The sequence below is a fragment of the Ignavibacteriales bacterium genome (assembly GCA_026390815.1).
Lineage (GTDB): Bacteria > Bacteroidota > Ignavibacteria > Ignavibacteriales > SURF-24 > JAPLFH01.
In genome coordinates this window covers 1-57,671 of the sequence record JAPLFH010000012.1, presented here as the reverse complement: position 1 = coordinate 57,671, position 57,671 = coordinate 1, and the positions used below count along the sequence as shown (strand labels likewise).

Below are 57,671 nucleotides of genomic sequence, written 5' to 3'. Positions count from 1 at the left end.
ATCAGCATAGAAATGAAATTTCCAAAGGACATCTAGGAATAATCTGGCTGTCTGGTTCTGATGGAGGAATTTATGCTTTAACTGAGATTATTTCTAATCCTCAATTTATGCGCGAACCAGAAGACGAAGATAAATATTGGATTGATTCTTCAGATAAAGGAGAAGAAAAATTGCGTGTAAAGATGAAAGTATTAAAAAATTTGGTAAACATTCCTATCTACAAAAATGAAATAAGAAATACTGTTGGATTAGAAAACATTAGTATTTTTCGTCAGAGCCAAGGAACTAATTTTCCATTAACTACCGATGAGTGGCGCTTAATAAAAAACATAATATATAATCACAACACCTAACAAGTGCCGTAAGCCGAAAGCGTATTCGCATTTGGCATGTACGTAGTTATTGGTATTGTAGTTCTGGGCTTCTGGTTAAGTGCAGCTCTATTAGATATTGCAAACTTATAGAATAAATTGTCGTGAACTACATTTGAAATAATCGAATCAAAGTAATCTTAAAGGAATACTTATGAAAGCAATTGTATACACAAAATATGGATCACCAGAAGTTCTTCAACTTGCTGATGTAGAAAAACCAACTCCCAAAGACAACGAAGTTCTAATAAAAATATTCGCAATTACAGTAAATCGAACTGACTGTGGATTTCGCAAACCTGAATATCCGCTTATTATCAGGTTGGTCAATGGACTTTTTAATCCCAAAAGAAGAATATTAGGGACTGAGCTTGCTGGAGAGATTGAGGCAACCGGTAAGGATGTAAAAACATTTAAACCCGGCGATCAGGTTTTTGGATTAAGCACATCAAATTTTGGTGCTCATGCGGAATACATTTGTCTGCCCGAAGAATCATCGATAGCTACGAAGCCAAAGAATATAACTTACGAAGAGGCTGCGGCAATCTGTGATGGTGCATATTTAGCATTGGCAAATATTAAAAAAATTGATTTTAAGAATACACCAAAAATCCTAATCAATGGTGCTTCTGGATCTATTGGCTCGGCAGCGGTACAACTTGCTAAATATTTTGGTGCAGAAATTACTGCGGTATGCACTACAAATAATTTTGAGTTGGTGAAATCACTTGGTGCAATGGAAGTAATAGATTACACAAAAGAAGATTTTACAAAAATTGGACAATTGTATGATGCAGTTTTTGATGCGGTGGGTAAAAGTTCTTTTTTCCGTTGTAAAAAATTACTGAAACCCGGAGGAATTTATTTATCAACTGATCTTGGATTTTTATCTCAGAATATATTTTTAGCGCTGTTAACTCCAATCTTTGGAGGTAAAAAAGTTTTGTTCCCGATTCCAAAAGTCAGTAAAGAAGATATAGTTTTTTTCAAAGAACTCATCGAGGCAGGAAAGTACAGAGCAGTAATAGATAGAAGTTATCATCTGGAAGAAATAGTTGAGGCAACTAAATATGTTGAAACCGGCCAGAAAACTGGGAATGTAGTAATAACTATAGTGTCTGATGGGAACATTAGCGCAAGCGTCAATTCCTAAATCGCTAATCAAGCTGGTGTCAATTTGGCATCCAGCATTTTAGTAATTATTGGTTTTGCTCTTCTGTTAAATATATTTTTTAATAAATATTGGTTGCTGAATTGAGAGAATTAATATTTAAAATATATCGTATATATCAGGTAGATGCTTTTACAAAAGAACAGTTTAGAGGAAATCCTGATGAGGTTGTACCAAATGCAGATGGATTAACTGGCGAACAAATGCAAAACATTGCAAGAGAACTTAACAATTCAGAAACAGCATTTACTTGGTCGGCAAGATCCATACTTTTACAAGAGATTAAAACAATATTGTTAGCTTTGATGAAAATAGTATAGTGCTTTTTAGGATGTTTTCATTTATTTTTTAAAAAACAAATAAAATAGAATAAGTTAAAAATATGAGTAATGAATTTTCCGAAAAGATAGCAAACTGTTTTAGAAATAAACCTGTAAAAAGAGCATTTTTGTTTGGCTCTGCCTGTCGAAACGAAGAAGATGAACAAAGTGATATAGATATATTAGTTGAATTGGATTACTCTAAAACAATCGGTCTTGGTTTTGTAAGAATGAAGTTAGAATTGGAAGACTTATTAAATAGAAAAGTAGATCTTCTTTCAAGTAACAGTATCTCAAAGCATATTAAACCATTTATTGATGCAGAAAAAATATTAATATATGAGAAATAGTTTAGGTGATAAGGTACGTTTACAACACATTTATGATGCTATCCTCGAAATTGAATCATATGTTCAAACTACAACTTATGATATTTTCCAATCTACTACTATGATGCAGTATGCTTGCGTTAAGCAATTAGAAATTATTGGCGAAGCCGCTAATCATCTAACACCTCATTTCAAAAAACTCTATTCAGAAATACAATGGCGGGAAATAATAAGTCTTAGGAATATTTTGATCCACGAATATTTTGGAATTGATACAAAAATTATTTGGGATATAATCAAAACCGACATGGTTTCGTTGAAGCCACAAGTAAAAGAAATAATAGAACAAATCTAATCAAGACTCACTAATTGTTCTCCGGCTTTAAAACAATACTATTATGCAGTTATATAAATTGAGAGAATTGATGTGAAGAAATATCAGATATATCAGGTAGATGCTTTTACAACCGAACTATTTCGGGGTAATCCCGCTGGTGTTGTTCCAAACGCTGATGGATTAACAGACGAACAAATGCAAAACATTGCAAGGGAACTTAACAATTCAGAAACAGCATTTATTTTAGAACCAACCGAAAATACCCACGATGTATGGATTAGATTTTTTACTCCAACAATTGAAGTCCCGATTTGCGGACATGCAACCATAGCTGCTCATTATGTCCGATCAATAGAGAATAATTATGAATCCCGAACAGTAATTCAAAAAGTAGGCGCGGGTATCTTACAAGTTGAAATAATAAAAGAAAATAGTGATTATAAAATAATTATGACTCAGGGGAAAATAGAGTTTAATAGTCCATTCGAGTCAGGGACTAACAAAAAAATCTGTGAAGCACTTTATTTAAGTGAAAATGATTTAGATGAAAGGTGTCCGATACAAATCGTTTCAACCGGTCATTCAAAAGTGTTAATTGGTATTAAAAGTCAGACGACTCTGGATTCGCTAAAACCAAATATTGAAGCACTTACTGGAATTAGTAAAGAAATTAAATGCAATGGATATTTTGTATTTACATTTGATACGAATGAAGATAGTATTTTAACAAAAGGAAGAATGTTCGCTCCTGCCATAGGAATAAATGAAGACCCGGTTACCGGAAATGCAAATGGACCGCTGGGAGCTTACCTTGTTAAACATAAATTAGTAACCACTAACGGAAAAACATTTTCATTCAAAGGAAAGCAAGGAGAAGCAATTAACCGAACTGGCATTGTTGAAGTAGAAGTTGAAATAGAAAATGACTTTCCTAAAAAAGTAAAAATCGGTGGAAACGCAAAAATTGTTTTTAAAACAGAAATTGAGATATAAAAACTCTTAGAATTAATTTTTAGGTGAATATAATTTAGCTGCTTTTTCTGCTGATGTAACAATTCCTTTTATTAATGCCGAACTAAATCCGTTATGTTCCATCTGATTCAAGCCTGAGATTGTGCAGCCCATAGGTGTTGTAACTTTATCTACTTCACTTTCAGGATGTGTTAAACCCGATGTTAGAAGGGAAGCGGCGCCTTTAGCCGTTTGCGCTGCCATAAGTAAAGCGTCTTCAGCATGAAAACCGATTTCAATCCCACCCTGTGAAGCAGCACGAATTGCACGCAGGAAGAATGCTATCCCACAAGCGCATAACGCTGTTGCCGGTACCATTAACGATTCATTTATTACAAGCGTTAATCCTACTGAATCAAATATCTTTTTTGCTAATTCCAAAACTCCATCGCTGGCATCTGATGAAATGCACGTCATCGATTCCCGAATTGCAATTGCAGTATTAGGCATCGCTCTTACAATCGGGACTTTGTTTCCAATCTGTTCTCTTATTTCCTTAATAGATGCCCCGGAAACAATTGAGATAACGATATGTTTGTTGGGATTTATTTCCTTTTTTATTTCTGAAAGCAATCCATTTAATTGTTGTGGAGTAACAGAAATTATAATAATGTCTGAACTCTTAACAGCTTTTAAATTGTTCAGAGAAGTATTAAATCCTTTTTTAGAAAATGAAGAAAGCAATTCAGTTTTTCGTCTGGTAATGGAGATACTTTCCGGAGGATATAATTTAGAAGCGACTAATCCATTTGCAATTGCACTACCAATGTTACCGCCACCAAGAATTGCAATTTTGTTTCCTTTGTTTTTCATAATACCTCCGAATGATATTTTCTTAAAATTATTTGCCGATTAGAAATGATTTAAATTCATCAAATGAATTTGAAAGGATAACAGAATGTTTTTCCTTTACCAGACATTCTTTCAAACTATCAGGTAATTGAATTGATTTATTAATTACACTTTCTACTTCATCTTTAAATTTTGCTGGATGAGCAGTTTCCAATACTATTGAATTATAAATATTTGTTTCACCATTCAAATATTCTTTTAAAGCCAAATATCCAACTGCACCATGAGGATCAATTACATATTTATAATTTTCATAAATCTCTTTAATTGAATTACGGGTTTCATCATCAGAATATGAGCGGCTGAAAATTATTTTCTTGATCAGTTCATAATCATTCTTAAATAGAGAAATGATTCTTGCAAAGTTGCTTGGGTTTCCAACATCCATCGCGTTAGAAATAGTTTGTACTGATGGTTTAGGAATAAACAGTCCGGATTTGATATAATTTGTTACTACATCATTACTATTGCAAGCCGCAATAAATTTATGTACTGGTAAACCCATTTTAAAAGCAATTAAACCACCTGTTAAGTTTCCAAGGTTACCACTTGGTACAGAAAAAATAATTGGATTATTTTTTTCTTTAACCTGTGCGTAAGCATTAAAGTAATAAAATGATTGCGGAATTAATCTGGCAATATTTATTGAGTTTGCAGAAGTTAGATTCAGTTTGTCATTTAAATCCTTATCAGCAAAAGCTTCCTTCACTAACCGCTGGCAGTCATCAAATGTTCCTTCTACTTCTAAAGCTGTAATGTTTCCACCGAGCGTGGTTAATTGCTGCTCTTGAATTTTGCTGACTTTTCCAGAAGGGTAGAGCAGTATTACTTTGATTCCTTCAACATTGTAAAATCCATTTGCAACAGCGCTACCAGTATCGCCGGAAGTTGCCACCAGGATTACAATTTCCTTACTTTCATTTTTAATAAAATAGGAAAGTGTATTAGCCATAAATCTTGCGCCAAAATCTTTGAAAGCAAGAGTTGGTCCGTGAAATAATTCCAGCACAAAAAGATTTTTATTAAGCGAAACAATCGGACTTGGAAAATTGAAAGTCTGGTTTATAATGCTTTCTAAATCATCTTCTGCTATTTCATCTTCAATAAACTGTCTGGCAATTGTAAATGCTATTTCTTTAAAAGAAAGAGAAGAAATGTTTTTAAAAAATTCTTGCTCCATAACTGGAATTTGTGTTGGTAAGAATAACCCGCCATCATCAGCAATTCCTTTTTGAACAGCCTGCTTGAAGCTGACTAAATTATTTTTATTATTAGTGCTGTAATACTTCATAACTTAAATTTGAGATATTGGAATAGCTTAGAAATAAATAATACATTATTCCATATCAATTATTTTAGGTCCTTGTTTATTAATTTTTGAAACGAACACTGTGTTTGACAATTTAATATTATTTAATTGTTCTTTCATAACCTTGCCAATATTGTTAGCAACATCCTGCGAGTTTGATAATGCAAAAATTGCCGGACCTGATCCGGAAATATTGCATCCAAGTGCACCGGCTTCCATTGCAGAGAGTTTAACTTCATTATACCCTGGAATAAATGGGGATCGTACTGGTTCAACAATTACATCTATCAATGATCGGCTTATCAAATCAAAATCCTGCTTTAATAATCCAGCAATCAAACCAGCAGTATTCCCCCAATGTGTCTTTGCCAGCGATAATGGGATATCTTTTGGTAATAACTTCCTTGATTCTTTCGTGTTGATTTCAAGATGCGGATGAATCACAGTACAAAATAAATTTGAAGGAACAGGAATTTCCACAATATCAATTGGATTATAACCGCGGATTAAAATAAATCCACCAAATAGACAAGGTGCAACATTATCTGCATGCACAGCTCCGCTTGCAATTTTTTCACCTTCAATAGCAAATGGAAGGAGTTCTTTATTTGATAGACCAGTTCCCAACAATTCATTTAGAGCATATGCCGAAGCTACAGCACTTGCTGCACTCGATCCAAGTCCGCTTCCCAATGCCATCTTTTTATGAATTTCAATTTCAATTCCAATATTCATCCCAAGATGTTTTAATAAAGCAATAACAGGTGCCCCGGCAGTATTTTTATTTGGATCAAGCGGAAGCTTCCCATCATCACCTGTTATTTTGGAAATTGTTACACAGGAATTTTTACTTAATCGAACAACAACTTCATCACCAGGCTGATCGATTGCGAATCCCATCACATCAAAACCACAAGCTACATTTGAAACTGTGGCAGGAGCAAATACTCTGATTTCTTTGTGCATTTTGCTTTTACATTTTTGAATAAGTGATTACAAATTAATAATTAATATTTTTAAAGTATCCTTTTTCTATCATCAATTCTGCGTTAAGAATTGCTCCACCCGCAGCACCACGAATTGTGTTGTGGGAAAGAACTACAAATTTATAATCGAAAATAGGACATTCCCTCAGTCTGCCAATGCTTGCAGCCATGCCCTTATCCAAATTCCGATGCAATTTTGGTTGAGGATATTTATCCTCTTCAAAATAGTAAATTGGTTTAGCTGGAGCGAATGGAAGTTTTAATTCCTGGGCTATACTTGTAAAATCCTTCCAAACTTTTTTTATTTCCTCGATAGATGTTTTGCTTTTTAATTTTACCTGGACAGTTTCTAAATGACCATCCAATACTGCAACCCGGTTACATTGCGCACTTATTTTAAAATCAGAAAAATGAATTTTGTTATCTTCGAATTTCCCAAGGATTTTAAGCGGTTCAGTTTCCATCTTTTTTTCTTCACCACCAATGAACGGAACAACATTATCGATTATATCCAAAGAAGCTACCCCAGGATAACCTGCGCCAGATAAAGCTTGCATTGTTACAACATTTACTGCTTCAATTCCAAATGCATCATACAACGGTTTAAGAGCTAATACCAATCCAATGGTGGAACAATTAGGATTAGTTACTATTGCACCTTTACACTTCTGTAGCTTAATCAATTCAAGATGTTCGGGATTTACTTCCGGAATTAACAGCGGAACATCCTCATCAAACCGGTGATTCCTTGAATTAGAAATAACATAATATCCAGCATTTGCAAATTCAGTTTCAATGTCACCAGCAACACTTGCATCCAATCCAGAAAAAACAATTTTGCTTTTCAAATTAGGCAGGCAATCTTCAACAATTAAATTTCCAATATCTTCCGGAAGCTGAGATGATAATATCCAGTTAACAGCTTCTTTATATTTTTTACCGGAAGATCTTTCTGAGGCCGCAACTTCCTTAACAATAAACCATGGATGATTTGCAAGTAGTTCAATAAATTTTTGTCCAACGCTTCCGGTAGCACCTAAAACAGCAACTGATATTTTATTTTTCAATTCTTCCATTAGTTCTCCTTTAAATTAAATAATTACCAATTCGGATTATATCAGCAAAGATTCCGCCGGATGTAACTTCTGCACCAGCACCGGGACCTGCAATTACAATTGGTCTTTCGTTGTAATAAACTGTTTTGAATGCAACAATATTATCGTTGCCAGAAATAGAAAAAAACGGGTGGTTGCTATCTACTGACTGAAGAGAGACAACAGCTGATCCTTTTTCATATTTTGCTATATAACGTAAAGATTTTCCTTCCAAAGAAGCTTTTTCTCTGCGATCTTCGAACCACGAATCATTTTTTTCAAGCGATTTATAAAATTCTTCCAGAGATGATTTTTTTCTGCAGTTTAATGGAATCAAATTTTCTATTTGAATATCATTCAATTCAAGTTGGTAGCCAGCTTCTCTTACTAAAATTAATAATTTACGCGCAACGTCAAGTCCGTTCAAATCATCACGCGGATCCGGCTCTGTAAATCCTTTCTCCTGCGCTTCTTTAAGAATTTTGGAAAATGGTTTGCTTCCATTAAAAGAGTTAAAAATGTAACTAAGCGTTCCCGATAAAATCCCTTCAATTTTTATAATTTTATCTCCGCTTGTTACCAGATCTTGCAGTGTACTTATTATTGGTAAGCCAGCGCCAACATTTGTTTCATAAAGAAATTTAACATTGTGTTTATGGGCTGCTTGCTTAAGTTTCAGATAAAATTCATAGTTACTCGAATTAGCTTTTTTGTTTGGTGTAACGATTGAAATACTTGACTGCAGAATTTCTAAGTATTTAGTCAACAATTGTTCGCTCGAAGTACAATCAACAAAAATGCTATTAGGAAGATTAAGTTCTGTCATCCTGGAAACAAATTCATTAAGATTCATTTGTTCTGTAGAATTGCTCAATCTTTCATCCCAATCTTTTATTGAAAGTCCTCTTGAATCGAACAACATTTTTCGACTGTTAGCAATCGCCATTATCTTAAGGTCAATAAATAATTCATTTGAAAGAAAGTCGAGTTGATTTTGAATCTGCTTGAATAAAGTTCTTCCAATTAAGCCGGTTCCAACCACAAATAGATTAATAGATTTATATTCTGATAAGAAAAAAGCATCGTGGATGGCATTTAACGCTTTAGCTTCATCTTCTTTTGGTATTACAACAGAAATGTTTAATTCGGACGAACCTTGCGCAATTGATACAATATTAATTCCATTCTTTCCAAGAGATTGAAATACTCTTCCTGATAATCCTGTTGCATTGCGCATATTTTCTCCAACAACAGCAATTATTGAAAGATTATTTTCAATAAAAACTTCTTCAACCATTCCATCGCGTATTTCATATTTTAACTCATCATCTATTAATTTTTTTGCTGTAGAAGCAAATTTTGGCAGAACGGCTAGGCAAAGTGAGTACTGTGATGATGCCATTGTAATCATCATTACATTAATTTTACCAACAGCTAAAGCATTTAGTATCCTTTGTCCAAATCCAGCAGCACCGGTCATTCCACTACCTTCAATGCGGAGAAGGGAAATGTTATCTATTGAGGATATACCTTTAATAGGAAATTTATTTTCCCCATTCCGCTTACCTATTAATGTTCCTGCAAATCCTGGATTAAAAGTATTCCTTATCCTGATAGGAATATTTTGTTCCATTGCAGGTTTCATTGTAGGGGGATGAATTACCTTAGCTCCAAAATGCGACATTTCCATTGCTTCTTCAAAACTAATATTAGGAATAGAAAAAGCTTTTTTTACTTTTCTAGGATCTGCAGTCATAATTCCATCAACGTCAGTCCAGATTTCAATTTCATCAACAGATAATGCAGCGCCAAATATTGATGCTGAATAGTCTGAACCACCGCGTCCAATTGTAGTGGTTTCATTGGTAGAAGTTGATCCAATAAATCCTGTTACTACCTGTAGACTTTTATGTTTCTGAAAATATGATCTTATTAATTCATTAGTAACTTCAAAATTTACTTTCGCAGATCCAAAAGTTTCATCAGTCTTAACTAAAAGACGGCTATCCAGAAATTCCGTTTTAATTTTCCGATCAATTAAACTTTGGGTAATAATAAATGAAGAGAGTCTTTCACCAAAACTCATAACATAATCCAGTGTTTTGGGTGATAATTCTTTTACCAAAAATATTCCATAGAGTACATTCTCAAGTTCTACCAAAGCAGTTTCCAATACATCGATTGCTTTTTTTTGGTTGGCAGTGGATATTAGTTGTTTAGCAGCATCCATATGCCTTAGTTTCAAATCTACAAATAAGGAACAATAATCGTCATGCGCTTTTGATGCCAGGTTACTCATTTTAATTAGAGAATCAGTTATCCCCTGGAATGCAGAGAATATAACTGCAACTCTTTTATTTTTTTTGTAGCTATGGATAACAATGTCAATTACGTTTTTAATCCTTTCAGGATTACCAACCGATGAACCGCCAAATTTTAAAACTTTCATATTTATTCTCAGTTAAAATTTGATTAATTATTAAATTAAAATATTCTCCATTTATCTACTACCAGACTTCTATAATTCTCTATTCTTCAAATTCAATAATAACTAAACAATCAAGCAACTATTATAATATACTCTTTAAAACAAAAAAACCGACTTAATCTCTGAAGTCGGTTTCTACATAAAAAAGTATGCAATGCCAACTTCAGCCCGTAAAGGGTGTAGGTGTTGTAGTATGCATTGTTGTAGAACCGGTAATATGTGTTGCTTTTATTTTCATAATTATTTATAACTTAATGCAAAGGTAATGTTTGAAATCTTATTTGTCAAATATTTTTTTAAACTCTTAGAAAATGATTTTAATTATCATTCTCTAAAGAATAAGAAGGAAGCTTTCTGAATAAAAATTCACAAATATTTTACAGAAACTTGACAAAAGACAATTCGTGCTTTATATTTGTATCAAATTCAAAATGAAAATGAACGACGCCACAAAAAATATAATCACAAGTTATCAAGCGGTACCATTATGCTGCCACCGCGGTGTTGTGTCCAATAGTATAAAATACACTCCTTCAGTCATCGTCCTAGGGATTTCGATTATTCTAGCTCTAATTGCTATTATTAGCATTATAGGCTAAAATAATGGTCAATCCCTAAACATACCAAAACAAAACAAATAGAAAATTAGATTAGGGGTTGACCAAACCCTGAGATTATTTTCTGAAGGATTTGCATAAAAAGCAAATTAGATTTAAAAATCATTCAGAGGTAATTGTGAGATCTGATTTAATAAAAACTGGCTATGACAAAGCCCCACACCGTAGTTTACTTAAAGCAACCGGAGTTATTAAAAGCGATGAAGATTTCAAAAAACCATTCATCGGCGTTTGTAATTCATATATCGATTTGATTCCAGGACATGTACATCTTCAGGAGTTTGGAAAAATTATTAAAGATGCTGTTAGAGAAGCAGGCGGAGTTCCATTTGAATTCAACACTATTGGTGTTGATGATGGAATAGCAATGGGACATATCGGAATGCGATATTCTTTAGCAAGCCGGGAATTGATTGCTGATTGTGTGGAAACTGTAGTTGAAGCCCACCGCTTAGATGGAATGGTTTGCATTCCAAACTGTGATAAAATTGTTCCCGGAATGTTGATGGCTGCAGTACGAATTAATGTTCCAACTATTTTTATTTCTGGTGGACCAATGAAAGCCGGTAGATTACCTTCCGGTGAAAAAACTGATTTGATTTCTGTCTTTGAAGGAGTAGGTGAATTTAAAACAGGAAAAATAAATGAAGAACGTTTAAAACAGTTAGAAGATTTTAGTTGTCCATCCTGTGGTTCTTGTTCTGGTATGTTTACCGCCAACTCCATGAACTGCTTGATGGAAGCCCTCGGTTTAGCACTCCCCGGTAATGGTTCTATCCTTGCAATTGATCCCAGAAGAAAAGAATTAGCAAAACAAGCGGCAAAACAAATTATATATCTTGTTGAAAAAGATTTAAAACCGAGAGATATTCTATCCAGAGAAACTTTCCTTAACGCATTTGCACTTGATATGGCAATGGGAGGAAGCACGAATACTGTTCTTCATGCACTTGCTATTGCAAATGAAGCTGAGATCGGATTTGATTTGCACGAATTAAACACTCTGGCTGAGCGGATTCCTTATATCTGTAAAGTAAGTCCAGCAACTAAACTTGTTCACATGGAAGATGTAGATAACGCTGGTGGAATTTCTGCAATTTTAAATGAACTCTCTAAAATTGAAGGAGCACTTGATCTGTCGCGTCCAACAGTAACAGGAAAAACTTTGGGAGAAAATATTTCGTCTGCTGTTGTTAAAGATAGGAAGGTAATTAAAAGTGTAGAAGAACCTTATTCAAAAAAAGGTGGTTTAGCAGTTCTGTTTGGAAACCTGGCTCCCGAAGGCTCAGTTGTAAAAACTGGTGCGGTAGATCCAAGTATGATGCAATGCTCTGGTCCGGCAAAAATTTATGAATCCCAGGATGAAGCATTAACCGGTATTTTAAATAGCGAAGTTAAAGCTGGAGATGTTGTTGTAATCCGTTACGAAGGACCCAAGGGAGGACCAGGAATGCCGGAAATGTTATCTCCCACAAGTGCAATTATGGGAATGGGTTTAGGTGATAAGGTAGCTTTGATTACAGATGGAAGATTTTCTGGTGGAACGCGTGGCGCTTGCATCGGACATGTTTCCCCGGAAGCCGCTGAATATGGACCAATTGCTGCATTACACAACGGAGATATTATAGAAATTGACATTCCGAATAAAAAGATAAATGTGAAATTATCGGATAATGAAATTGAAGAAAGACTCGCTTTACTTCCGAACTTCGAACCAAAAATAAAACGAGGTTACTTAGCTCGTTATGCAACAATGGTTTCATCTGCGCATACCGGAGCGATATTAAAAATTCCTGAAATAAAAGAAACAAGAAAGGCAACTTTATGAAAAAATCTAAACCAATGATGACAGGCGCTGAAATATTTTTCGAGTGCCTGAGGCAAGAAAAAGTTGAATATGTATTTGGTTATCCGGGTGGAGCTGTACTTAAAATTTATGAACACCTTTACGACGTTGATTTCCTGAAGCATATTCTTGTCCGCCACGAACAAGGTGCTACCCATATGGCGGAAGGCTATGCAAAAGCAACGGGCAAAGTTGGTGTTGTATTGGTTACATCAGGTCCGGGTGCAACAAACACAGTTACAGGAATTGCAGATGCTTATATGGATTCGATTCCGATTGTTGTTTTTACCGGTCAGGTTGCAACGCACTTAATTGGTAATGATGCATTTCAGGAAGCAGATATTGTTGGCATTACCCGACCAATTACAAAACATAATTTTCTGGTTCGGGATGTACGCGAGTTAGCAAGCACAATAAAAAAGGCTTTCTATATTGCCTCTACCGGAAGACCTGGACCAGTTTTAGTTGATCTACCAAAGGATGTTGTAAGTTCTAAGTGTGAGTTTGATTATCCGGAAACAGTGGAAATGCGTGGTTACAAACCAACTTATCTTGGTCATCAGAATCAAATAAAAAAAGCAGCAGAGATGATAAGGAAAGCTGAACGACCATTACTTTATGTTGGTGGTGGTGTTCTTATGTCCAATGGAACTCAGGAACTCTCAATTTTTGCAAGAGAAAATAAATTACCAATAACCATGACTTTGCAAGGATTAGGTGCATTTCCGGGCAACGATGATTTATCGCTTGGTATGCTTGGAATGCATGGAACATACTGGGCAAATCAAGCCGTTAACAATTGTGATGTTCTTGTGGCTCTGGGGGCAAGGTTTGACGATAGAGTAACTGGCAAGATTGAAACATTTGCTAAACACGCATATAAAATTCACGTTGATATTGATCCAACCGCAATAGATAAAAACATAATTGTAGATCTTCCAATTGTTGGAGATGTTAAACATGTTTTAGCTGAATTAGCAGTGGAGATGACAGATCCGCCAGAATTAGAAAACTGGTGGAATCAAATTAATGGTTGGCGGGAGGAGTGCCCTTTAGATTTTGAAGAAGATGACGGTAGGTTGCGTATTCAATATGTACTTCAGAAACTTTCAGAAAAAACAAAGGGAGAAGCAGTTGTAATAACAGATGTTGGACAACATCAAATGTGGACTGCACAGTTTTATAAATTTAACAATCCGCGTTCGCATATAACAAGCGGTGGGTTAGGCACAATGGGATTTTCTGTTCCGGCTTCTATAGGTGCAGCATTTGGAGTTAAAGATAGACCAATAATTTCCATCAGCGGTGATGGAGGTTTCCAGATGAATATTCAGGAATTGATAACTGCTGCTGCAAATAAACTTCCGATAAAATTTATTATAATGAATAACGGTTTTCTTGGAATGGTAAGACAATGGCAGGAATTATTTCACGCAGAAAAATATAGTTTTACAGATCTTTCTAATAGCAATCCTGATTTTGTTAAAGTTGGAGAAGCATTTGGATTAGCTTCCTTCTCTACAAATTCTCCTAAAAATGTAGAAGACATATTAGATCAGGCTTTTGCTATAAATGATCGCCCCGTTTTGATCGAGTTTAAAGTTGTAAGAGAAGAAATGGTTTTCCCAATGGTTCCCTCTGGTGGTTCCATTGCCGATATGATTGTAAAAAGGTTAAATCCAAAATCAATGATCTAAAATCACAATTAGGGCAGGTCAAGACTAAACCAAAAGTTTTTTACTAATCTGCTCTAAAATTCTAAACAAACAGAGGAAGCAATGAAACATATAATTTCGGTTTTAGTAGAAAACAGATTTGGTGCGTTTAACCGTGTAGCAACAATGTTTAGCGGTAAAGGATTTAACATTCAAAGTATTTCAATTGGTGAAACTGAAACACCGGAAATATCCAGGATGACTTTGGTAACTACCGGAGATGATAAAATTATTGAACAAGTTGTAAAACAATTGAATCGTTTAATTGATACAATTAAGGTAATTGATTTTACAGGATCGGGAACAGTAGCAAGAGAATTAGCTTTGATTGCAGTTTATTATCAGAAAGGAACCCGTGCAGAGATTATTGATATCTGCAATATATTTAGAGGTAATGTTGTTGATGTGAATAATAAAACAATGACTTTAGAAATAACCGGTCCGCCAGATAAAGTTGATGCCGCTGTAAACGTTCTATCACCATTTGGTATTAAAGAAATGGCACGTTCCGGAACGGTTGCCCTAAAACGCGGTGAACAAGTAAAAGAGTTTAAAAAAGAACCATCATTTTCACAATTATAAAGAGGAATAAAATGAAAGTTTATTATGATCAAGATGCAAATTTAGAAGTATTAACAAGTAAAAAAATTGCCATACTTGGATTTGGAAGTCAGGGACATGCGCACGCACTCAATCTAAAGGAAAGTGGAATGGATGTTTGTGTTGGTTTAAGAAAAGCAAGCAATAGATGGGAAATGGCTGAAAAGGCTGGAGTATCGGTAAAAACAATTCCGGAGGCAGTTGCCTGGGCTGATGTTGTTATGGTTTTACTTCCGGACCAAAATCAAAAAGCAGTTTATGATAGTGAAATTGCTCCTAATTTAAAACCAGATGCAACGCTTGCATTCGCTCACGGATTTAATATTCATTACAAACAAATTGTACCACAACAAAATATTAATGTAATGATGATTGCTCCCAAAGGTCCGGGTCATCTTGTAAGAAGAACATATCTTGAAGGAAGTGGTGTTCCTTGTTTGATAGCAGTTAATCAGGACCCTTCCGGAAACACAAAAGATTTAGCACTTGCTTGGGCAAAAGGAATTGGCGGAACAAGAGCGGGTGTTATAGAAACTAATTTTAAAAATGAAACTGAAACTGATCTGTTTGGTGAGCAGGCAGTTTTATGCGGTGGTTCTGCAGAATTAATTAAAGCTGGGTTTGAAACACTTGTTGAAGCTGGTTATCCTCCTGAACTTGCATACTTTGAATGCATGCACGAAATGAAACTGATCGTTGATCTTTACTATGAGGGTGGTTTATCAAGAATGAATTATTCTGTAAGTGATACAGCAGAATATGGTGGCATGTCTCGCGGTAAAAGATTGATAACTGCTGAAACTAAAAAAGAAATGAAAAAAATTCTAAGTGAAGTTCAAAGCGGAGAATTTGCAAAGGAATGGCTTGATGAATACAATTCAGGTATGAAAAACATGGATAAAATGCGTAAAGAAAATAGTGAACATAAAATTGAAGTTGTTGGCGCTAAACTGCGTGGAATGATGAGTTGGTTGTTCAAAAAAAATAAAAAGGAAGAGGTTGGTGTATGAAGTTTAATATAACTCTGCTTCCAGGTGATGGAATTGGACCGGAAGTAACTGCTTCAGCAGTAAAAATTATTAAGCTGGTAGGGGAAAAATTTAATATTGAATTTAATTTTATAGAAAAACTTATTGGCGGTTCTTCATATGAAAAATTTAATTCTCCGTTAACTGAAAACACTCTGCAAGCGTGTTATGATTCTGATGTAATTTTTCTTGGAGCAGTTGGAGGTACAAAATGGGAAACGCTTCCACATCATCTTAAACCAGAAGCAGCATTGTTGATGTTAAGAAAATCGCTTGGACTTTTTGCCAACATTAGACCTGCAAAAATTTATAAAGCATTAATCAATTCATCAACATTAAAATCGAAAGTTTTGGATGGAACTGATTTTATTGTATTGAGAGAGCTGACTGGTGGAATATATTTTGGTTCTCCCCGTGGATATGATGAAAAACATGGTTGGAATACTATGGAATATTCGAAAGAAGAAGTTGAACGGATTGCACACAAAGGATTTGAGTTAGCAAGAAAAAGAAATAAACTTGTTACATCCGTGGATAAAGCAAACGTTCTTGAAGTATCTCAATTCTGGCGGTCGATTGTTCATGAAGTGCATAAAGATTATCCTGATGTTGAATTGAAAGATATGTATGTGGATAATGCGGCAATGCAAATCGTACGTAATCCAAAACAATTTGATGTGATTTTAACTTCAAATTTGTTCGGAGATATTTTAAGTGATATTGGAGGAATGATAACCGGAAGTTTAGGAATGCTTCCATCAGCCAGCTTGGGAAATAAATATGCATTATACGAACCAGTACATGGAAGCGCACCAGATATAGCCGGGCAGAATAAAGCAAATCCTTTAGCCGCAATTTCTTCTGTTGCAATGATGTTCAATCATTCTTTTGAAATGCAAAAAGCAGCAGAGTTGATTGAAGACTCAATTGAAATAACTTTAGCTAAAGGTTATCGAACTTTGGATATTTTTTCTGAAGGTGATAAATTGGTTTCAACCACTCAAATGACGGATTATGTTGTTGAGAGTTTTAACGAAATATATAACGAGCAAGCATTAGGAGTATTTACACTTTAAACACCTTTTAATATCTCTAAGACGGTCTGGTGGTATAGAGGAAGGAATTTAGGTGGAAGAATTTATTTTAACGATTGAATTAAAAGTTCAAAAATCTGTTCCCTCTTCCTTTGGAAGAGGGTTAGGGAGTAGGCTATGAAAGAAAAAATTATTGTCTTTGATACAACATTACGAGATGGTGAACAATCACCCGGTGCATCATTAAATGTTTTTGAAAAAATTGAAATTGCGAGGCAACTTGTTAAGTTGAAAGTAGATGTAATTGAAGCTGGTTTTCCTGTTTCATCTCCAGCGCAGTTTGAAGCAGTTATGCGTATAGCAGATGAACTTGATGTTATTGTAGCTGGGTTAGCACGTGCAAAAGAGATTGACATCAAAACTGCTTATGATGCTTTGAAAAATGGAAAGCATCCAAGAATCCATACATTTTCCAGCACTTCAGATATTCATATTCTTGGAAAATTCAGTGATGCTAAATATGGAAGATCGCTTGAAGAGAAACGTAAAACTGTACTTAAAATGTCCTATGATATGGTTCAGTATGCAAAAACATTTACTGAAGATGTTGAATTCTCCGCTGAAGATGCTGGTAGAACTGACATCGGATATCTTGCAGAAGTAATTGAAACAGCAATTGATGCCGGCGCCAATACGGTAAATATACCAGATACTACTGGTTATACTATGCCATCAGAATTTGGACTTAAGATCGCTGAACTAAAACGAAGAGTAAAAAATATTGATAAGGCAATTATTAGCATTCACTGTCATAACGATTTAGGTTTAGCAGTTGCAAATACTTTAACAGCAATTGAAAATGGTGCCCGGCAGGTTGAGTGTACAATTAATGGAATTGGTGAAAGAGCTGGTAATGCCTCGTTGGAAGAAATAGTAATGGCGTTAAAGGTTAGAAAAGATTTGTGGAATTATTATACCAATATTCAAACAGAAGAAATTTATAATACCAGCAGAATGGTTTCCGGATTTACCGGTATAGTTGTTCAACCGAACAAAGCTATTGTTGGGGAAAATGCATTTGCACACGAATCTGGGATTCATCAGGATGGAATGTTGAAGAACAAACAGACTTATGAAATAATGACTCCTGGAGATGTTGGCGTTAATAAAACAAAGATTGTTCTTGGCAGGCATTCCGGACGACATGGTTTGAAAGCTCGATTGATTGAATTGGGTTACCAGTTAAGTGAAAATGATCTGCAGAAAGTTTATGAAGCATTTCTTGAATTAGCCGATAAGAAAAAAGAAATTTTTGATGATGATCTTCGTGTGCTGATGGGAGATGAGGTTTACAAAATTCAGGAATTATATGAACTTGATTATCTTCAGGTAAATGCAGGTACCAATACGATACCAACTGCTACAATAAGATTAAAAGTCGGGGAGGAATCAATCCAGGAATCATCTACAGGTGATGGACCAGTTGATGCTTGCTTTAATGCAATTGAACGAGCCTTGAACATTAAACCGATGGTAGAATCTTACAATGTCCGCTCGGTTACCCAGGGAAGGCAGGCACTGGGAGAAGCAATCATTAGAATTCGCAGTGATGAAAATTCATTTACTGGTAGAGGAATTTCTACAGATATAATTGAAGCAAGTGCAAAAGCATATTTACAAGCTATAAACCAGTTTCAACTATTTCAAAAAACAAATATTGAATTAACAGAAAATCAAATATCAATCAAATCAATCTGAAGAAAAAATTATGGGAATGACAATAACAGAAAATATTTTAGCAAAATCTGCTGGAAAAAATAAAGTAACTCCAGGAGAAAACGTTTGGCTAAATGTTGATGTACTTATGACACACGACGTCTGCGGTCCGCCAACTATAGCTATTTGGAAAAAAGAATTTGGAGTGGATGCAAAAATCTGGGATAAAGAAAAACTTGTAATCTTTCCGGATCATTACATTTTTACTAAAAACTCCCAGGCAAATAGAAATGTAGATTTACTGCGGCAGTTCGCAAAGGAATATGATATTCCAAATTATTATGATGTTGGAACAGAACGATATAAAGGAGTATGTCATATTGCCCTTGCGGAAGAAGGTTATAATGTCCCCGGTACAGTATTGTTTGGAACCGATTCCCATACTTGTACTTCCGGAGCATTTGGAATGTTTGCAACTGGCGTTGGAAATACTGACGCTGCATTTATTCTTGGAACGGGTAAAATCTGGGAGAAAATTCCAGCATCGATAAAGTTTACATTTAATGGAGAAATGCCAAACTATCTTACTGCAAAGGATTTAATACTTCAAATCCTTGGTGATATTACAACAGATGGCGCAACTTACCGTGCAATGGAATTTGACGGTGATGCAGTAGTTGGTCTTTCAATGAATGAAAGAATGACTTTAACTAATATGGCAATTGAGGCTGGCGGAATGAACGGAATTATTGCTGCAGATTCTATTACAAAGGAATATTTAAAAGATAAAATTGAAACTGATTATGAAATTTACTCTAGCGATTCTGATGCAAAGTATTTTGGAAAATATAATTATGATGTTTCTAAACTTGAACCATTGGTTGCAAAACCGCATAGTCCGGATAACCGGGATACGGTTAGAAATGTTAGTGGAACAAAACTTACTAAATGTTATATCGGATCCTGCACGGGAGGTAAACTTACTGATTTTCAATTTGCAGCAAAAATACTTCTTGGAAATACTGTAAAAGTTCCAACCTTTATTGTCCCTGCAAGTACTTCAATAGCAGCACAGCTTGATGAAGAAACTATTTCCGGTATTTCACTAAAAGATATTTTTCAAAATGCTGGATGCATTATTGCACAGTCTTCTTGTGCTGCGTGTCTTGGTGGTCCTTCAGATACAATTGGAAGATCTACGGATGGTGATGTTGTAATTTCAACTACCAATAGAAATTTTCCCGGCAGGATGGGAAGCAAAAAATCAGAAGTGTATTTAGCTTCTCCATTAACTGTTGCCGCTTCAGCAATAAAAGGAGTTATAACGGATCCAAGAGATTAGTCCCCTAAATCCCCCCAAAGGAGATTTTGGGATTTTGTAATAAGTATTTTTCACAAATACAAAATATTAAATTAAAAACCCTCTCCTTTTGGAGAGGGCAGGGAGTAGGCTGATGGAAAAAATATTAAAAGGTAAAGCATACGTTCTTGGCGATAACATCGATACGGACCAAATTATTCCTGCTGAATATTTGGTTTATAGTACAACTGATCCAGAGGAATCTAAAAAGTACGGACACTTTGCATTATCAAGTGTTCCTTTGGAAAAAGCTGGATTACCGGATGGAGGCAAACCATTTATAGTTGGCGATTGTGAGCAATCAGAATACGAAATTATAATCGGTGGTTCCAACTTTGGTTGTGGTTCTTCAAGAGAGCATGCGCCTTTAGCTCTTCAGAAAGCTGGAGTGAAAGCAGTTATAGCTGAATCATACGCAAGGATATTTTACAGAAATTCTGTGGATGGTGGCTTTCTTGTTCCTTATGATAGTAAAGAAAAGCTAAATGATAAAATTAAAACCGGTGATGAAGTAGAATTAAATGTTGACACAAATACTTTAACAAATCATTCATCTGGTAAAGTACATAAACTTAATTCGCTTGGAGATGTTTTTGAGATTGTTGAAGCAGGTGGAGTTTTTAAGTATGCAAGAAAAGTTGGAATGTTAGCATAATAGTCGATTGTTAAAACAAGGATGAAAAATTTGTTTCCTTTTATAATGTTCAAATTGTTTTAAGACTTTAAAATATTATTGAGAAGAAAATATGAAGAAAAATTTTATAGAACTGTTTGACACAACCCTGCGGGATGGAACGCAAGGTGAAGGCATTAATTTATCAGTGACTGATAAATTGAGCATTACTCAACGGTTGGATGAATTTGGGATAGATATCATTGAAGGTGGATGGCCCGGGAGCAATCCGCGTGATGAAGAATATTTTAAGCTTGCAAAAAAATTGAATCTTAGACATGCAAAAGTTTGTGCTTTTGGCTCAACTGCCAGGTTCCCGGATAAGATTTCTTCTGATCCAAATCTTCTTGCTTTACTTAAAGCTGAGACTGAAATCGTTACAATTTTCGGCAAGACGTGGAATTTTCATTCCGAAGTTAGCTTAGGTTTAACTGAGTTGGAAAATGAAGAATTGATATTCTATTCGATACAATTCTTAAAGGAAAATGGAAGACAAGTAATTTTTGATGCGGAACATTTTTTCGATGGATATAAGAACAATCCCTTTTTTGCTTTACGGATGATTAAAGCAGCAGAAAAGGCAGGTGCAAAATCAATTGTTCTTTGTGATACGAACGGTGGTTCTTTACCCCACCAGGTGACTGATATTGTTAAAGATGTATTGAATAATATTAATAAACCGGTTGGCATTCATGCACACAATGATGGGGAACTTGCGGTTGCAAATTCTTTAGCAGCAATCGAAGCGGGAGCCGTGCATGTTCAGGGAACAATTAACGGTGTAGGTGAAAGATGCGGTAATGCAAATCTTTCCAGCATAATTCCAAACATCATTTTAAAATTGATTAAACAAACGAATGTAAATGAAAACCTGGACCATCTTGCATCACTCTCAAATTATGTTTTTGAATTGATGAATCTTGTTCCTAATACAAGAGCAGCATTTGTTGGTAATTCAGCCTTTGCACACAAAGGAGGAATTCACGTGAGCGCTGTATTGAAGGACAGTAGAATGTATGAACATGTCGATCCCAAGTTGATTGGCAATAAACAGCGCGTTTTAATTTCTGATCTTTCCGGACAGAGCAATATAAAATATAAAGCGAAGGAGCTTGGGGTTAATCTTAATGGAGATAACGAACTAAGTAAAAAATTGGTAAATCATATTAAAACTCTTGAGTTTGATGGCTACCAGTTCGATGGTGCTGAAGCTTCATTCGAACTCATACTTCGATCTGAGATGAATGAATTCTCACCATTTTTCAAAATGCTGGAATCGAAAGTGAATGTAACGTTTGATAATAGAAAGAACGAAAGTGCAGAAGCAGTATTAAAGATTGAAGTGGATGGCGAAATTGAACACACGGCAGCCAACGGTATTGGACCTGTTAATGCACTGGATAATGCTCTTCGTAAAGCATTGTTAAGATTTTATCCGGAGATTGCATTGATAAAATTAGTTGATTATAAAGTGCGGGTGTTAAATGAGAAGCAGGGCACAGCTTCTAAAGTAAGAGTACTCATTCAATCAAGTGACGGAAATGAAACCTGGTCAACCGTTGGCGTTTCTGAAAATATAATTGAAGCAAGCTGGCAGGCACTGATGGATAGTATTAATTATAAACTATTTAAGATTCAGAAAAGCAAATCCCAAAAAGTAATTTAGAATTTAATTTCAATCTCTTAATTGTGTTTTCCATTTTCTTAACGGATGCAATTCTTCAGGAATTAAGAAAATATATGGGCAGCATTGTAGTTATTTAATTTCCTCATTCTATTTATAGTTTTGTAAACAAAGGAATGATATTGATGAAAAACATGTGGAATAGAAACTCCGCCGGAAGACTTTTAAAGCGTGGACTTTACGATCCATCATTTGAACATGATAATTGCGGAGTTGGCTTTATTGTTAAATTGGATGGAATTCCAAGTCATAAAATAATTGAAGATTCAATTACTGTACTTGTTAATCTTGAACATCGCGGCGCATTAGGCGGTGATAAAACTACCGGTGATGGTGCTGGAATTATGATTCAAACACCGGACACATTTTTTAAAGATGAATGTAAGTCAATTGGAATTCATTTACCAAAAACCGGCGATTATGCTGCTGCTATGATCTTTATGCCGGCAGATTCATCTCTTACTGAAAGATGTATTTCAACCTTTGAAAAATTTGTTTCAGAAGAAGGATGCGAAGTATTAGGCTGGCGTAAAGTACCAGTTGATGAAAGTACTCTTGGCGATTTAGCAAAAACCACAAAACCACAGGTTTATCAATTGTTTATTCATCGTGGTAAAATTGAAATAAATTCTTTCGAAAGAAAATTGTATGTAATCAGGCGATTAGTGGAAAAAGAAATAAATAGTTGGGACGGAGATACAAGTCAGTTTTATGTTGCAAGCATGTCCTCCACTAAAATTGTGTACAAAGGATTATTAACCGCTCATCAGCTTCCAATATTCTTTCCGGATCTTTCCGATAAAAGATTTGCCAGTTCATTTGGAATTATTCATCAAAGGTACAGTACAAACACTTTACCAACCTGGAATCTTGCACAACCGTTCCGTTACATCGCACATAATGGAGAAATTAATACACTAAGCGGTAACATCCATCGTATGAAAGCACGTGAGGCAATTCTAAAATCTAATTTATTTGGCGATGATCTTGAAAAAATAAAACCGATTATTGATGAATCAGGAAGCGACTCCGCTATCTTTGATAATGTTCTCGAACTTATTGTTCTTGGAGGTCGCTCTCTTCCTCACGCAATGATGATGATGGTGCCCGAAGCAAACGGACCTAAAATTCAGATGAGTGAAGATAAGCGTGCATTCTATGAATTTCATTCAGCTATAATGGAACCATGGGATGGTCCAGCGGCAATTGCATTTTCGGATGCGCGATTTATTGGTGGAATTTTGGATAGAAATGGTTTACGTCCTTCGCGCTATACAATAACAAGTGATGGAATAGTTTTGCTCGCATCGGAAACCGGTGTACTCGATCTTCCGGCAGAAAAAATGATTAAACGAAGCAGACTTTCACCTGGCAAAATGCTTCTTGCGGATTTAATTCAAAATAGAGTTGTACCTGATAAAGAAATCAAAGCCAAAATTTCCAGACAGAAACCTTACCGCAGATGGATTAAAGATAATATTATAGAATTGCGTGGATTGTTTACACCCGGAAGTATTCCGGAAGAAAACCCGGAAGAATTACTGCAAAAGCAGCATGCATTTGGGTACACCGAAGAAGAACTTAAGATGATTATCAATCCGATGGCTTCCAGAAGTCAGGAGGCGGTTGGTTCAATGGGAAATGATACACCGCTTGCGATATTGTCAAACCGTCCTCAATCTTTGTTTGCATATTTCAAGCAGAGGTTTGCGCAAGTAACAAATCCTGCAATCGATCCACTCCGCGAAGAACTTGTAATGTCATTGGAAAGTTTTGTTGGTGGAGAAGGAAGTTTGCTTGAAGAAACTCCGGAACATTTTCGTGGATTCAAACTATCACATCCAATTTTAACAACTGAAGATTTGATGCGAATAAAGTCGGCAAATCACCCGCATATTAGCACAAAAACAATTGATATTTTATTCTCAGCAGATGAAGAGAACGGTTTGCAAAAGTCACTCGATTTAATTTTTGATCAGGCAGAAAAATTAATTCAGGATGGAGCAACTATCCTAATCCTTTCCGATAGAAACTTAAAGATAAACAAGGTTCCTATTCCATCACTTCTTGCTGCTTCAGGTTTGCATCATCACCTTGCAAAGAAAGGATTGCGTAACCATGCAAGTATAATAATTGATTCAGGGGAAGTTAGAGAAGTAATACATTTTGCTTTGCTAATCGGTTTCGGTGCCGATGCAATTTGTCCTTATCTTGCATTTGCTACTATCCGAGATCTTGCTGAAACAAATATGCTTGAACAGAATTTGAAACCGGAAGAAGCACTCGATTCCTATATCATTGCAGTTAAGAAAGGCTTTTTAAAAACGATGAGCCGATTGGGAATTTCTACAGTTCATAGTTTTTTTGAAGCGCAAACTTTTGAAGCAATAGGAATTAGTCGAGAGGTGATTGATAAATTTTTCTCAAGTACAATTTCTCGGCTTGGTGGATTATGTCTAAAAGAAATCGAAAAGGAAGCAATACTCAGACATCGGCAAGGTTTTCCAGAACATGGCAAATTCAACAACCTGCTTGATGTTGGTGGTTCATATTTAAGTCGTATCGATGGTGAAAATCATTTTTGGACTTATGAAGCAATTTCAAAACTTCAGTTATCTGTACGAGCAAATGATTATTCGGTCTTTAAAGAATATATCAAAATTGTAAACGAATCGAATACTGAAGGCAAAACTATTCGTGGCTTATTAAAATTCAAGAAAAGAACTCCTGTTCCAATTGATGAAGTGGAACCTGTTGAATCAATCATAAAAAGATTTGTGGTTTCTGCAATGTCTTTTGGTTCAATCAGCAAAGAAGCTCATGAAACAATTGCAATCGCAATGAACAGACTTGGAAGTAGAAGCAACTCCGGTGAAGGCGGCGAAGATATGGAAAGAAATATTCCCTTGCCGAATGGAGATAGTAAACGCTCTAAAGTAAAACAAATTGCTTCAGGACGTTTTGGAGTTACTGCAGAATATTTATTAAGTGCAGATGAAATTCAAATTAAAGTTGCACAAGGAGCAAAACCTGGCGAAGGTGGGCAGTTACCCGGACATAAAGTTAGTGAAGAAATTGCAAAAGTCCGCCATACTACATCCGGTGTTACATTAATTTCTCCACCACCACATCACGATATTTATTCAATTGAAGATCTTGCTCAGCTGATTTACGATTTGAAATGTGTTCATCCAAAAGCAAAAGTTTCAGTTAAACTTGTTTCCGAAACAGGTGTGGGAACAATTGCAGCAGGCGTTGCAAAGGCTAAAGCTGATTTAGTTTTAATCTCCGGCTATGAAGGAGGAACAGGTGCTTCTCCTCTAACCGCAATTCGCCATGCAGGAATTCCCTGGGAAATTGGATTGGCTGAAACTCATCAAACTTTAATGGCAAATAATCTCCGGGATAAAATTCTTGTTCAAGTTGATGGACAAATAAAAACCGGGAGAGATATTGCTGTGGCTGCTTTACTTGGTGCTGAGGAATTTGGATTTGCAACTTCGGTTCTGATTACAATTGGATGTATTATGCTCCGTAAATGTCACTTGAACACCTGCTCTGTTGGGGTAGCTACACAAGATCCACTTCTTCGTTCTCGCTTTACAGGGAAACCAGAATATGTTGAGAACTTTTTCAAGTTTCTTGCGCAGGACTTGCGTGAACAAATGGCTGAGTTAGGATTTAAAACAGTCGAGGAAATGTGCGGTCATACAGAAATTCTTGAGTACAGGCCATCAGAAAATAATTGGAAAACAAATAAATTAGATTTGCTTCCTTTACTTTCTGCATTTAAGGATGAAACAATGGTTACAACCTGCTGCATAGCCAACCAGGAAGAATCTGAAGTTTTTGATGACGAACTTATCAAAATGGTGAGACCTGCTTTAGAAAGTAGAACACCAGTTAAAGTTAATTTGCCAATCAGAAATGTCCACAGAACAGTTGGTGCAAGATTAAGCGGAGAAATTGTAAGAAGATATGGACCAAAGGGATTATTGGAAGGTACCATTAAATTAAATTTTGTTGGATCAGCGGGACAAAGTCTGGGAGCTTTTTTAGTTCCGGGAATTTCTATAAAAGTTGTTGGTGATACAAACGATTATGTTGGTAAAGGAATGTCCGGTGGCAGAATTGTTTTAGTTCCTCCCACCAATGCTGGATTTCAGGCTGCAGAAAATGTTATTGCTGGAAATGTTGTTCTTTATGGTGCAACTGGTGGCGAGATTTATATAAACGGAAAAGCAGGTGAAAGATTTGCAGTTCGTAACAGCGGGGCTAAAACAGTTGTGGAAGGAATAGGTGATCATGGCTGCGAATATATGACTGGTGGGATGGTAGTTGTAATTGGTTCAACAGGAAAAAATTTTGCGGCTGGAATGAGCGGCGGTATTGCTTACGTTTATGATCAAACCCAGCTGTTCGATACCAAGTGTAATCTTGACATGGTCGATCTTGAAAGCGTTTGGGATAAGGATGATAAAATTCAATTAAGAGAAATGATTGAGAAACATTTTTTCTATACAAAAAGCACAAGAGCAAAAATGATTTTGGATAATTGGGAATCGAACCTGCCAATGTTTGTAAAAGTAATACCAATTGATTATAGAAAATCACTTGAGAGAATGCGATTGCAGGAACAACGCGACGTTGATACAGTTGCTGTAACTGAGGAGGTGTTCAATGGGTAAACCAACTGGATTTTTAGAATACACTAGAACAAATCCAAAGAAGCGTTCAATCACAGAAAGAATAACTGACTTCCGAGAGTTTGATCAGCTTCTTAAAAAAGATGAAGTAGCAGAGCAAGCATCAAGATGCATGGATTGTGGAATACCATATTGCCATTCACAAGGTTGTCCATGCGGAAATCGAATTCCAGATTGGAATGATATGGTTTATAAAAATCAGTGGAAGAAAGCATTAACATTACTTCACTCAACTATTAACTTTCCGGAATTTACCGGAAGAGTTTGCCCGGCACCTTGTGAATTCGCATGCACATTATCGATCAATCAGTCAGCCGTTACAATTAAACATATTGAATTGCAAATAGTGGAACGTGGTTGGGAAGAAGGTTGGATTGTACCGGAAATTTCAACTTACAAATCAGGTAAAAGAATAGCTGTTGTTGGATCAGGTCCGGCTGGCTTAGCTGCTGCACAACAATTAGCAAGAACCGGTCACGATGTAGTTGTGTTTGAAAAAAGTGATAGAATTGGTGGACTGTTGAGGTATGGAATCCCGGATTTTAAATTAGAAAAAAAGATTATTGACAGACGACTTGAACAGATGAAAGCCGAAGGTGTTGTATTTGAGACTGGAGTGAATGTTGGGATAGATATTTCAGCCAAATATTTACAAAGATCTTTTAATGCAGTAGTTCTGGCTGCTGGTTCAACAATTCCAAGAGATATGGATATTCCCGGAAGAGAGATGAAGGGAATTCATTTTGCAATGGATTTTTTAACGCAGCAAAATAAAATAAATGCAGGCAATATTATTCCCGAAGAAAATATTATTTCTGCTAAAAATAAAAACGTGGTAGTGATTGGTGGCGGAGATACTGGGTCTGATTGTGTTGGTACTTCAAATCGTCAGGGTGCCAAAAGCATTACGCAAGTAGAGATTCTTCCGCAGCCACCAATTGAAAGAACACTTTATAATCCCTGGCCAAATTGGCCGCTCATCCTGCACACATCAAGCTCGCACGATGAAGGTTGTGAAAGAAGATGGAATTTTATGGCAAAATCTTTTGAAGGTGAAGATGGTAAAGTAAAAAGGATAAACTGCAAAGATTTGGAGTGGACAGAAGGGAACAAACAATTCCTCGAAGTAGATGGATCTGATTTTATCTTAGATGCTGATTTGGTTTTGCTTGCAATGGGATTTATCCATGTTGAACATGGTTCTCTTGTAAAGGACCTAAATATTGAAATTGATAACAGAGGAAATATTAAAGTTGATTCCAATTATATGTCATCAACTAATGGATTCTTTGCCACTGGCGATACAATAACCGGAGCAAGTCTTGTAGTTAGAGCAATCAATTCCGGAAGGAAAGTTGCTGAAGCAGTTAACAACTATCTTCAAAAATTATAATAGTGCAATCTTATATTGTATAAATTTATTTACTTCATTAACTTTCTATCAAAAAATTAAGTCAATTATGAAAATTGGTTTAGTACAATACAATCCTGTTTGGGAAGATAAAGAAGCAAACAAAGATAAATTATTATTGATGGTTAATCAGATAACAAAAAATGTTGATCTGATAATCTTTCCTGAAATGACATTAACAGGATTTACAATGAAATCATCTCTGTTTGCTGAGTCCATCGATGGAGAAAGTTTCCAATTCTTCAAAACCATTTCTCAGAAATTAAACTCAGATATTATTGCCGGAGTTATTGAAATACAAGAGGAAAAGATATTCAATTCTTTAATTCATATTAGCAGAAGTGGCGTTCTGATAAATAAGTATAGTAAAATACATCCGTTTTCTTTTTCTGGTGAAGATAAAAAATTTGCAAAAGGAGATGCTCCACGCACAACAATTGTCAATGATTGTAAAATTGGTCTTTCAATTTGTTACGATCTTCGTTTCCCGGAGTTATATAGATTTTATGGAAAAGAAAAAGTACACTTGATTATTAATATAGCTAACTGGCCAATTCCAAGGATTGAACATTGGAGAACTTTGCTAAAAGCCAGGGCGATAGAAAATCAATGCTATGTGATTGGAGTAAATAGAGTTGGCACAGATCCAAAGAATCAATATAATGGATTTAGTAGTGTGTTTGATCCAATGGGTGAAGAGATTGTTTCTTTAGAAAATGAAGAAAAAGTTGTAATAGCTGAAATTGAATTGGAAAAAGTAGATCAGGTTAGAAATAAATTTCCATTCTTAAATGACATTTCACTTATTTAATTTTACAACTTATTCAATGTAACACTTTTAAATTGCTGATCAAGAATCAAAATAGATTAATCTCAAATCTATTTAACAATGCAACAATTTATCAATTAAACAATTGATATTATTCTTTTAACCAATCTTTCAAAAGTTGCTTTAACCAGGTTAGCTGTTTCAGTTACATCGTTGTGAGATAATTTTACCGGGGAAATTCCTGCTGCAAAATTAGTGATGCAAGAAATTGCGCCAACATCCATTCCTAAATGAGCTGCATAAACTGCTTCGTGAACCGTGGACATACCAACGGCATCGGCACCAAACTTAGCCATCATTTTTATTTCTGCTGGAGTTTCATAACTCGGTCCCTTAGTAAACCAGTAAACTCCGCTTTGCAAAGTGATATCTTCTTCTAATGCCGCTTTTCTAAATTTTTCATTCATCAAAGATGATGGGAAATCAATAAACCTGTTCCTTGTATCCAAGGAACCTAAACCAATTAGGTCGGTTAATTCTTTTTTAATGTTAATTGAATTGAATGAATCATTTAACATCAAATCACCGGGTTTAAAATTTACATTAATACCTCCAGCCGCATTTGTTAAAAGGATTTTTTTTGATCCTAATTGGTGAGCTATTAAAACTGGAAGTATACATTGGTTTAATGAATAGCCTTCATAAAAATGAATTCTTCCCTGGAATAAAAGAATATTTTTACCGCTATATTTTGCAAAATGAATTTTACCCTGGTGCCCTGGAATTGTTGATTTGGGATAATTTGGTAAATCGGAAGTACTTATTGTTTTTATAGTATCAACACTCTCTGCAAAATCCCCTAAACCACTTCCAAGTACAATTGAAATATCCGGAATGAAAAGAGATTCTTTTTCAAGAATTTGTATCAGTTCTTTGTACTTGAAATGTAAGTCAACCAAAAATTCCTCCGATTAAAATAATATTCCACCCAAGGTGGCTGTCATTAAGGTAGCAAGAGAACCACCGAGCACAGCTTTTAAACCAAGACTTGCAATATCGCTTCTTCTATTTGGTGCAAGAGGACTTATTCCACCAATTTGTATAGCGATAGAACTGAAGTTTGCAAATCCGCATAATGCATAAGTTGCCATAAAGATAGTTTTAGGATCAAGCTGTTTGAATTCTATCATTTTAGTTAAATCGACATAAGCAACAAATTCATTAAGGACTACTTTTGTTCCAATCAAACTACCAAACTGCATTGCATTGTTTAAAGGAACGCCAATTGCCATAGCCAGGTATTGAAGTATTACACCAAAAAGAAATTGCAGATTTAAAGGTTGATTGAATTTTGCTAATATAATGGCGTTCAAACCGGTAATTTCTCCAAGTCCGTGCAATAAATAATTTAATAATGCAATCAAAGCAATGAAAGCAATTAACATAGCACCAACATTTAAGGCAAGCGTTAAGCCATCACCGGCTCCAACAGCTGCTGCTTCTACAACATTGGAAGCATTTTTTTCAACAGGTACTTTTACTTTTCCTTTCGTCTCTGGTTCAGTAGTTTCGGGATAGAGAATTTTTGAAATTAGCAGTCCTGCTGGTGCCGCCATTACACTAGCCCCAAGTAAATGTGTGGCAAATAATATTTGAGCTTGCTGAAGTGATATATTCATTACCTGTGCATACGTTGTTCCCAGGATTTGAATATAAGCAGCCATTACTCCACCTGCTATAGTTGCCATACCACCAACCATAATTGTAAGGAGTTCACTTTTCGTCATTCCTTTTATATATGGCTTTATCATTAATGGAGCTTCGGTTTGACCGACAAAAATATTTGCTGTGTTAGAAAGTGATTCAGCACCGCTTGTTCCCATAATTTTTGCCATAACCCAAGCCATTGCTTGAACAATTTTTTGCATTATTCCTAGATAGTAAAGAACAGACATTAAGCTTGCGAAGAAAATAATTGTTGGTAAAACCTGAAACGCAAAGAACATTCCAAGGCTGCCCGCATTACCTGGACTAATTGCCAGCGAGCCAAAAACAAATTTGGATCCTTCGGTAGTAAAGCCAAGAATTAATACAAAAACATAACCGACACCTTCAATTAACTTTTTAGGCCAGCCAAGCGGTGAAAAAAAACTTGCTAGTTCACTTCCTTTTAAAACAAAAATGGCAAATACAACTTGAAGTAATAAACCGCTACCTACCAATCTCCAATTAATTTTCTTTTTATTATTGGAAAATAAATAGGCTATTGAAAGTAAAACAATTAGCCCAAGTATTCCTCTTAAAAGTGAAACTGTGTTCATAATATTCTCTTTTTAATTATGGAATGTAATGACATTTTCTGCAGCGTGCTTCGTATGAATCTGCAGCGCCAACAACAACTCTTTCTTCTGATTTTATTTTGCGCTGTGTTCTGTCTGCAGGGTTACCGCATTCCACACAAATTGCCAATGTTTTTGTAATGTATTCTGCTATGGCAAGAAGTTGAGGTATTGGTTCAAAAGGAATTCCACGATAATCTAAATCAAGGCCAGCAACAACTACGCGTTTTCCTTCATCAGCTAATTTATTGCATACACTAATAAGCTCGCTGGAAAAGAATTGTGCTTCATCAATACCAATTACTTGCGCATCTTTTGCAAGTTCTAAAATCTCTTGAGGAGATTCTACAATCAAAGAGGGAAGTGATTGTTCACTGTGAGAAACTATTTTACTTGTAGAATATCTTACATCAATTTTAGGTTTAAAAACTTTTACATTTTGTTTGGCAATTTGAGCACGTCGTAATCTTCTAATCAATTCTTCAGTTTTACCACTGAACATACAACCAGCTATTACTTCAATCCAACCGGTATCTTTTGGTGTTGAGTGCGGTGCTAATTCCATATAGCTTCTCCAAGCGAAATATCTTCAGAATCAATATTCAATTTTATTTCGAATTAATTATTTATAATCATTCATGAATTACGGAACTTCATAATTCATTTAACTTATCATCACCAAAGGCAAATGGAAGAAGTTCGCTTATCTTTTTTACCAATAATTCATTTTTATGGTTCACCATTATTACATCAATATCTGCACATAAATCCCAAATTACCTGCCTGCATGCTCCACAGGGTGGACAAAAACCTGGTAAATCACTTGCGATTGCAATAGCTTTGAAATTTCTTTCTCCTTCTGAAATAGCTTTGAATATTGCCGTACGTTCTGCACACATTGTCAAACCATAAGAAGAAGTTTCCACATTAACTCCAGAATAAACTTTTTCTTCAAGAGTTAAAAGAGCCGCCCCAACATGAAAGTGTGAATAGGTAGGTAAAGCATTTCTTTTTGCTTCAATTGCTTTTTTGGCAAGCAAGTGATAATCCATTTATATCCTTTTTTTATTTGCAAAAATAGATGAATGAAGTTAATAATCAAAGGAATGAATTAATTATGAAACCTATGATAAAATAAAATTAAAGATTAGCAAGTTCCTCTTTAACTTTTTTAATGATATATCCGTTCTGGAAATATTTATACAGATTTTTACCTGGGCACAAGGTTTCAGTATAATCCCGGTGGCTTTTAATAGTTTCTGGATTTATCTGATATTTCTTACAACAAAATGCAGTTAAATTAATTAGTGCATTTAGCTGTTCATTAGAAATTTCCTGCTCTTCAAAATTTCCCATACAAGTAAGAAGCAAATGCCCGGAAGGATCATAAATTGTATTAGTCTCACCAGCAGTAAAGACATTTCTTCCTTCGTAAATATTTCCCTTTAAGTCTATAAGAAAATGATAAGGAATATCGGACCAATTTCTTTCTTTGCCTATGCACCAGATTTGAGTGTTTTTTATTTTTTCTGCAGCATTTGCATCCGGGGATAAATATTCTCCTTCGTGATGAATTGTGATCCGTTCCGGAATTTGAGATGGAAACGGTTTGGGATCTAAAGCATTCCAGGCTGACCGTGGTAATATTATAATTTCATTACTTGTTTTTTCAACTCCGCTTTTGGAAGAGAAACATCCTGTAATAATTAATGGAGTTACATAAAGAAATAGTATTTTAATTTTTTTATTAAAAAGAAACATAAGAGGTATTTCAATTCTAAAATTATTTTATTTGAATAAGTTATGCTTTATAGGTAAAACCTTTCACTGGTTCCCGCAGAGTTAACACTGGACAAGGAGCTTTCCTAACAACCTTTTCTGCAGTACTGCCGAAAAGAATATGCTCAACACCAGTATGCCCGTGGGATGCAATAATAATTAAATCGATGTCATTTTCGGATGCAGTTTCAATTATTTCCACAAAAGGTTTTCCGGTCTTTATTATTGTTGTAACTTCCAAACCAGAAATTTCCTTTTTAGCAAGATTTTCTAATTCTTCTTTTGCTCTCGAATTCATTTCAATGTCTATTGCTGGCAGGGCAACTTGCCCCATACTAAAATCTGCCGGGTATATTACTGGTTCTATTACATAAATTAAAAAAATTTTTGATCCAAAAAGATTAGCTAAATTGAATGCATATTGTAATGCTCGTTTAGAATAATCAGAAAAGTCAATTGGAACTAAAATGTTTTTAAATTGAGATTCCATACAAACCTCCTCATTGTTTATTTAAAGATTGAAAATATAAAGTGATAAAATCCTGATTGATGTTTCTTAATCGTGTTGCTACAATTTGAGAAATGCCTTGGAGTATTTTAATTCCTTTCTTTGGATATTTTTCTACAAATTCGTCAAGGTCTGGTTTAAATATAACAGCTAATTTGGAATCCTTCGCTGCAATAGCTGATGCGGAGCGGGCATCATCGTCAAGCAAAGCAATTTCTCCAAAGAAATCACCTCTGTTAAAAACAGCAAGAGTGTACTTTTGATTTTTATCTATTTGTTTCTCAATACGTACCTCACCTGATTGAATAATATATAATCCAATTCCAGGATCTCCTTGATTGAAGATGAATTCATTGGCAGCATAAACTCTGTTGTGTACAATATGTAAGAGTAAATCAAGATCCCTCGAGCTAAGTTCTTTGAATGGAGGCATGGAAGTAAGTACTAACTTAATTTCATCTCTTTCGGCAGGTGTTTTAAAAAGATTGGACCAAAAGCTACTGACAGTAATTGTGTTTTTGTTTTCTTGCATCTCAAACCTCAATTAAAAATTCCAGATTCTGCTATGCGCCATAACCTCTGGCAAGGAAATTTATTTTCATAAAGTGCACGGCCTACAATGACAGAATCGATGCCTGAATCTGTATTTTCACTTATTGCCATCAGGTCATCCTTATCTCTAACACCGCCGGAAAGAGTCACTTTGCATTTAGTTACTTCTGCTATCAACTTAGATATTTCTATATTTGGACCGAACATCATACCATTTGCTTTAACATCTGTTACAACTATTCTTTCAATACCAAAAGTTTTAAAATCCTTTGCTATCTGTAATGGGGTTAAACCGGTTTTAATAGATCTTGCTTTATAGATTACTTCGTTTTCAAAAAAATCAATTGCAGCAGCAACATGAGTAATACCAATTTCTTTTACTATCCTCTCGAATTCCTTCCTGTTCTCATGCAATAAACTTCCAATAACAATCCGGTAAATACCCAGATCAATAGCTCGTTTTGCATCATCAAGATTTCTTATGCCGCCACCAAGTTGAACGGGAATAACTACCGATGAACAAATTTTTTCAATGAGTTTAAAATTTCTTCCTTTCTCATCCCAGATAGCATCATGATCAACAACGTGAATACACTTTGCGTTTTCAGCCCGCCACAGAAGAGCTGCATCTACCGGGTCGTTCCCGTATTCAGCAACATCTAATTCAGGAATACCCTGAACAACGCGAACAGTTTTTCCGTTCTTTATATCAATCGAAGGAATAACTAAAAGTTTTGGCATTATAACTTCCAGACTCCATTATTTTTTGCGACTTTCCTTCCAATTATCATTTTTTGAATTTCACTCGTGCCTTCAAAAATTTTTAGTATTCGCGCGTCTCTGTAAAATTTTTCTAAAGGTAATTCTCTGGAAAATCCCATTCCACCATGAATTTGTAAAGCCTTATCAGCAACTTCTGCAACAGCTTCAGAACAAAATAGCTTTACCATAGCAGCTTCTAATGCAATATCTCGCTTATCATCATAACCTTGTGCGGCTCTGTAAAGCAAACTTTCCATTGCATAAATTCGTGTTGCAATTTCTGCCAGCATAAACTGCACACCTTGAAAATGAGCTATTACTTCACCAAACTGTTTCCTATGGTTTGCATAAGCGGCAGACATTTCGAGCATTTCTTTTGAAGCTCCAATGCAGCATGCACCAATGCAAAGTCTTCCTGCTTCAAGAGTACGCATTGCATATAAAAATCCCCGGCCTTCAATACCGATCATATTTTCAGGTGGAACTTCAACATCTTCAAAAGTAATTTGATTTGTAGCGCTTGCCCTAATTCCTAATTTTTTTTCATTTGGACCAATAATAATTCCAGGTGTATTGGAATCCACAACGAAACCGGTAATACCTTTATCAGTTCTTGCAAATACTGAAAAGACATCGGCAATAGAGCCGTTGGTTATCCAGGTTTTTGAACCATTCAGAATCCAATTACTACCAACTAATTTTGCATGAGTTTTTAGGCTGTTGGCATCAGAACCAGCTTCAGGTTCTGTTAAACAGAAGGCAGCAATTTTATCACCAGAAGTTAATGAAGGTAAATATTTTTTCTTTAATTCCTCAGATCCGCCAATGAAAATTGTATTCGTTCCAATTGACTGATGTGCTCCAATTAAAGTAGCTGTAGAACCGCAGGCTCTTGTAATCTCTTCTTCAGCAAGACAAAAACCAACAATTCCAAAACCACCACCTCCATATTCTTCTGGAAATAAAGTACCCAGAATTCCTAACTTTCCTAACTTTTTAATTAATTCTTTCGGAATAAACTCATCTTCATCAATTTTTCTAGCGATTGGTCGGATCTCGTTATTCGTAAATTCTTTTACCGTATCGCGAAGCATTTTATGTTCATCAAGAAATTTAAAATCCATGCTTAACAACTTTCCACTTTACCAAAAATAATTTATAATTCATCGCTTTGTACCAATAAATCTAAATAAAAAATATTACAATGCTAAGATAAAAATTATTTTATAAGATTGGAATAACATTCTTTGTGGTGAAGTTTTTATCTGCAAGATTGCATTAGATAATATTGAATGTTCAATTTTCTTGATTTTTCACATCTTAATAAGCATATTTACGTATGGTTAAGCAGGATTATAGTTTTATAACATCTGAAAAAGAAGTTTTAAGTTTAACTGCTTATGGAATTACGGATAATATTAATCGTTGTCTAATATTTGTTCACGGTTTCCAAGGATTTAAGGATTGGGGATTTGGTCCATATTTAGGTGAATATTTCGCTTCAAAAGGCTTTTTTGTTCTTACATTTAATTTTTCGCATAATGGAATTGGTGAAAATCCACTTGTTTTTTCTGATCTTAAAAAATTTGCGCAGAATACTTATTCAAGAGAAGTAAGGGAATTGTCTGAACTTATTAATGCTTATCTAAGCAACTATTTTGGTATAGTAAATCAACCGAAGATTGGAATATTGGGACATAGCCGCGGAGGTGCAATTTCCTTAATTGCCTCAAGAAATATTAAAGATGTTAAAGGAGTTGCTCTTTGGGCATCGATTTCATATTTGGACAGATATTCTGAACGGCAAAAAGAAGAATGGAAGAAGAAAGGTTTTTTTGAGGTTATGAATCAAAGAACTGGCCAGATGATGCGAATAGAACTTCCGCTTTTAAAGGATATTGAAGAAAATGGGAAAAATTCATTAAGTATTAGAAAAGCGGTTGAGGAGTTAAATCGACCATTATTTATTGCACACGGTGAACAAGATTTAGCGGTTCCTTTAAAAGAAGCTGAAGAAATTTATAACTGGTCAGATAAAAAATATACTGAGTTTTATAAAATTCCTTCGGCTGGACATACATTTGATATAAAGCATCCTTTTGAATGAAGCAATAAAAAATTTGATAATTTATTAGAAAAAACATATTTATTCTTCAAAAATAATTTTAATTAGATGGAGTTACAATGTTAGTTAATGAAATTAGTAAATCAAATAAATTGATGAAATATTTTAGCTATGCTATTAGCAAAGATCTTTTTTGGATTTTAGCTTTTACAACTCTTACGGCTTTTGCTGCACAGGTAAGTGTTCCGGTTCAGCCAGTTCCTTTTACTCTGCAAACAATGCTTGTAATTTTATCAGGAGCTTTCCTTGGTTCAAGAAATGGTGCAATAAGTCAAATCATTTATTTATTTGTTGGAATAATTGGAATACCGGTGTTTGCTAATATGTCTTTTGGTTTACCAATATTATTTGGACCAACAGGTGGTTATCTTTTATCATTTCCAATAGCAGCATTTATTGTTGGATTTATTATTGAAAGAAAAAGAAATCTATTCACAATAATATCCTCAATGGTGTTAGCAAGTTTAATTGTTTTGATTATTGGAGCAGCATATCTTACAACTTTTTATAGTGGAAATTTTAAACAGGCGTTTTTTGCTGGCGCAATTATTTTTTCTGTGTGGGATCTAATAAAAATTTCTGCTGCAGTTAGTATGTATCATTCATTTAGTAAAAAATATCCAAAATTACCTAAATAATAAGCAGAACAATATTCCAACAGAAAAATGTAATCAGTTTTATGGAAATTAAAAATTTTATCTTCATTCTTGTTTTTATACTAACATTCAGTATTTTTTATTTTAGTTTGCGAACTAAAATCAAGTACCTCCTGATTGGTAAAGCTGAAAATAGATTTGATAATATTTCGCAAAGGATTAAAAATGTTCTGATAATTGCTTTCGGACAAACTAAACTAATGCGGGATCCGGTTGCAGGTTCAATTCACGTTTTCATTTTTTGGGGATTTGTACTTTTTCTTGCTGCAGTAATGGAAAGCATAATTCAGGGATTTTATACTCCCTTTAGCTTTGTTTTTTTGGGTCCTGTTTATAGCGCAATTACTTTTGTACAAGATATATTTGGTGTATTTGTTATTGCCGCGGTACTCTGGGCTTTATATCGCAGATATGTGATTAAAGTTCCTCGTCTGGAAGTTGGAAAGGAAGGTAAAATTGATGCTACGATTATTTTGCTTTTAATTCTATTTGTTGTTGCTGCAATGTATGGACAAAATATTTCTGCAATTGCTCAAAACGATTTTAAACTTCAACATTTCGAACTTCGCCCAGTTGCCTTTACTTTATCACCGATTTTTTATCCTCACAACATTCAAGGGGCAGAATTATTTGCAAAAATATTCTGGTGGCTCCATATAATTTTTATTTTTGGATTCTTGAATTTGTTACCTTATTCAAAACATTTTCATGTAATTACTTCAATACCAAATGTTTTCTTTGCAAATCTAAGTGATAAAAAAAATATTCTAAAATCTATAAATCTTGAAGATGAAACAATTGAAGTATTCGGTGCATCTGATATTGAACAATTTACGTGGAAACAGCTTTTAGACGGTTATACTTGTACTGAATGCGGAAGATGTACTGCAGCTTGTCCTGCCGCAAATACAGGCAAACCGCTCTCTCCTCGAAAAATAATTACAGATATAAGACATCGCACAATTGAAAAAGCATCTCTTTTAGTTAAAGACAATTCTGGAAAAAAAGAAGTATTAGACAAACAGCTTTTACATAATTATATTACTGATGATGAGCTTTGGGCGTGTACTACTTGTAATGCTTGTGTTCAAGAATGCCCGGTTATGATAGAACACGTTGATGCAATTGTGGAAATGCGAAGAAATCTTGTTCTTTCAGAATCAAACTTTCCTAATGAATTGAATGCTGTTTTTAAGAATCTGGAAACTAACTATACACCTTGGGCTTTTAATAGCCAGGATAGAGCAAATTGGGCTGAAGGAATGAATATTCAAACAATGGCAGAAGATTCAAATTGCGATCTGCTCTTTTGGGTGGGTTGTGCCGGCTCCTTTGATGCTCGTTATCAAAAAGTTACAAAATCATTTGCATATTTGATGCAAAAAGCTAATATTAACTTCAGAATTTTGGGTAATGAAGAAAAATGCAATGGTGATACTGCCAGACGTCTTGGAAATGAATATCTTGCGCAAATGCTGATTCAAGAAAATATTCAAACATTAAATGTATATGGAGTTAAAAAGATTGTTACCGCGTGCCCTCATTGTTTTAATTCATTAAAAAAGGAATATAAACAATTTGGTGGTAATTACCAGGTTTTACATCATTCAGAATTAATTGATGAAATGATAAAAACAAATAAAATCAAATTGAAATCTGAAGAAACAAAATCCAAAATAACTTTTCACGATTCTTGTTATTTAGGAAGATATAATGATATTTATGATGAACCAAGGGAAATACTAAATTCAGTAACTGGATCAGAATTGATTGAAATGGAAAGAAGCAGAGATAAAGGATTTTGTTGTGGAGCTGGGGGTGGCAGAATGTTTCTTGAAGAAACAATTGGTACAAGAATTAACGAGGAAAGAGTTCGGGAAGCTTTAGAACTAAAACCTGATGTTATTGCATCTGCTTGCCCATTTTGTATGACTATGTTAACAGACGGAGTTAAATCGTTTGATAAATTAGAAGAAGTTAAAGTAAAAGATATTGCTGAAATTATTCTTGAAAATTCTATTTGAATTAATTAACTTTTATTAAAAATCGGAGGACCTTATGAAAGAAAAATACCAGGAACTAATCCAATTCGTTCAAAGCCTTGAACCAGACTTAATTAAGTTTGTTGATAAGGGACAAGCTGCAGCCGGCACCAGGTTACGTAAAGGATTGAGTGATCTTAAAAGAAAAGCTCAGGAAATGCGTAATGTAGTTCAGGATATGAAAACAGCTCGTAAAGCGGAAAAACCGCAATAGTTTTTAGTTATTATATGCCTTAAGCTATCATCATCTGGCATTTCTAAAAATGTTTTTTGATGATAGCTTCAATTTTTTATAAATGAGTTTAAATAAATTTACAACTGGTTTACTGTTTTTATTATTTCTATTTACTTTCAATTCCTCAAAAACCAACAACGTAAAAAGCACTGCTGTACAAGATAGCATAGTTGCAATCACTATTTCATTTGTTGGGGATTTAATGTGCCATTCTCCTCAATTTGAATTTGCAAAGATTGGTAAGGATAGTTTCAATTTCAATCCTTCATTTAAATATATTAGAAAATATTTGTATGAAGCAGATTTTACTTTTGGAAATTTAGAAACAGTTTTGGCAGGGAGGGATGAAATATTTTCTGGTTATCCTTTGTTCAATTCACCTGATGAATATTTGCTTGCATTGAAAGATTCCGGATTTGATTTTTTGTTTACTTCAAATAATCATTCATTAGACAGGGCGGAAAGGGGAATAGTTAGAACTTTAAAACTATTAGAGCAAAATAAAATATTTCATACTGGTACTTTTCATTCACAACCGGATAGAGACTCAATTAAATTAGTTGATATAAAGGGAATCAAAGTAGCGTTAATTTCTTACAGTTATGGAACAAATGGAAACCCTATTCCAAAAGGAAAAAGTTTTTCAATTAATCTTATTCAAGATGAATTAATTAAACGTGATATAGAAAAAGCAAAAGCTGAGGGAGCGGATTTGGTTATATGTTACTTTCACATTGGTAATGAATATGAAAGGTTTCCGAATAATAAACAAAAGGAAACAATCCAAAAGACGATAGATTTTGGAGCCGATTTAATTATTTGCAGTCATCCACATGTAATCCAACCAATAGAATTTTTCAAAAGCACAAAATCAAATTTAGATTCGGTTCTTGTTGCTTATTCGCTTGGGAATTTCTATTCCAACCAAAGAAATAGATTTAGAGATGCTGGTGTAATTCTAAATATAAAGTTGAAGAAAAACATTGCTACTAATAAAATCAAATTAGATGGATTAGATTATTTGCCGACTTGGGTATTTAAAGGAAGAACGAACCTTGGAAATGAATTCCTAATTCTTCCATCTGAAAAAGGAACGATTGATTCCTCATTTAGTTTTTTATCGGAAGTTGATAAATTTAAAATGAAACAAAGTTATGATGACACAAAATCCCTTCTAACTGGAAAATTAAAATGGATTAAGACCAAAAGGATTTACACAGAGTGAACTAATGAGCAATAATTTTTTACTCACCATATTTATCTGTCACATTTGCAAATACAACCCTAAAAGCATTTTCTCCTAAAGAAGTTGTTCTTTAACAAGTTTCAGAAAAATATTTGATTAAGTTGTTTAAACCTTCCATTTTAAGATGAAAAAGTTTTAGGGAAATGCACTAATATTTTTTTATTTTTGTTCTATATTAAGTTAAAGTAAAATAAAGAGGAAAAAATTGAGTTATCAATTCACATTAATTCCAGGAGATGGAATTGGACCGGATATTACCTCAGCAGTAACAAAAGTTATAGAGCGTGCTGGAATTAAAATAGATTGGGATGTGCAAATTGCCGGACTTGAAGCTATTGAGAAATACAAAGATCCATTACCTCAACAAGTGTTAGATTCTATTGCAAAAAATAAGATTGCATTAAAAGGTCCGTTAACAACACCATCAGGCAAAGGATTTAGAAGTTTAAATGTTGCTCTAAGGAAAGAATTTGATCTATATGTTAATCAACGCCCGGCAAAAACATTTAAAGGAATAAAAACACTTTACGAGCATATTGATTTAATCATTTTTAGAGAAAACCTGGAAGAGTTTTATTCTGGCATAGAACATTATATTGACAGTTCCAAAACTGCTGCAGAAACTATTGGAATAGTAACCAGGCGTGGCTCAGAAAGAATTCTTCGTTATGCTTTTGAATATGCACGAGCACACAAAAGAAAAAAAATGACTGCTGTACATAAAGCTAATATTCTTAAATTTACTGGTGGGTTATTTCTTGATGTGGCAAAAGAAATTGCTCTGGAATATCCTGAAATTGAATTTAATGATAAGATAATTGATAATATGGCAATGCAGATGGTTATGAATCCCTATCAATTTGATGTTATTGTAACTACAAATCTCTTTGGTGATATTCTTTCTGACCTTGCCAGTGGATTGGTTGGTGGGTTAGGTTTAGCCCCAGGAGCAAATATTGGTCCTGATATTGCGATATATGAAGCGGTACATGGATCAGCGCCAGATATTGCAGGAAAAAATATTGCAAACCCATGTGCAATTATTTTAGCTGGATGCATGATGTTAAATGATATTGGTGAAAAAGAAGCCGCTGGTAAAATTGAAAAAGCTGTTGCTAAGGTAATTTCTGATGGAATGCAAGTAACAAAAGATATCAATCCAATTAACTTTGTAGGAACAACAAAAATTACAGATGCAATAATAAGAGAATTGGAAAAACAATAATGCGTAAAACTTCACTTACTATAATCTTTTTTACTGTATTTATTGATCTGATGGGTTTTGGTATTTTAATTCCAATCTTACCAACGTTTGCCAGTAAACAATTGGGTATTTCCGATTTTGGAATTGGGATAATAGTGGCGGTGTTTTCCTTTGTTCAGTTTTTATTTAATCCAATTCTTGGAAAGCTTTCAGATAAATATGGCAGAAGACCATTAATTTTAATTTCTCTTTGTTCTACAGTTATCTCATATATTATTTTTGCTTTTTCACATTCCTTTGCAATGCTTTTTCTTTCAAGAATACTTGGTGGATTTGGAGGAAGTAACATTGGGGTTGCACAAGCTTATATTGCAGACATAACTGAAAAACATGAACGATCTAAAGGAATGGGATTAATGGGAGTTGCCTTTGGGATGGGTTTTGTATTTGGTCCTATTATTGGAGGTATACTTTCTAAGTATGGGTACATGGTTGCTGGAATTGGTGCCGCATCTTTGTCATTTATTGCTTTTATCTTTGCCTTTTTCTTTTTAAAGGAATCAATTAAAGAAAAGAATCTTAAAAATATTTCTAGAAAAAAAATATTTGATTGGAAATTCACACTTCAAACCTTAAAACATCCAGACGTTGGATTACTCATAATGCTATTTTTTATTATTACTTTTTCAGTTGCTAATATTTATGGGACATTTGCAATACTTGGCTATAAACATTACCATATTTCTGATCAACAAATAGGTTATCTTTTTGGTGTAATGGGAATAGTAAGTTCTATTGTTCAAGGTGGATTTATAAAAATCATTTCAGAAAAAATTTCTGAAAAGAATCAAATTATTGCCGGCACATTTTTTATGATGTTCGGATTGGGTTTGCTTCCTTATGGTGTAAACTTTTTAGGATTAGTTTTTATTATTTCACTTCAAGCAATTGGAACTGGTATTCTTCAACCAACTGTTTTAAGTATGATTTCGAAATATTCCTCTGAAAAAGAGCAAGGAACAATTCTAGGAATAAACCAATCGTTATCGGCACTTGCCAGAGTATTAGGACCATTATGGGGTGGATTCTCATTCGGATATTTAGGTTATCAATTTCCATTTCTTACTGGTGGCGCATTTATGTTTTTAACTTTTTTATTTAGCATCTTTGCATTGGATTCTAAAAAATATTCTAGATTAAATGCTGGAAATATTAAAGCGAAATGAAAAAAGAATATTTATGTTCAAAGTAGGAAAATTACAAATAGAAAAAGCTTTGCTTCTTGCTCCAATGGAAGATGTTACTGATATCTCTTTCCGAAATATTTGTAAGGAAATGGGAGCAGATATTGTTTACACAGAATTTGTGAATGCTGAAGGCTTAATCCGATCCAATGAAAAGACAAAAAAAAAACTTCTAATTACAGAAAAGGAAAGACCTGTAGGAATTCAGATTTATGGTGAAAGTATTTCATCAATGGTTTCTGCTGCTAAAATTGCAGAGGAACAGAATCCTGATTTGATTGATGTAAATGCTGGTTGCTGGGTTAAGAAAATTGCAAATCGCGGGGCAGGAGCAGGTTTATTAAAAGATCCACCATATATGCAGCAGATGATGAAATCCATTGTTGATGCTGTTGAAATACCAGTTACAGTAAAAACCCGAATAGGTTGGGACAATGATAGCATTGCAATTCTAGATGTTGCAAAAAGGATGGAAGATGTAGGAGTTAAAGCTTTAACAATTCATTGCCGGACAAAAGTACAAGGGCATTCTGGAGAAGCACAATGGGAATGGATTCCTAAAATTAAAGAAGTTGTTAAAATCCCAGTAGTATTTAATGGTGGCGTTTATACTGCTGAAGATGTAAGAAATATTTTTGAAATAACAAATGCAGATGCAATTATGATAGCTAGGGGAGCTATTGCTAATCCCTGGATTTTCCGCGAGGCTAAAGAGCTTTTAAATGATGGAAAGATTAAGTTAGAATTAACTCCTGAGATTAGAATATTTACTGCTCTAAAACATCTTAAAGATTCTATTGTCATTAAAAGTGAGCGTAAAGCCATATTTGAATTTAGAAAGTACTATTCTTCTTATTTGAAAGGACTACACAGAGTATCCGCTATTAGACAGGAACTAATGAAACTTATGGAGTACAAAGAAGTTGAGGAATTACTTTTAAATTACCTTAATGAAATTAAAATACATCAATTAATGACAGAGACTAACCTAAAATAAATTAAGAACAATATTTTTTTAAATAGAATTGATTAACAAATCCTTTACCAGGTATCTTGCTCAGCTTATTTCTTTGATACTTATTCCACCAAGTATTTTAGTTTTTACTTTTACTTATTTTATTTTCAGTTTAGAAAAAAATACCAATCATTTAATTTATTCTTTAATTACTACAATTATTTTTGGATTTATCATTCCAATTTTGGTGTTTCTTTTTTTAAGAATGAAAAGGAAAATTGGAGATAACGATGCTAAAAATAAAAATGAGCGGGTTATTCCATTACTCTATGGAATTGTAATTAATATTTTTGGATTATCAACGTCTCTTTTAACAAATTCTAATCCTGTGATGAATCATTTATGGCTGTGCTATGTAATCAACACGTTAATCATTACCCTAATTACAATTAATTGGAAAATTAGTGCACATACTTTTGGAATTGCTAGTATGATAGCTGCCTTGGTTTTTTATTTTAATATATATTTCTTCTTTTTAGCCCCACTGATTTTTATAATTGCTTGGTCCAGGATGGAATTGAGAATTCACACCTTTGGACAAGTATCCTCTGGAAGTATATTAGGATTTGTATTAACTTACATTCAACTTTATTTCATAACCATTTTGTTTTAATAATGTCTTTTAAAAACGAAATCATTAGCATATTAGAAAATATTTCTGATCTATTAGAATTCAAAGGTGAAAATCCTTTTAAAATAAGTGCATTTAGAAATGGGGCAAATGCAATCAGATCAATAGAAGGTGAAATTGAAACTAAGGTTGAAGACAATTCAATAAAAAATGTAAAAGGAATAGGCAAAGGAATTTTATCTGTAATTTCTGATTATTATAAAAATGGGAAGTCTTCTAACTTAGAAAATCTGCTAACGGAAATTCCTGAAGGAATTTTTGATTTGTTAAAAATTAGAGGATTAGGAGCCAAGAAAGTAAAATTAATTTATAATGAATTAGGGATAACAAAAATTGATGAACTGAACATAGCATGCCAAGAAAATAAAATATCTGGCATTAAAGGTTTTGGTATTAAGACGCAAGAAGCTATAATTAAGGAGATTAAACGATTAACTTCCGCAAAAGGATTTATCCTTTTAAATGAAACCGAAGTGCAGATTGACAAGGTTTTAAAAAATTTAACGGGTATTGAACATGTTTTAAAAATAGAACCAACCGGAGATATTAGAAGGCATTTAGAAATAATTTCTAAATTGGAATTTGTAATTCTGGTTTCTGACCTTAATGAATTTCAGAAATTAATTACAAATCTTTATAGTAATTCTGAATTCATTTCAGTAAAGGATAATTATCCCCAAAATGATTTAGATTATGATAAGTTTATTTGTCTAAAAATAATTTTTGATGATACAATTCCCGTTATTCTATTTTGCACTGAAAATTCTTTCGATTTTAATCTTCTGTTATTCCTTTCCACTGGTTCAAATCAATTTTTGGAATTGGTTACTGATAAAAAATATTCAAATCGGGACTCCGAAGAACTAATTTTTAAAGAGAATAATATTGCATATATAATCCCAGAAATGCGCGAACAGCAATTTTTTCAACTTGCTCAAAATAAAAAAAAGAATTCTGATTTGTCTTTGGAAGCATTCAGAGGTTTTTTCCATTTCCATACAAATTATTCTGATGGCAAGAATAATTTGACTGAAATGGCAACCTCATTGAAAAGTAAAGGTTATAAATATTTAGCTGTATGTGATCATAGCAAATCAGCTATTTATGCTAATGGATTAAATGAAAATCGGATATTCGAACAAAAAAATGAAATTGAACAGGTGAGCAAAGAAATGAATATTCGGATTTTCCATGGAATTGAAAGTGATATTCTTGGAAATGGGGATTTAGATTATTCCTTGGACTTTTTGCACAATTTCGATTTCATAGTTGCCTCTATACACTCACAGTTTCAAATGAATGAAGTTGATATGACCAACCGTATTATTAAAGCTATTGAGAATCCGTACACAGATGTTTTAGGTCACCCAACTGGTCGCTTATTGCTTAAAAGAGACGGCTATAAACTAAACATTACAAAAGTTATCGATGCTTGTGCTGCTAATAAAGTTGCAATTGAAATAAATGCTCATCCACAGAGATTAGATTTAGATTGGAGAAATATTTTTTATGCAAGAGAAAAGGATTGTTTGTTTTCAATAAATCCAGATGCTCATTCCATCGAAGATATAGATCTTATTAAATATGGGATTATGGTAGCAAGAAAAGGTGGTATTTGTAACGATGAAGTAATTAATTGTTATGAACAAAATAAATTCATTTCATTTATTCAGAGAAAAGTTAAAAGAAATATTCAATTTTAATTTCATATAATTTTAAGGTAAAATATGAATTCAAAACAATTGGCAGATTATATTCGCAGTGTACCAGATTTTCCTAAACCAGGAATATTGTTCAAAGATATTACAACACTGTTGAAAGATAAAAACGGACTGACGCTTGTGAGTGATAAATTATTTGAGGAAGTAAAACTAAAAAAAGTAAATAAAGTTGTGGGGATTGAATCAAGAGGATTTATTTTAGGAGCTTTATTAGCTTATAAACTTAATGCTGGTTTTGTTCCGATTCGAAAACCTGGAAAATTACCTGCAGAAAAAATGAAAGAAACTTATTCGTTGGAATATGGAGAAGATGCGATTGAAATTCACTTAGATGGAATTGAGAAAGGAGATAAAGTTTTAATGCATGATGATTTATTAGCAACAGGTGGAACTATGGAAGCAGCTTGCAGATTGGTTGAAAAACTCGGCGGTGAAATAGTTCAGGTTTCTTTTATAATTGAACTAACATTTCTAAATGGAAGAGAAAAACTAAAAAAATATGATGTCCGTTCATTGGTAACTTATAATAAAGAAGAATAGCACAGATAAATTATATAATACGATTTATCTGTGCTACTTAGGAATTATAATTGTGAAGCTGGATCCAAATGTACTGCTTCAATATCTTTGAAATAATTAACAGTTCCGACTTTCAATTCAACTGTTGCTGCATCATCACATACTATGATTCCATGTGGGTGAAGTTGTAAAGCACTAACTGTCCACATATGGTTAACTCCTTCTTCAACCACTTTTGCTAAAGCTCTGGATTTGTTATGACCATTTATTATTATTAAAACCTGCTCAGAATCAAGAACAGTTTTAACTCCAACAGTCAAAGCCATCTTTGGTACTTTATTTATATCGTTTTCAAAAAATCTCGAATTTGCGATCATTGTATCCATTGTTAAAGTTTTTAATCGAGTTCTGGAACCGAGTGAAGAACCTGGTTCGTTAAAAGCGATGTGACCATCAGGACCGATACCTCCAACAAATAATTTAATTCCGCCGTATTTTAAAATTTTCTTTTCATAATCTTCACATTCTTTGTTCAGGTTTTTTGCATTGCCATTAAGAATATTCACGTTTTTCTTTTGAACATCTATATGCTTAAAAAAGTTATTCCACATAAATGAATAATAACTTTCCGGATGCTCTTTAGGTAATTCAACGTACTCATCCATGTTAAATGTAACAACATTTTTGAATGACACATATTTTTTCTTATTCAGTGCAATTAATTCTTTGTACATCCCAAGTGGTGAAGAACCGGTGGGTAAACCTAATACAAATGGTTTTTTTTCAGTAGGATTGAAATCCTTAATTGATTTGGCAACATAATTAGCTGCCCATTTAGAAACCAGGTCATAATTCGATTGAATAATTAAGCGCATAAAAGTTCTCCTATGTTTAAGTGTTTCGATGTGAAAAATACTACAGTAATACTAAAAGGTAAAGCGGAATTTTAAATATTTAATTCATCACTTAGGAATTCACAGTTGCTTGGAATTTCTGGAGGAACTAACAGTACATCCTCCTTTAGTAAATTTACTGAGCCCGGCTCCATTCCTTTACGTTTAATTACAAATTTTTTAAATGTATATGAAACGGATACAAGCTTACTTGATTTTGCCTTACTATGATATGCTGCAATAGAAGCAGCTTTTTTTAAAATATTTTTTGGGATACCTTCTTTTGTATTTTCAACTTTTAATACAACATGCGAACCAGAAACTGAACGAGCATGAAACCAATAATCATTTTGCTTTGCAAATTTTGTCGTTAACTCGTCGTTAGTTTTGCTGTCCTTTCCTACAAATAGATGATATTTTCCATCTATTAAATAATGCTTGAATCGAGATTGAGATTCTTTATTAAAGGGTTTTTGGTTAGTATTTATTTTTAAATCGCTCATTATTTTTTTATAATCTTCAATTTTAGTAGATGAAATAAATATTTCTTTCCATGTGTTTAATCTTATTAATTTCCTTTCGAGTTCAAGAAAAAGTTCACTAATATGTTTCCGATTTTCATTTTCATTTTTTGCCTTCTCGAAATAAAAATTAATGTTTTCTTTTGGAGAAAGCGATTCGTTTAACTTTATCCTAATAAGTCCCTGGTTAAAATATAAATCATCAAGCGAAATTTCAAGCATTCCTTTTTTCAAAGAAGTGATATTTGTTAGCAATAGGTTTGCTTGATTTCGATAGTGCCTTTCATTTGATGGTTGTTCCAGTCTAAATTTTATTTCATTCAACTTATCCGAAGTTTTTTGAAGTTGTAAATTTAGATGTTTGGAAATGAGTTTCTGTAGATCAACAATATTGTTTTTTTTGTGTTTTGAGGAAATAAAATATTGGACAGCTTCCAATACTGAATCGAAATATTTTCTGTCTGAACCGCTAAAGATTTGGAATGATTCAGGTGCAAGAATAAACCGCCCAAGGTTTTCATCAGAAAGAACAACAATCCTTTCCTTTCTAATTTCTTTAATAATCTCATTGAGATTAATGAAAAAGTTAGAATTTGCTTTATCTGATCTCAACTTTGTTTCATTAATAATTTCTTTTGAAATAAACGGGAATTGTTTGAGAATATCCTTTTGAAAGTTTGCTTGTTTGTCTATTGAACTTAAATCTGGCAAGTTGAATTCAGATGTGTATTTTTTAATTTGAAATTCATTGAAGATATTTTTTTGAAAAACTGAATTTGTTTTTTTAAAAGTGTGAATCAATCCATCTGAGGAAACAAGTAATATATTCGTATCTTTTCCACGAATAAAATAATACAATTCACCTGCTGATAATGAAATTTTAATTATCCTGTCATCTGTTGCAATTTCTATTCTATTTATTTTGGAAGGTAAATACTCTACAAAAAAGTTGATGAAGTTCTTCCTTGCTTTGTGAAATTCATTTTTTTGAAGAACACAGGGTTGATTTTGGTTAACCGATATAAGCAACGATTTTTCTTCCAGAATGTTATTGAATCGTAGAACTAATGTTTCTTTTTCTTGCGAGAAACATTCAAACAGTGTAAAATCCTTTAGAAGATCATTCAGTTCAATTACTAATCGATTCAGAAAAAAATAATTCTTATACATTTAGAAATTTATATCCAATTCTTGAATCAAAATTAAATAAAGAATTGTTATTAAAACAATCATTTAATATTTTTGATACAACAAATTCTTTAAGAAGAATTGTAATCCTACTTTATTCATAGTTGGTATTAGTAAGAAAGGAATATTTCTCATCAATAAATTCAATCCTAAATCAAAAGCATAATGGAGTTGTTTTGGTACTAAGAGAAAAATTTATAAATCTTAAAGATGGCTTCCATCCTTCGTTTTGGGTTGCCAATATAATGGAGTTATTTGAAAGATTGGCATATTACGGACAAGCTACAATTCTTGGATTGTATTTAAGAGATCATCTTAAGTTTAGTGAAATTGAAGCTGGGCAATTATTATCCTTATTTGGTGGATTGATATACTTGCTTCCTATATTTGCCGGTGCACTTGCTGATAAGTTTGGATTCCGAAAAGCATTTTCATTTGCATTTTTAGTTTTAGCTATCGGCTATTTTTTAATTGGTTCAACCGGTATGACTTTATTTTCAGGTTTCTATTCGAACTTTAGTTTGTACTGGACTTTATTTGTAATAATGATACTAACTGCCTTTGGCGGTTCCTTTATTAAACCAAGCGTTCTTGGAACCGTTGCCTTAACTTCCAGAAGCGAAACAAAATCACTTGGTTATGCAGTTTATTATTGGTTGGTTAATATTGGTGCTGCAATTGGTCCTCTTTTAGCATTATTAGTCAGGGATACTTTTGGAATTCAATTTGTTTACCTTGTTTCTTCAATAAGTTGTGCGCTTATGTTTATTAGTACTTTAGTTTTCTATAAAGAACCGCCTGCAAAGCTAACAGAAAAGAAAGATGATTTGATTACAGTTATTAAAAAGCTTTTTATTGTGCTTACAAATTTCAGGTTCATTATTTTCTTATTAATCTTTGCATTGTATTGGGTACTTTTCTGGCAATTCTTTATTGTAATTCCATTTTACATCGCAGATTATATTTCTCCAAATGCTCCTGTAGAATTAATAATCTCTATGGGCGCCTGGACAATCATATGTTTTCAAATTCCTATCAATAGATTAACTAAGAATATTTCTGTTAGGAATGCCATTTTAATTGGATTTGTACTTGCAGCGCTCTGTTGGTTATTTTTATTTTTTACCATTCCACTATCGCAAGGTGTATTTGTAAATATTTTATGGTGGAATAATGTCTCACTTGGAATTCCATTAATAATGTTTGCTATGTTTATTTTTTCTATTGGGGAACAAACTCAGGCTCCACGATTTTATGAGTATATTGCCAGTCTTGCTCCAAAAGGGCAGGATGCTTTATTCCAGGGATATGCTTTTTTACCAATAGCAATTGCCTGGGGATTTGGTGGAACAATTGGCGGCTGGCTCTATCATAAATTTGCAACAGAAGCAAATAATCCTGCAATGATTTTTCTAATTCTTTTTGGTGTTGGGTTACTTGCTCTTATTTTAATGGTAATTTATAACCGGATAAATAAAAATGAACAATAAATCTGTTGCCACAGGATTTATTTGGTAAATAATTAAGCATTTGATATTTTTTGATTGATGAAAAAATTTTTGAATAAAGAAAATCTTAAAAAAACAGCTTATACCTTTGGCGGGTTATTTTTGTTTATTCTGCTTTTTAATTATTTATTAATGCCTTGGTATGTTTCTGGCAGGGAAGTAGTCGTTCCCAAAGTAATTGGATTATCAGAAGAAGTAGCAAAAAATAAATTATCAGACGATGATTTGGATTTTGTGAGAGCTGGCGAAAGATATGATGAAAAGTATCCTAAGGGAACAGTTATTTTTCAAAAACCTTTAGCCGGAGCTAAGGTTAAAGAAGGTAGAAGGATTTTTCTTTTTATAAGCAGCGGGGTACCCTTTGTTAAAGTACCTTCTCTAACTGGTAAGATGTTACGCGATGCAAAATTAACTTTGGAAAGAATGGATCTTACACTTGGTGATACTTCAATGGTAGAATCGGACTTACCCAAATTAACTGTAATAGAACAACAATATTACACTGGAAGAGAAGTTAAAAAAGGAACTAAAGTTAATCTTACATTAAGCGGTGGTAAAGTCGAAGGTCTAATTTCTGTTCCAGACCTATTAGGGAAATCTTTAGCGCAATCAGAAAAAACTATTTTAGATAATAAGCTAAGCTTGGGAAGAATTAATTATCAACCTTCATTTTCATTATTACCAAATACTGTAATAGACCAATATCCAAGTAAAGATACTTTTGTTAAAGAAGGCACAAGCATCGATTTGTTTGTAACTAAAGATGTTGAAACGCCTGAAGAAGTAGAAGGAAAGAAATGAAGATTATTGCTCCATCTATTTTGAATGCAGACTTTTCTAATTTATCCCAGCAAGTAAGGTACGTTGAAATTGGTGGGGCTGATTGGCTTCATTGCGATATAATGGATGGACATTTTGTTCCTAACTTAACATTTGGACCATTGATTGTAAAGGCGGCAAATAGCATTTCAAGGCTTCCGCTTGATGTGCATCTGATGATAGAAAATCCAGATAATTATTTAGAATCCTTTGCCGTAAGCGGAGCTAAAATTATTACTGTTCACCAGGAAGTGGTTGTTCATCTTAACAGAACATTAAACCGGATTAAAGAATTAGGATTAAAAGCTGGTGTATCAATTAATCCATCTACTCCGGTAAAGGTGTTAAAAGAAGTACTTGAAATTGCCGACTTGGTTTTAATAATGTCTGTTAATCCAGGATTTGGTGGACAAAGTTTTATAGAAGCATCCTTAAAAAAAATTAAAGAACTATTCGATTTAAGAGCCAGATTAGGATTGAGTTTTATTATTGAAGTTGATGGTGGAATTACAAGCGATAACATTCAAAGTATTTCTGAAGCTGGGTGCGATGTTTTTGTAGTAGGTTCGTATATATTTAAGAACGAAAATATTTCTGCCGCAACTGCGGAATTAAAAAATATTGTGAATAGAATAATTGTATAAAATTTTGATGGTATTAAAATGAAGCTAGCTTTAGTTGGTGGAAAGATTATCACTCCCTTTAGAGTTTTAGAAAACGGTACAATCATAATTGATAATTTTAGAATATATGAACTTGGTAAAAGCGCCGATGTAAATATTCCTGAAGATTGTGAAATTATTGATGTAAGTGGAAAAATAATCTCCCCAGGATTTGTTGATCTGTTAGTGCACGGTGGTGGCGGTTTTGGTTTTGCTGATGGAACTAATGAAGGAATAGAAAAAGTTAGTGAATATTTTATTGAACACGGTTCTACTACTATGCTTGCAGCACTTTTTGCTAAGCCCCACGACCTATTATTAAATGATATTAGAAGACTTGCAAAATATATCCTTAATACTCCTGATTCAAATATAAAAGGAATCCACTTGGAAGGTCCTTTTTTAAATCCTGGATTGAAAGGAGCAATGAACGAAGATTATCTGTGGAAACCAACGGTTGAAGGATGGACTGAAATGTGGGAGGCATCGCGTGGATTAGTTAAAATGATGACTATTGCACCAGAACTTCCGGGTTCTATTGATGTAATGAGAGAAGCGGCAAACGAAGGTGTGGTTCTCTCAATTGGTCATTCTATGGCTGATTACTCCGATATTGAATTAGCAATTGATAACGGAGCTGCCCACGTAACTCATATGTTCAATGCAATGAATCCCTTCCACCATCGAAAACCTGGGGTAATAGTTGGAGCACTGCTGCGAGACGAACTAAAAATAGAATTGATTGCAGATACTTTACATGTACATCCAGCTATAATGGAACTGCTTCTTAAATTTAAAAAATCAAGTGGAATAATTTTAATTACTGACTCTATCCGCGCTGGTGGAATGCACGAAGGAGAATATGAATTTGCTGACCAAAAAGTTATTATGGAAGGCGGTAAAGCATTCCTGGAAAACGGAACATTAGCAGGAAGTACCTTAACACTACCGATGGCAGTTAGAAATATGATTAGAACTGCAGGAGCAAAAATTACTGAAGCAATCAGAATGGCTTCTTTGAATGGTGCTAAAGTTCTTAGCATTGAAGATAAAAAAGGAATATTAGCTGCTGGTAAAGATGCAGATTTAGTTGTCCTCGATGAGAATTTTCAGGTTGAAATGACAATTATTATGGGGAAAATTCGTTACCAAAGAAATCAAAACGATAAATAATCTTTAAAATCTGTAGAAAGATAAGTTTTGTTTCTAAGAGTTATTCATATCTATTTATCTATTCCAAACTTTTAACTTTTACTACTAATTGTTGCTTATCTTCTCTATCGAACATAAAGTAAATTGCAAGCAGAATTTCAAATGCAGTAGTTAAATAGAAAAATAGCAATCCTGTTTTTATATCTATCATTATAAATAGAAATTTTGCTATTAAACTTGCTTCATACAGCAATAATGCGAGATGAAAAAACAATATTGAATGATTTTCTTGAAAAAATACCATTGTCCGCTTTGCAAACACAATAAATATTGCTAAATGAATCAGAGACATTATAAACCAGAGATAATTTATAGGTAACTTGATTGACAAAAAAGTAATTATTAACAATGAAAAAAATATTAATAAATAATTTTTTACCGTCCCTTTTTCGATTATTACTGACAGCAAAGATAATATTGAAATAATTATAAAGGTCTTTGCCGGTAACCAATGAAAATTGTGCCCCATAAATAGAGTAAGTGGATCTGAGATAGCAAGAATATAAAAATAATAGAAATACTTGCTTTTGTACTGCCTGAATGGAGGCAATGTCCAAACTAATATGTTTATATTTATTATTATTACTGTAAATAGCATAATATTTATAATTTATTCACAATATGGTGGGCAGCCAACTCCGAACTCAAGAGTAACTGATCCATTTGTTAAACTAATTATGTCATTATTCCTTTTTTCAATAAATACAGTTTCGCTTTTTCCTTGATTAAGCAATTCGTTTATTTTAGAAACACTAAAAACTCTAAATACAATATCATTGCCTATAACCTGTCCGGCAGGATACAGAGTTTTTCTTCCATTACCTAAAATAAATAGATCACCATCAATAATATTAAACATCAATAAATCAGTAGTAGCGTTGATAAATTGAGTTAGTTCTATTTTAGTTATTGAAACACTTAATATTGCCGTTCCATAAATAGTATCAGCTTCACTTGTTGAATAAATTTGACCATAACTTGCCATGCATTTTCCTATAGATCATTAGCTGTAGTATATTGAATAGCAAATTTAACTAAAGATGGTAAAGATGCAATATTTAATTTTGACATTATTTTTGCACGATCATGATCCACTGTTTTTTTTGTAATATTTAAGCATTCAGAAATTTCTGCACTTGTTAAACCATCTGCAATAAATTTTAATATTTTTATTTCTCTATCTGTTAATGATGCTGTACTTACAGAATTATTATTGTCTTTATTGGAATTGTATTTATCCATTAACTCGGAAAGTTCCATTGATGACCAATTATTACCGAAATATTTAAATCCGTCAGCCACTCTTCTAATTGCAAAAGCTAACTCACCTTTCATAATATTTTTACCAATTAATCCTTTGGCGCCAATACTATTCGCTTTGTAGATATATTCTTCACTATCAAACATTGATAAGAACAATATCTTAGCATCGGGATCTTTTTTTAAAATCTCTTTAGCAGCTTCAAATCCGTTTAATTTTGGCATGGCAATATCGGTTAATACTATATCAGGATTCAGTATAAAATATTTGTCTATTAACTCTTCACCATTATCCGCTTCGCCTAAAACAAAAACATCTTTAAGTTCTGTAAGCAGGTTAATCAATCCAGCCCTAACCAGGATATGATCTTCTGCAATAATTAATCGTATATAATTAGTAGTTATACTCATTTTTATTTAATAGGAATTTCTATGAATAGAATTGTTCCGCTGTCAATAGTAGAATCAATTTTAAATTTGCCATTTTCACTTTCTACTCTTTGCTTAATATTTAATAATCCAAATCCCTTGTAAGTGTTTTGGAGTGCAGAATTAAATCCAACACCGTCGTCTGAAATAATTAGTTTTAGGTTTTTTTTAGAGTTGTATAACAATTGAATATTAAATTCCTTTGCCCTGGAGTGCTTTACAATATTATTCAATGCTTCCTGCGTTATCCTGTATAGCATTAATTCCAATTTTTTATCTAATCTGATTTCAAAATTATTAATATCAATACTACCTTTTATTCCACAATCAGATTCTATTTTACTGCAAAGAGAAGTTAATGCGGTACCAAGCCCCATTTCTTCTAAAAATTTTGGTTTAAGATTATAGATAATCTCTTTAATTTCACTTATAGTTGATTCCAATATTTCATTTGTATTTACTATGTCTTTAGAATTTTCATTTATGGAATAGTTCTGAACTATTTTATCTAAATTAATTTTTAATAAAAGCAACTTCTGACTAATGTTGTCATGAAGCTCTGAGGCTACCAGGTTCCTTTCCTGTTCAACTAATTGCTGAATATGATTTGACAGCTCCAATAATTTTTGTTTTGATTCCTGCAATTCGTTTTCATAATCCTTCAACGTAGTAATATCATGGAAATAGGCGTGTGCAACGTTAATTTCAGAAATACCACGCAATAAAACATTATAATGTGTTTTATTTATATGTTTTTGAAAAACGATCGATTCATTTTTTTCAATCAGTTCATTAAGTTCATAATTAATCTTCGGAAAAAGATACTCCACTGTTTTACAATTGTTGTTGGTATTCGTCTCCTTAATTATGGTTTTTCCTGCTTTATTTGTAGATATAATAGAACCATTTTTATCTATGCTAATGATTGGATCAGGATCTAATTCAGGGAATAAAGCCATTAGTTTTGCACTCTTCAATTCAAGCGTATTCTTTTCTTCAATATATTTTTTTTGCTGCGGAAGTATAATGTATTTATTAATTCACAAATAGCACCACATCGTGCACACTTTTTAGTGATACTATTAAAGCAAGAGATCGTGCACGAACATCCCCATGGGGATGTTACCGATGTTTAGTAAATAATTAATTGCACAACATCGTACACACCTGCCTA

53 protein-coding genes (1 of these 53 running past the window's edge) are annotated in these 57,671 nt (G+C 33.7%); 33 read left to right on the top strand and 20 right to left on the bottom strand.

Features of this window, described 5'->3' with window-relative positions; genetic code table 11:
• From NTX22_05130 to NTX22_05105, 6 genes are all read left to right on the top strand, one after another.
• On the top strand, positions 1 to 353 hold the 3' end of the coding sequence (locus NTX22_05130; protein ID MCX6149890.1) for an EVE domain-containing protein. Its footprint begins 535 nt before the window's first position; the window shows 353 of its 888 coding nt (coding positions 536–888); its start codon lies off the left edge, out of view; the stop codon is at positions 351 to 353.
• Between the two features lie 172 nt (positions 354 to 525).
• Complete coding sequence (locus NTX22_05125; GenBank protein MCX6149889.1) at positions 526 to 1,524, top strand: NAD(P)-dependent alcohol dehydrogenase; 999 nt, start codon at positions 526 to 528, stop codon at positions 1,522 to 1,524.
• 101 nt (positions 1,525 to 1,625) lie between these two features.
• Positions 1,626 to 1,862, top strand: a complete 237-nt coding sequence (locus NTX22_05120) for a PhzF family phenazine biosynthesis protein (GenBank protein ID MCX6149888.1) — start codon at positions 1,626 to 1,628, stop codon at positions 1,860 to 1,862.
• A gap of 62 nt (positions 1,863 to 1,924) precedes the next feature.
• Positions 1,925 to 2,212, top strand: a complete 288-nt coding sequence (locus NTX22_05115; protein ID MCX6149887.1) for a nucleotidyltransferase domain-containing protein — start codon at positions 1,925 to 1,927, stop codon at positions 2,210 to 2,212.
• On the top strand, positions 2,202 to 2,546 hold the full coding sequence (locus tag NTX22_05110) for a DUF86 domain-containing protein (protein MCX6149886.1): 345 nt from the start codon (positions 2,202 to 2,204) through the stop codon (positions 2,544 to 2,546). The genes NTX22_05115 and NTX22_05110 overlap by 11 nt, the downstream gene beginning before the upstream one ends.
• A gap of 72 nt (positions 2,547 to 2,618) precedes the next feature.
• Positions 2,619 to 3,521 (top strand): PhzF family isomerase, encoded by a 903-nt coding sequence (locus NTX22_05105; protein ID MCX6149885.1) that lies wholly within the window; start codon positions 2,619 to 2,621, stop codon positions 3,519 to 3,521.
• Between the two features lie 12 nt (positions 3,522 to 3,533).
• On the opposite strand, the gene proC is transcribed toward NTX22_05105, so the two are convergent.
• From proC to thrA, 5 genes are read right to left on the bottom strand one after another with little or no spacing between them, the layout of a single operon-like run.
• Positions 3,534 to 4,352: a pyrroline-5-carboxylate reductase gene (gene proC / locus NTX22_05100; GenBank protein MCX6149884.1), complete on the bottom strand. Its 819-nt coding sequence runs from the start codon at positions 4,350 to 4,352 to the stop codon at positions 3,534 to 3,536.
• A 28-nt stretch (positions 4,353 to 4,380) separates the two neighbouring features.
• The gene (gene thrC, locus NTX22_05095) at positions 4,381 to 5,682 is read right to left on the bottom strand and encodes a threonine synthase (protein MCX6149883.1); all 1,302 of its coding nucleotides are present in this window, start codon (positions 5,680 to 5,682) and stop codon (positions 4,381 to 4,383) included.
• Between the two features lie 45 nt (positions 5,683 to 5,727).
• Positions 5,728 to 6,666 (bottom strand): homoserine kinase, encoded by a 939-nt coding sequence (locus NTX22_05090; GenBank protein MCX6149882.1) that lies wholly within the window; start codon positions 6,664 to 6,666, stop codon positions 5,728 to 5,730.
• 34 nt (positions 6,667 to 6,700) lie between these two features.
• Positions 6,701 to 7,762: an aspartate-semialdehyde dehydrogenase gene (gene asd / locus NTX22_05085; protein MCX6149881.1), complete on the bottom strand. Its 1,062-nt coding sequence runs from the start codon at positions 7,760 to 7,762 to the stop codon at positions 6,701 to 6,703.
• Positions 7,763 to 7,772: 10 nt separating this feature from the next.
• Complete coding sequence (thrA, locus tag NTX22_05080; GenBank protein MCX6149880.1) at positions 7,773 to 10,229, bottom strand: bifunctional aspartate kinase/homoserine dehydrogenase I; 2,457 nt, start codon at positions 10,227 to 10,229, stop codon at positions 7,773 to 7,775.
• A 774-nt stretch (positions 10,230 to 11,003) separates the two neighbouring features.
• On the opposite strand from thrA, the gene ilvD reads away from it, so the two are divergent.
• From ilvD to NTX22_05020, 12 genes are all read left to right on the top strand, one after another.
• Positions 11,004 to 12,713 (top strand): dihydroxy-acid dehydratase, encoded by a 1,710-nt coding sequence (gene ilvD / locus NTX22_05075; GenBank protein MCX6149879.1) that lies wholly within the window; start codon positions 11,004 to 11,006, stop codon positions 12,711 to 12,713.
• Positions 12,710 to 14,428, top strand: a complete 1,719-nt coding sequence (gene ilvB / locus NTX22_05070) for a biosynthetic-type acetolactate synthase large subunit (protein MCX6149878.1) — start codon at positions 12,710 to 12,712, stop codon at positions 14,426 to 14,428. Before ilvD ends, ilvB begins: the two co-directional genes overlap by 4 nt.
• 81 nt (positions 14,429 to 14,509) lie before the next feature.
• Positions 14,510 to 15,028 (top strand): acetolactate synthase small subunit, encoded by a 519-nt coding sequence (ilvN, locus tag NTX22_05065; GenBank protein ID MCX6149877.1) that lies wholly within the window; start codon positions 14,510 to 14,512, stop codon positions 15,026 to 15,028.
• 11 nt (positions 15,029 to 15,039) lie between these two features.
• Entirely contained in the window at positions 15,040 to 16,056 is a 1,017-nt protein-coding gene (ilvC, locus tag NTX22_05060) for a ketol-acid reductoisomerase (protein ID MCX6149876.1), read from the top strand.
• Positions 16,053 to 17,150 carry a 3-isopropylmalate dehydrogenase gene (leuB, locus tag NTX22_05055; GenBank protein MCX6149875.1) on the top strand — a complete coding sequence of 366 codons (1,098 nt, stop codon included), beginning with the start codon at positions 16,053 to 16,055 and terminating at the stop codon, positions 17,148 to 17,150. The genes ilvC and leuB overlap by 4 nt, the downstream gene beginning before the upstream one ends.
• A 135-nt stretch (positions 17,151 to 17,285) precedes the next feature.
• Positions 17,286 to 18,866 (top strand): 2-isopropylmalate synthase, encoded by a 1,581-nt coding sequence (locus NTX22_05050; GenBank protein MCX6149874.1) that lies wholly within the window; start codon positions 17,286 to 17,288, stop codon positions 18,864 to 18,866.
• A gap of 10 nt (positions 18,867 to 18,876) precedes the next feature.
• Entirely contained in the window at positions 18,877 to 20,166 is a 1,290-nt protein-coding gene (locus tag NTX22_05045) for a 3-isopropylmalate dehydratase large subunit (protein MCX6149873.1), read from the top strand.
• Positions 20,167 to 20,278: 112 nt separating this feature from the next.
• The gene (locus NTX22_05040) at positions 20,279 to 20,839 is read left to right on the top strand and encodes a 3-isopropylmalate dehydratase (GenBank protein MCX6149872.1); all 561 of its coding nucleotides are present in this window, start codon (positions 20,279 to 20,281) and stop codon (positions 20,837 to 20,839) included.
• 91 nt (positions 20,840 to 20,930) lie between these two features.
• Complete coding sequence (cimA, locus tag NTX22_05035; GenBank protein ID MCX6149871.1) at positions 20,931 to 22,523, top strand: citramalate synthase; 1,593 nt, start codon at positions 20,931 to 20,933, stop codon at positions 22,521 to 22,523.
• Between the two features lie 143 nt (positions 22,524 to 22,666).
• Positions 22,667 to 27,229 (top strand): glutamate synthase large subunit, encoded by a 4,563-nt coding sequence (gene gltB / locus NTX22_05030; protein MCX6149870.1) that lies wholly within the window; start codon positions 22,667 to 22,669, stop codon positions 27,227 to 27,229.
• Positions 27,222 to 28,640 carry a glutamate synthase subunit beta gene (locus NTX22_05025; GenBank protein ID MCX6149869.1) on the top strand — a complete coding sequence of 473 codons (1,419 nt, stop codon included), beginning with the start codon at positions 27,222 to 27,224 and terminating at the stop codon, positions 28,638 to 28,640. Before gltB ends, NTX22_05025 begins: the two co-directional genes overlap by 8 nt.
• A gap of 67 nt (positions 28,641 to 28,707) precedes the next feature.
• Positions 28,708 to 29,469 (top strand): carbon-nitrogen family hydrolase, encoded by a 762-nt coding sequence (locus NTX22_05020; protein MCX6149868.1) that lies wholly within the window; start codon positions 28,708 to 28,710, stop codon positions 29,467 to 29,469.
• A gap of 95 nt (positions 29,470 to 29,564) precedes the next feature.
• On the opposite strand, the gene NTX22_05015 is transcribed toward NTX22_05020, so the two are convergent.
• The 9 genes from NTX22_05015 to NTX22_04975 form a co-directional block, all read right to left on the bottom strand.
• Positions 29,565 to 30,386, bottom strand: coding sequence for a purine-nucleoside phosphorylase (locus NTX22_05015; GenBank protein MCX6149867.1), 822 nt, complete (start codon positions 30,384 to 30,386; stop codon positions 29,565 to 29,567).
• A gap of 12 nt (positions 30,387 to 30,398) precedes the next feature.
• Positions 30,399 to 31,748: a NupC/NupG family nucleoside CNT transporter gene (locus tag NTX22_05010; GenBank protein ID MCX6149866.1), complete on the bottom strand. Its 1,350-nt coding sequence runs from the start codon at positions 31,746 to 31,748 to the stop codon at positions 30,399 to 30,401.
• A 16-nt stretch (positions 31,749 to 31,764) separates the two neighbouring features.
• Positions 31,765 to 32,331: a thymidine kinase gene (locus NTX22_05005; protein MCX6149865.1), complete on the bottom strand. Its 567-nt coding sequence runs from the start codon at positions 32,329 to 32,331 to the stop codon at positions 31,765 to 31,767.
• An 88-nt stretch (positions 32,332 to 32,419) separates the two neighbouring features.
• Positions 32,420 to 32,818 (bottom strand): cytidine deaminase, encoded by a 399-nt coding sequence (gene cdd, locus NTX22_05000; protein MCX6149864.1) that lies wholly within the window; start codon positions 32,816 to 32,818, stop codon positions 32,420 to 32,422.
• 88 nt (positions 32,819 to 32,906) lie between these two features.
• Positions 32,907 to 33,527 (bottom strand): peptidoglycan recognition family protein, encoded by a 621-nt coding sequence (locus tag NTX22_04995; protein ID MCX6149863.1) that lies wholly within the window; start codon positions 33,525 to 33,527, stop codon positions 32,907 to 32,909.
• Between the two features lie 40 nt (positions 33,528 to 33,567).
• Entirely contained in the window at positions 33,568 to 34,035 is a 468-nt protein-coding gene (locus NTX22_04990; GenBank protein MCX6149862.1) for a universal stress protein, read from the bottom strand.
• A 10-nt stretch (positions 34,036 to 34,045) separates the two neighbouring features.
• Positions 34,046 to 34,585 carry a cyclic nucleotide-binding domain-containing protein gene (locus NTX22_04985; protein MCX6149861.1) on the bottom strand — a complete coding sequence of 180 codons (540 nt, stop codon included), beginning with the start codon at positions 34,583 to 34,585 and terminating at the stop codon, positions 34,046 to 34,048.
• An 8-nt stretch (positions 34,586 to 34,593) separates the two neighbouring features.
• Positions 34,594 to 35,346, bottom strand: coding sequence for a 1-(5-phosphoribosyl)-5-[(5-phosphoribosylamino)methylideneamino] imidazole-4-carboxamide isomerase (locus NTX22_04980; GenBank protein ID MCX6149860.1), 753 nt, complete (start codon positions 35,344 to 35,346; stop codon positions 34,594 to 34,596).
• Positions 35,346 to 36,491, bottom strand: coding sequence for an acyl-CoA dehydrogenase family protein (locus NTX22_04975; GenBank protein MCX6149859.1), 1,146 nt, complete (start codon positions 36,489 to 36,491; stop codon positions 35,346 to 35,348). Before NTX22_04975 ends, NTX22_04980 begins: the two co-directional genes overlap by 1 nt.
• Before the next feature lie 215 nt (positions 36,492 to 36,706).
• Between NTX22_04975 and NTX22_04970 the strand changes: the two genes are divergently transcribed.
• The 11 genes from NTX22_04970 (at position 36,707) to NTX22_04920 (ending at position 48,026) form a co-directional block, all read left to right on the top strand.
• The gene (locus NTX22_04970) at positions 36,707 to 37,474 is read left to right on the top strand and encodes an alpha/beta hydrolase (GenBank protein MCX6149858.1); all 768 of its coding nucleotides are present in this window, start codon (positions 36,707 to 36,709) and stop codon (positions 37,472 to 37,474) included.
• Between the two features lie 77 nt (positions 37,475 to 37,551).
• Positions 37,552 to 38,130: a biotin transporter BioY gene (locus tag NTX22_04965; protein MCX6149857.1), complete on the top strand. Its 579-nt coding sequence runs from the start codon at positions 37,552 to 37,554 to the stop codon at positions 38,128 to 38,130.
• 41 nt (positions 38,131 to 38,171) lie between these two features.
• Entirely contained in the window at positions 38,172 to 40,172 is a 2,001-nt protein-coding gene (locus NTX22_04960) for a (Fe-S)-binding protein (GenBank protein MCX6149856.1), read from the top strand.
• A gap of 34 nt (positions 40,173 to 40,206) precedes the next feature.
• The gene (locus tag NTX22_04955) at positions 40,207 to 40,404 is read left to right on the top strand and encodes a histone H1 (GenBank protein MCX6149855.1); all 198 of its coding nucleotides are present in this window, start codon (positions 40,207 to 40,209) and stop codon (positions 40,402 to 40,404) included.
• Positions 40,405 to 40,486: 82 nt separating this feature from the next.
• The gene (locus tag NTX22_04950; protein MCX6149854.1) at positions 40,487 to 41,650 is read left to right on the top strand and encodes a CapA family protein; all 1,164 of its coding nucleotides are present in this window, start codon (positions 40,487 to 40,489) and stop codon (positions 41,648 to 41,650) included.
• 226 nt (positions 41,651 to 41,876) lie between these two features.
• Positions 41,877 to 42,896: an isocitrate/isopropylmalate family dehydrogenase gene (locus NTX22_04945; protein MCX6149853.1), complete on the top strand. Its 1,020-nt coding sequence runs from the start codon at positions 41,877 to 41,879 to the stop codon at positions 42,894 to 42,896.
• Positions 42,896 to 44,101 carry an MFS transporter gene (locus tag NTX22_04940; GenBank protein ID MCX6149852.1) on the top strand — a complete coding sequence of 402 codons (1,206 nt, stop codon included), beginning with the start codon at positions 42,896 to 42,898 and terminating at the stop codon, positions 44,099 to 44,101. The genes NTX22_04945 and NTX22_04940 overlap by 1 nt, the downstream gene beginning before the upstream one ends.
• A 13-nt stretch (positions 44,102 to 44,114) precedes the next feature.
• Complete coding sequence (gene dusB, locus NTX22_04935) at positions 44,115 to 45,116, top strand: tRNA dihydrouridine synthase DusB (protein ID MCX6149851.1); 1,002 nt, start codon at positions 44,115 to 44,117, stop codon at positions 45,114 to 45,116.
• Positions 45,117 to 45,339: 223 nt separating this feature from the next.
• Positions 45,340 to 45,747 carry a phosphatase PAP2 family protein gene (locus NTX22_04930; protein ID MCX6149850.1) on the top strand — a complete coding sequence of 136 codons (408 nt, stop codon included), beginning with the start codon at positions 45,340 to 45,342 and terminating at the stop codon, positions 45,745 to 45,747.
• Between the two features lie 2 nt (positions 45,748 to 45,749).
• Positions 45,750 to 47,468: a DNA polymerase/3'-5' exonuclease PolX gene (polX, locus tag NTX22_04925; GenBank protein MCX6149849.1), complete on the top strand. Its 1,719-nt coding sequence runs from the start codon at positions 45,750 to 45,752 to the stop codon at positions 47,466 to 47,468.
• A gap of 24 nt (positions 47,469 to 47,492) precedes the next feature.
• Positions 47,493 to 48,026 carry an adenine phosphoribosyltransferase gene (locus NTX22_04920; GenBank protein ID MCX6149848.1) on the top strand — a complete coding sequence of 178 codons (534 nt, stop codon included), beginning with the start codon at positions 47,493 to 47,495 and terminating at the stop codon, positions 48,024 to 48,026.
• Positions 48,027 to 48,070: 44 nt separating this feature from the next.
• On the opposite strand, the gene nagB is transcribed toward NTX22_04920, so the two are convergent.
• The gene (gene nagB / locus NTX22_04915) at positions 48,071 to 48,880 is read right to left on the bottom strand and encodes a glucosamine-6-phosphate deaminase (GenBank protein ID MCX6149847.1); all 810 of its coding nucleotides are present in this window, start codon (positions 48,878 to 48,880) and stop codon (positions 48,071 to 48,073) included.
• 71 nt (positions 48,881 to 48,951) lie between these two features.
• Entirely contained in the window at positions 48,952 to 50,589 is a 1,638-nt protein-coding gene (locus NTX22_04910) for an NFACT RNA binding domain-containing protein (protein ID MCX6149846.1), read from the bottom strand.
• A gap of 194 nt (positions 50,590 to 50,783) precedes the next feature.
• Here NTX22_04910 and NTX22_04905 point away from each other — a divergent pair, with 194 nt between their 5' ends.
• The 4 genes from NTX22_04905 to nagA all read left to right on the top strand — a co-directional run bounded on the left by NTX22_04905 (position 50,784) and on the right by nagA (position 54,769).
• A complete protein-coding gene (locus NTX22_04905; GenBank protein MCX6149845.1) occupies positions 50,784 to 52,097 on the top strand; it encodes an MFS transporter in 1,314 nt (437 codons plus the stop codon).
• 69 nt (positions 52,098 to 52,166) lie between these two features.
• On the top strand, positions 52,167 to 52,916 hold the full coding sequence (locus NTX22_04900) for a PASTA domain-containing protein (GenBank protein ID MCX6149844.1): 750 nt from the start codon (positions 52,167 to 52,169) through the stop codon (positions 52,914 to 52,916).
• Positions 52,913 to 53,578, top strand: coding sequence for a ribulose-phosphate 3-epimerase (gene rpe / locus NTX22_04895; protein MCX6149843.1), 666 nt, complete (start codon positions 52,913 to 52,915; stop codon positions 53,576 to 53,578). The genes NTX22_04900 and rpe overlap by 4 nt, the downstream gene beginning before the upstream one ends.
• Before the next feature lie 18 nt (positions 53,579 to 53,596).
• Positions 53,597 to 54,769, top strand: a complete 1,173-nt coding sequence (nagA, locus tag NTX22_04890; GenBank protein ID MCX6149842.1) for an N-acetylglucosamine-6-phosphate deacetylase — start codon at positions 53,597 to 53,599, stop codon at positions 54,767 to 54,769.
• A gap of 58 nt (positions 54,770 to 54,827) precedes the next feature.
• Here nagA and NTX22_04885 read toward each other — a convergent pair whose 3' ends face one another.
• From NTX22_04885 to NTX22_04870, 4 genes are all read right to left on the bottom strand, one after another.
• Positions 54,828 to 55,052, bottom strand: coding sequence for a hypothetical protein (locus NTX22_04885; GenBank protein ID MCX6149841.1), 225 nt, complete (start codon positions 55,050 to 55,052; stop codon positions 54,828 to 54,830).
• 366 nt (positions 55,053 to 55,418) lie between these two features.
• Complete coding sequence (locus NTX22_04880) at positions 55,419 to 55,793, bottom strand: hypothetical protein (protein ID MCX6149840.1); 375 nt, start codon at positions 55,791 to 55,793, stop codon at positions 55,419 to 55,421.
• An 8-nt stretch (positions 55,794 to 55,801) separates the two neighbouring features.
• Complete coding sequence (locus tag NTX22_04875; protein ID MCX6149839.1) at positions 55,802 to 56,479, bottom strand: response regulator transcription factor; 678 nt, start codon at positions 56,477 to 56,479, stop codon at positions 55,802 to 55,804.
• Positions 56,480 to 56,481: 2 nt separating this feature from the next.
• Positions 56,482 to 57,456 carry a sensor histidine kinase gene (locus tag NTX22_04870; protein MCX6149838.1) on the bottom strand — a complete coding sequence of 325 codons (975 nt, stop codon included), beginning with the start codon at positions 57,454 to 57,456 and terminating at the stop codon, positions 56,482 to 56,484.
• Between the last annotated feature and the right edge of the window lie 215 nt (positions 57,457 to 57,671).

Coding starts and splice junctions, on each gene's coding strand:
- NTX22_05125 (MCX6149889.1), top strand. CDS start 526: ATGAAAGCAATTGTATACACAAAATATGGATCACCAGAAGTTCTTCAA.
- NTX22_05115 (MCX6149887.1), top strand. CDS start 1,925: ATGAGTAATGAATTTTCCGAAAAGATAGCAAACTGTTTTAGAAATAAA.
- NTX22_05110 (MCX6149886.1), top strand. CDS start 2,202: ATGAGAAATAGTTTAGGTGATAAGGTACGTTTACAACACATTTATGAT.
- proC (MCX6149884.1), bottom strand. CDS start 4,352: ATGAAAAACAAAGGAAACAAAATTGCAATTCTTGGTGGCGGTAACATT.
- thrC (MCX6149883.1), bottom strand. CDS start 5,682: ATGAAGTATTACAGCACTAATAATAAAAATAATTTAGTCAGCTTCAAG.
- NTX22_05090 (MCX6149882.1), bottom strand. CDS start 6,666: ATGCACAAAGAAATCAGAGTATTTGCTCCTGCCACAGTTTCAAATGTA.
- asd (MCX6149881.1), bottom strand. CDS start 7,762: ATGGAAGAATTGAAAAATAAAATATCAGTTGCTGTTTTAGGTGCTACC.
- thrA (MCX6149880.1), bottom strand. CDS start 10,229: ATGAAAGTTTTAAAATTTGGCGGTTCATCGGTTGGTAATCCTGAAAGG.
- ilvB (MCX6149878.1), top strand. CDS start 12,710: ATGAAAAAATCTAAACCAATGATGACAGGCGCTGAAATATTTTTCGAG.
- ilvN (MCX6149877.1), top strand. CDS start 14,510: ATGAAACATATAATTTCGGTTTTAGTAGAAAACAGATTTGGTGCGTTT.
- ilvC (MCX6149876.1), top strand. CDS start 15,040: ATGAAAGTTTATTATGATCAAGATGCAAATTTAGAAGTATTAACAAGT.
- leuB (MCX6149875.1), top strand. CDS start 16,053: ATGAAGTTTAATATAACTCTGCTTCCAGGTGATGGAATTGGACCGGAA.
- NTX22_05050 (MCX6149874.1), top strand. CDS start 17,286: ATGAAAGAAAAAATTATTGTCTTTGATACAACATTACGAGATGGTGAA.
- NTX22_05045 (MCX6149873.1), top strand. CDS start 18,877: ATGGGAATGACAATAACAGAAAATATTTTAGCAAAATCTGCTGGAAAA.
- NTX22_05040 (MCX6149872.1), top strand. CDS start 20,279: ATGGAAAAAATATTAAAAGGTAAAGCATACGTTCTTGGCGATAACATC.
- cimA (MCX6149871.1), top strand. CDS start 20,931: ATGAAGAAAAATTTTATAGAACTGTTTGACACAACCCTGCGGGATGGA.
- gltB (MCX6149870.1), top strand. CDS start 22,667: ATGAAAAACATGTGGAATAGAAACTCCGCCGGAAGACTTTTAAAGCGT.
- NTX22_05025 (MCX6149869.1), top strand. CDS start 27,222: ATGGGTAAACCAACTGGATTTTTAGAATACACTAGAACAAATCCAAAG.
- NTX22_05020 (MCX6149868.1), top strand. CDS start 28,708: ATGAAAATTGGTTTAGTACAATACAATCCTGTTTGGGAAGATAAAGAA.
- NTX22_05010 (MCX6149866.1), bottom strand. CDS start 31,748: ATGAACACAGTTTCACTTTTAAGAGGAATACTTGGGCTAATTGTTTTA.
- NTX22_05005 (MCX6149865.1), bottom strand. CDS start 32,331: ATGGAATTAGCACCGCACTCAACACCAAAAGATACCGGTTGGATTGAA.
- cdd (MCX6149864.1), bottom strand. CDS start 32,818: ATGGATTATCACTTGCTTGCCAAAAAAGCAATTGAAGCAAAAAGAAAT.
- NTX22_04995 (MCX6149863.1), bottom strand. CDS start 33,527: ATGTTTCTTTTTAATAAAAAAATTAAAATACTATTTCTTTATGTAACT.
- NTX22_04990 (MCX6149862.1), bottom strand. CDS start 34,035: ATGGAATCTCAATTTAAAAACATTTTAGTTCCAATTGACTTTTCTGAT.
- NTX22_04985 (MCX6149861.1), bottom strand. CDS start 34,585: ATGCAAGAAAACAAAAACACAATTACTGTCAGTAGCTTTTGGTCCAAT.
- NTX22_04980 (MCX6149860.1), bottom strand. CDS start 35,346: ATGCCAAAACTTTTAGTTATTCCTTCGATTGATATAAAGAACGGAAAA.
- NTX22_04975 (MCX6149859.1), bottom strand. CDS start 36,491: ATGGATTTTAAATTTCTTGATGAACATAAAATGCTTCGCGATACGGTA.
- NTX22_04970 (MCX6149858.1), top strand. CDS start 36,707: ATGGTTAAGCAGGATTATAGTTTTATAACATCTGAAAAAGAAGTTTTA.
- NTX22_04965 (MCX6149857.1), top strand. CDS start 37,552: ATGTTAGTTAATGAAATTAGTAAATCAAATAAATTGATGAAATATTTT.
- NTX22_04960 (MCX6149856.1), top strand. CDS start 38,172: ATGGAAATTAAAAATTTTATCTTCATTCTTGTTTTTATACTAACATTC.
- NTX22_04955 (MCX6149855.1), top strand. CDS start 40,207: ATGAAAGAAAAATACCAGGAACTAATCCAATTCGTTCAAAGCCTTGAA.
- NTX22_04950 (MCX6149854.1), top strand. CDS start 40,487: ATGAGTTTAAATAAATTTACAACTGGTTTACTGTTTTTATTATTTCTA.
- NTX22_04940 (MCX6149852.1), top strand. CDS start 42,896: ATGCGTAAAACTTCACTTACTATAATCTTTTTTACTGTATTTATTGAT.
- dusB (MCX6149851.1), top strand. CDS start 44,115: ATGTTCAAAGTAGGAAAATTACAAATAGAAAAAGCTTTGCTTCTTGCT.
- NTX22_04930 (MCX6149850.1), top strand. CDS start 45,340: ATGAAAAGGAAAATTGGAGATAACGATGCTAAAAATAAAAATGAGCGG.
- polX (MCX6149849.1), top strand. CDS start 45,750: ATGTCTTTTAAAAACGAAATCATTAGCATATTAGAAAATATTTCTGAT.
- NTX22_04920 (MCX6149848.1), top strand. CDS start 47,493: ATGAATTCAAAACAATTGGCAGATTATATTCGCAGTGTACCAGATTTT.
- nagB (MCX6149847.1), bottom strand. CDS start 48,880: ATGCGCTTAATTATTCAATCGAATTATGACCTGGTTTCTAAATGGGCA.
- NTX22_04910 (MCX6149846.1), bottom strand. CDS start 50,589: ATGTATAAGAATTATTTTTTTCTGAATCGATTAGTAATTGAACTGAAT.
- rpe (MCX6149843.1), top strand. CDS start 52,913: ATGAAGATTATTGCTCCATCTATTTTGAATGCAGACTTTTCTAATTTA.
- nagA (MCX6149842.1), top strand. CDS start 53,597: ATGAAGCTAGCTTTAGTTGGTGGAAAGATTATCACTCCCTTTAGAGTT.
- NTX22_04885 (MCX6149841.1), bottom strand. CDS start 55,052: ATGGTATTTTTTCAAGAAAATCATTCAATATTGTTTTTTCATCTCGCA.
- NTX22_04880 (MCX6149840.1), bottom strand. CDS start 55,793: ATGGCAAGTTATGGTCAAATTTATTCAACAAGTGAAGCTGATACTATT.
- NTX22_04875 (MCX6149839.1), bottom strand. CDS start 56,479: ATGAGTATAACTACTAATTATATACGATTAATTATTGCAGAAGATCAT.
- NTX22_04870 (MCX6149838.1), bottom strand. CDS start 57,456: ATGGCTTTATTCCCTGAATTAGATCCTGATCCAATCATTAGCATAGAT.